We start from the raw sequence: 56783 nt of genomic DNA on the forward strand, positions 1-56783 counted from the left end.
CATTCGTCGAGCAGCGCCGCGTGGCGCTCGCGCACGTCCTGCACGTGATGCAGCCAGTTGTCCGCGAGGCCGACGCGGCGGTTGTGGAGCGCCGCGTTCACGCCCGAGCAGCCGTAGTGGCCGACGACCATGATGTGCTTCACGCGCAGGATGTCGACCGCGAACTGGATCACCGACAGGCAGTTCAGGTCGCTATGGACGACGACGTTCGCGATGTTGCGGTGCACGAACACTTCGCCCGGCGGCAGGCCGATGATCTGGTTCGCGGGCACGCGCGAATCCGAACAGCCGATCCACAGATATTCCGGCGCCTGCTGGTCGGCGAGACGCGCGAAGAAGTCGGGATCGTCGGCGAGCTGGCGCTTGACCCAGGCGTCGTTGTTGTCGAACAGATGTGAAAGCGGATTGTCTTGGGTATTCATCGGTGTGGATTCCGTTGGCGGAAAGCGGGTCGATAACGGGTTCGATTCGATTGGATCCGGTCGCGTGTCAGGCGGCGCGCTGCGCGTCGCCTGCGTCGTCACCGGCGTCCGGCGTCGCGTCGAAGCGCGCGGGGTAGCGCACGCTGAAGCGCAGCGACGCGTCGTACGGGAAAAAGTCGGGCAACTCGCCCTGCAGCAGCTTGTCCTTGCTGGCCTGCCACAGCGCGGGCTCGAAAAAGTCCGCGTGATGCTTCATGAAGACCGTCCGCACGCGCGGGTCGCCGAGCAGGAACGGTCCGTAGGTTTCCGGAAAGATGTCGTGCGGGCCGACGGTATACCACGGCTCGCCGGACAGTTCGTCTTCCTCGTTGCGCGGCGGCGGCACGCGCCGCACGTTGCAGTCGGTCAGGTATTCGATCTCGTCGTAGTCGTAGAACACGACGCGGCCGTGACGCGTGACGCCGAAGTTCTTGTACAGCATGTCGCCCGGGAAGATGTTGGCCTTCATCAGCTCCTTCACCGCGTTGCCGTATTCCTTCACGCCGTGCTCGATGTCCGCGTCGGTGCCGTTCTGCAGATAAAGGTTGAGCGGCGTCATCCGGCGCTCGATGTACAGGTGCTTGATCACGAGATTGCCGTCCTCGTATTCGAGCAGCGACGGCACTTCCTTCTCCAGCTCGCGCACCAGCGCATGGTCGAGCCGCGACAGCGGCAGCGCGACGCTCGAATACTCGAGCGTGTCGGCCATCCGCCCGAGACGGTCGTGGCGCTTCACGAGCTGATACTTCTCCATGATCTGCGCGCGCGTCGTTTCCTTCGGCGGCGGGAAGTGATCCTTGATGATCTTGAACACGTACGGGAACGACGGCAGCGTGAACACGAGCATCACGAGGCCCTTGATCCCGGGCGCGATGATGAAGCGGTCGCTCGAATGCGACAGATGGTGCAGCAGGTCGCGGTAGAAGAGGTTCTTGCCTTGCTTTTGCAGCCCGACCGACGTGTAGATCTCGGCCTTCGGCTTGCCCGGCATGATCGTGCAGAGGAAGTCCACGTAAGCGGACGGCACGCCCATGTCGACGAGGAAATACGAATGCGAGAAGCTGAAGATGATCTGCAGCAGGTCGCGGCGCAGCAGCACGGTGTCGAGCGCGAGCAGGCCCGGGCGCACGTGGCGGATCGGCACCGCGAACGGCAGCACGCGATCGGCGTTGATGATGCGGCCGACGATGTACGCGCTCTTGTTGCGGAAGAAGAGCGACGACAGCACGTGGATCTGGAAATTCGGCGCGGCGTCGAACTCGCCGAATTCGTCGGTGATCGCCTGCATCACGCAGCCGATGTCGCGCGTGAGATCCTCGAACGGCGGCTCGAGCTGGAAGTTCGTGACGATGCGCTCGAGCGTGGCCGCGAGCCCGTCGGTGCCCGGGTAGTACGCGCGATAGGTCGGCTTCGCGGCCGGCTCGTCGTTCTCGAGGTATTCGGTCGAGATCGCGGGGCGCACGAAGATGAAATCGTTGCTGAAATACGAGCGGTGCAGGATCTTGCAGCACACCGAATTGAAGAACGTCTCCGCGCACTCGGGCTGGCGGTGCGACGTGAGCAGGCCGATGTAGTGCAGCTTGATCTGCTGCCACACCTCGTCGTCGATGTTCTCCGCGTCGTATTCGTCCTCCAGCACCTCGACGCATTCCTGCACGCGATCGTCGTACGACGTGATCCGCTCGCGCGCCAGCCGCTGCAGGCCGTGCCAGTCGCCGCGCTCGAATAGCGTCTTCGCCTCGACGGCGGCTTCCCGGAAGATCCGGTAGTGGCGGTCGAAGTATTCGAGCATCGTCTGTGCGACGTCGAAACCGATCTGCGACGACAGCAGTTTGGGGAAGTGATTCATCGCGTGCAGGCTCGTTCGAGAGGGACTGTAAGCACTCGCCATTTTAGCGCCCAAGTCGGCGTTTCAATGACTTTCGGGGGCCGGCGCCAAGCGCCGTCAATGCGCGGGTTGTGCGCCGTTACATGCCGTTCGGTGCATCTTCGCGTAAAGATTCGGGTACGGAATCGATTCTGGCACGAACTTTTTTTGACCGTCCGGCGCCCCGCCGGGCACGCGTTTCGCGCGACGGCGATAGAATCGACGCGATGCCCGCCGCGGCCTGCCGCCCGCGCGCGCGCCCCGCATTCGCACGGGCATTTGCCCTGACAACGACGAGACGCCCCACCGATGAACGCACTGGAACACCAACTCGACTATCCCTTCGCCGACACGCTGCCCGCCGCGGGCGACACGTTCGAGGTCGCGCCCGGCGTGCGCTGGCTGCGCATGCCGTTGCCGTTTTCGCTGGATCACATCAACCTCTGGCTGCTGCGCGACGAGATCGACGGGCAGGCCGGCTGGACGATCGTCGACTGCGGGATCTCGTCGGATGCGATCCGTACGCACTGGGAACGGATTTTCGACACGCATCTCGACGGGCTGCCGGTGCTGCGCGTGCTCGTCACGCATTGCCATCCCGATCACTTCGGCCTCGCGAACTGGCTCTGCGAAGGCGGCGACAAGGGCCGCTGGAACGTGCGGCTGTGGATGACGCTCGGCGAATACATGTTCGGCTGCCTGATGGCGGCCGGCAACGGATCGAACGCCGGCGGCGCGGCCGCGGCCGATCATTTCGCGCGCCACGGCCTGACCGATCCGGTCGCGCTCGAGAAGCTGCGCAGCCGCCGCAGCTACTACTCGGACCTCGTGCCGGCCGTGCCGCCGCGCTACCGGCGCCTGCGCGAAGGCGACGCGGTGAAGATCGGCGCGCGCACGTGGCGCGTCGTCACCGGCTACGGTCATTCGCCTGAACATTGCGCGCTTCACAGCGAAGCGGACGGCGTGCTGATCTCCGGCGACATGGTGCTGCCGCGCATCTCGACCAACGTGTCCGTGTTCGACCTCGAGCCGGAAGCCAACCCGCTCGCGCTGTACCTGGAATCGCTCGGCCGCTACGAGACGATGGCGCCCGATACGCTCGTGCTGCCGTCGCACGGCAAGCCGTTCCGCGGCGTGCGCACGCGCATCGCGCAGCTGCGCGCGCATCACGACGCGCGGCTCGACGAAGTGCGCGTCGCCTGCGCGGAAAAGCCGGCGAGCGCGGCCGACATCGTGCCGATCATGTTCCGCCGCCGCGAGCTCGACATCCACCAGATGACCTTCGCGCTCGGCGAGGCGCTCGCGCACCTGAACCTGCTGTGGCTCGCGGGCGAACTCGTGCGCGAGCAGGGCGACGACGGCGTGCTGCGTTTCCGTTGCGCGCGCTGAGCGCGCGTCGTCGCCGTCACGCGACGGGTTCGTAACGCCACCCGTCGCGCTGCCACTGCATCGTGTGCGTCGGTGCGAGCGCCGCGAGAAACGCGTCGTCGTGCGAGGCGACCACGAGCGCACCGGGGAAGCCGGCCAACGCGGCTTCGATTGCGCGCACCGATTCGAGATCGAGGTGATTGGTCGGCTCGTCGAGCAGCAGCAGCTGCGCGGGCGTGCCGCGCCACAGCGCACACGCGAGCGCGGCCTTCAGCCGTTCGCCACCGCTCAGGCGGTACACCGGCTGCGTCGCGCGCGCGGCATCGAGCTGCAGCAGCGCGAGCCGGCTGCGCAGGTCGCCTTCGGCGAGCGGCGTATCGAGGCGTCCCAACTGCTCGACGATCGAGCGTTCGGGATCGAGCAGCGCGAGCCGCTGATCGAGATACGCAGCGCTCACGTGCGTCGTGCACGTCCCGGCGCGCGGCGCGAGTTCGCCGGCGAGCATGCGCAGCAGCGTCGATTTTCCGCAGCCGTTCGGGCCCGTCAGCGCGATGCGCACGGGGCCGCTGGCCGACCACGTGATCGCGTCCGTGCGGCCCGCGGTGCGCCACGGCAATTGCGCGCGCTCGAGCGCGAACAACTGGCGGCGCGCGCTCACCTCGGTGCCCGGCAGCGACACGAGCACCGGCGCGTCGGCTTCGACGCGCGCGGCGGCTTCCTGCACGCGCGCATCGAGCGTCGCCTTGCATTCGCTCTGGTGACGGCGGACCGTCCCCATGATGCCGCGAGCCGCCCCCTTGCGGCTCTGTCGCGCCATCGACGACAGGTTGGCCGCCTTCGCGTCGCGCAGCGAGCCGGCCGCGTGGCGCTGGATCGTGTCGTGTTCCTGTTCGAGCCGGCGCCGCGCGCGCCCGCGCTCGGTGCGCGCATGCTCGAGCGCGGCCTGCGCGGCATCGTGTTGCGCATCGCGTTGCGCGCGATACAGCGCGTAGTTGCCGCCGTATGCGCGCACGCCGTGAGGCGTCAGCTCGACGATGCGTTGCACGTGCGCGAGCAACGCACGGTCGTGACTGACGACGACGACACCGCCGCGCCAGCCGTCCAGCGCGCCGCGCAGCCATGCACGGCCCGGCGCATCGAGGTGGTTGGTCGGTTCGTCGAGCACCAGCAGCCCGGCTTCCGACAGCAACGCGCCGATCAGCGCGACGCGCGCCATCTGGCCGCCGCTCAACGCATGCGCGGGCGTGTCGGCGCGCACGTCGTGCAGGCCGGCCGCGTCGAGCGCCGCGCGCAGCCGCTCGGCCAGGTCCCAGCGATCGCCGATCAGGTCGAAGTCGTGCGCCGTCGCGCGCCCGTCCGCGAGGCGCGCGAGGGCCGCGAGCGGCGCGTCGAGCGCGGCGATTTCCGCGACGCTCCGCGTGCCGGCCCACGCGTCGTCGTGTTGCTGCGCGACGTAGACGACCGGCGTCTGCCGGTCGATCGTGCCAGCGCTCGGCGTGCGCCGGCCCGCGATCAGTTGCGCGAGCAGGCTCTTGCCGACGCCATTGCGGCCGACGATACCCGTCGGCGTGCGATCGATGGAAAGGTCGAGCGAATCGAACAGCGTGACGCCGTCGTCGAAGCGGAAAGAAACGTGATGAAGCGCGACGAGCGCGCCGGTCGGCGTGGCAGCAGCCATAAGCACCTCCGAAAATGCGTGAAACCCTTCGCGCGGCGTGCGTGGCACGGCGGCGAAAACATTTTTTGGAAGGCTTAGTTGTTCACTTTGGCTGGCGTCCGGTATGAGGAATGAGCGCGCAGTGTAGCAAGCGCGGCGCGCGGGCCGCAAGCGACGGGCGAGCGTGCCGTCGCTTGCGCGCCACGTGCGGTTACTGCACGGCGACCGCCGCGAAGTTCTGGCGGCCGAACGGGCTGACGTGATAGCCGCTCACGTTCGCGCGCGTGAGCGCGGCCGCGGTCGGGTAGCCGAGCGGAATCCACAGCGCCTGGTCGTGGATGATCTTCTGCGCGGATTCGTACAGCTTCGCGCGCCTGGCCTGATCGGCGGTCGCCTTGCCGTCGGCGATCAGCTTGTCGAGCTGCGCGTCGCAGAAGCGCGCGAAGTTGATGCCCGACTTCACCGCGTTGCAGCTGAACAGCGGCGACAGGTAGTTGTCCGGATCGCCGTTGTCGCCGGCCCAGCCCATGAACAGCATGTCGTGCTGGCCGAGCTTCGCCTGCTTGATCAGCTCACCCCATTCGATCACCTTCACCTCGGCCTTCACGCCGATCTTCGCGAGGTCGGCTTGCAGCAGTTCCGCGCCGGCCTTCGGGTTCGGGTTCAGCACGCTGCCCGTCGGGCGCGTCCAGATCGTCGTCGAGAAGCCGTTCGGGAAACCGGCCTGCGCGAGCAGCTGCTTCGCCTTCGCGGGATCGTACGCATACGGCGCGACGTCCTTCGCGTAGCTCCACGTGTTCGGCGGATACGGGTTGTTCGCGGCCGTCGCCGTGTTGTCGAACACCACCTTCAGGTAGGTCGCGCGATCGAACGCGAGGTTCAGCGCCTCGCGCACCTTGTCGTTGTCGAGCGGCTTCTTCTGCGTGTTCAGCGCGACGAACGCGGTCATGAACGCGGGCGTCTGCACGACCTTCAGCGCGCTTTCGCCCTTCGCGGCGAGCACGTCCTGCGGCTTCGGCGACAGCGCGATCTGGCATTCGCCGGCCTTCACCTTCTGCATGCGCACCGACGCGTCGGGCGTGATCGCGTAGATCAGCCGGTCGACCTTCGGCTTCGTGCCCCAGTAGGCCGGGTTCACGTCGTAGCGGATCAGCGCGTCCTTCGTGTAGCTCTTCAGCACGAACGGGCCGGTGCCGATCGGCTTCGCGTTCAGGTCGGCCTGCTTGCCGGCCTTCAGCAGCTGGTCCGCGTATTCGGCCGAGTAGATCGACGCGAAGCCCATCGTCAGGATCGGCACGAACGTCGCGTTCGGCTCGTTCAGCACGAACTTCACCGTGCTGTCGTCGACCTTCGCGACCGACTTCACGAGCTTCACGAGGCCCATCGACTGCGCGTGCGGGAAGCCGCTCGCGCCGGCGACCTTGTGCCACGGGTTCGCATCGTCGAGCATCCGCGAGAACGTGAACACGACGTCGTCCGCGTTCAGCGGGCGGCCCGGCTTGAAGTAGTCGGTGGTCTGGAACGCGACGTTCGGGCGCAGGTGGAACGTGTACGTGAGGCCGTCGGCGCTCGCTTCCCATTTGTCGGCGAGCGCGGGTACGACCTTTTTCGCGGCTTCGTCGTACGACACGAGCGTGTTGAAGATCACGTCGGCCGATGCGTTGGTCGTGACGAGCGAGTTGTACTGCACGACGTCGAAGCCGTCCGGGCTCGATTCCGTGCAGATGGTGAGCGGCTTGGCGGCGGCGAGGCCGGGAGCGGCGAGGGCGGCGGCGAGCGCGGCCGCGGCGAACAGCTTGACCTGCATAGGTTCTCCCATGTGACTTGTGATTTTTTGCCGGGTGTCGGAATGCGGGCGCGGCCCGACAGCGAGCAGGCCGGCGCGGCTGGCGGATAGCATACCGTCAAAGCGTGCCGCGCGTGAAAAAAGGCGCCGGAACGCGGCGAGTTGAGCGAAAAACGGCTGCGTTCGCGACGGAATGCGTGTTGGGGCGGCGCAGCGGCGGGGGAGGCGAGGCCGGTGCGGCAGTGAATGGCGGGCGGGCGAGGCGGTTGCGGGGAGACTGCAAATTGAGACGGGCCGGCGCGAATTTGCTTGGGGCGGCGGAAGGGAGAAGCGGAGAAGCGGAGAAGCGGAGAAGCGGAGAAGCGGAGAAGCGGAGAAGCGGAGAAGCGGAGAAGCGGAGAAGCGGAGAAGCGGAAGGCTCGCGGCGTGCGATCCGTGATACGGCCGACAGAAGGAAGCTCCGCATGCGACGGGGCGGCGCGAGAAACGCGCCGGACACCCGATGCACCCGATGCGCTCAGTGCGCGCCGGCCTTCGGCTTGCGCGGCGCCTTTTCGAACAGACGGTCGTAGAGCCAGCGCGGCAGCACGTGCAGCACCTTCGCGACGACGCCCATTTGCCACGGAATCACGCGGAACGCGTGCTGCCGGGCGATCGCGCGTGCGGCGCGGGCCGCGAAGCGGTCGGCGTCCATCAGGAACGGCATCCGGTACGGGTTGTGCGCGGTCATCGGCGTGCGGATGTAGCCGGGCGCGATCGTCACGACGCCGACGCCGGCCGGGCGCAGCTCGACGCGCAGCGCCTCGAGATACTTGATCGCGGCCGACTTGGACGCGCTGTACGCGCCGGAACCGGGCAGGCCGCGCACGCCCGCGACGCTCGCGACGCCGACCAGCGTGCCGTGGCGCGCGGCCGTCATCGGGCCGACGAACGGCTCGAACGTCGCGACCATCCCGTAATAGTTGATGTCCATCACGTTGCGGAACGTGGCGAGATCGCCTTGTCCCGTGACGGCGCCCTGGCTGATGCCGGCGTTCGCGATCACGACGTCGGGGCAGCCGTGCGCGGCGATGAACGACGCGGCGGCCGTGGCGAGCGCATCGGCGTCGCGCACGTCGGCGGAGTAGACGGAGACGGACAGCTTGGGAAAGCGTCGCGCGAACGCATCGAGGGCCTCGGTGCGGCGCGCGACGAGGGCGAGCGTGGCGCCCTGGCGGGCGTATTCCTCGGCCATCGCGAGGCCGAGGCCGCTCGACGCGCCGGTGATGAAGACCTTCAGCGGAGTTGTCATGCCGGCGCGCGGGCGGGGATCAGAGCTTCTTGTCCTGAACCTGCTTCACGAGATAATCGAGCACCTGCGCGGTACCCGGAATGCTGTTCGTGTAAGCCGGGCCCGTCTTGTACTTGCCCTGGACGACGACCGTCGGCACGCCGTCGATCGCGTAGTTCTTCAGCAGCTCGGCCGACTGCTTCACCTGGCCCTGCACGCTGAACGAGTTGTACGCGTCCATGAACTGCTTCTTGTCGACGCCTTGCGTCGCCAGGAAGTCGGCTTGCGCCTGCGGCGTCAGCAGGTAGTTCTTCTGCTTGTGGATCGCGTTGAAGATCGCCGGCGTGACCTTCTCCGAGATGCCGAGCGCCGACACCGCGTAGAACAGCTTCGAGTGCGGGACGAAATCGTCGCGGAAGGCGACCGGCACGCGCTTGAAGTCGATGTTGTTGCCCTGCTTCTTCACCCAGGCCTCGATCGTCGGCTCGAATTCGTAGCAGTGCGGGCAGCCGTACCAGAAGAACTCGATGACCTCGACCTTGCCGGCCGGCGCGGACACCGGCTGCGGCGACTTCATCACCTCGAAGTCCTTGCCGGACACCGGTGCGGCCGGCGTTGCCTGGGCGAAGCCGGCGGCGGCCAGGCCCAGGGACAGAAGGAGCGTGCTAAGCAGTTTTTTCATGTTGTAGACGTCGAATCAGTTGCTCGGGTTACGAAACGTAACGGGTTCTGCGTGGGCGCGGCCGGTTGCTTACTGCTTCGTGAAACGGATCACCGCCGTGTCGACACCTGCATCGGACAGGCGCTGACGGGCCGAGTTCATATCCTCGAATTTCGAGAACGGGCCGACGCGCACGCGGAAATAGGTCACGCCGCTGACATCGCGCTTCGACACCTTCGACTCGAAGCCCTGGAAGCCCAGGCGCGCGCGCTGCTGCTCGGCGTCGCCTTCCGTCTTGTACGCGCCGACCTGCAGGAAGTAGCCGGTGTTCGCGTCGTTCGCGGTCGGCGGCTTCGCTGCCGCGGAGGACGTCGCGGACGGCGCCGGCTTCGGCGTGTTCGCGGCCTGTTGCTGTTGCTGCTGTTTCTGCGCGGCAGCCTGCTGCGCCTGCTTCTGCGCGGCGAAGCGCGCGAGGTCGTCCTCGCCGCCTTGCTGCTGTTGTTGCTGTTGCTGCGCCTGCTGCGTCTTCTTCGGCGGCGGCGTGTTGTCGGCCGGCTTCGGCGCGACGGCGACGCCGTTGCCCGACGACGCATTGTTCGACGCGGTGGTGTTGCTCGAGCCGGTCGTGCCGTTCGTGTTGCCCGACGGCGGCACTTCGACGATCTGCGGCTCGGGCAGCAGGCCGCCCTGGGTCTGGTTCGCGGCCTGGCCGGGCGCGGTATTGGGCGGCGCGGGCTGCGCGGCCTGCGGCACCGGCTGGCCGGGCGTCTTGCCTTGCAGCGCGCGGTTCGGGTCGAACTGCTGCGGCTGGCTCGCGCCGTTGTCGGCGGGCGGCGGCGCGACCTTCGACACGAACGGCGACGGCGAACGCGTGATGTAGAGCGCCACCACCACCGCGATCGCGAGGCCGACGATCAGGCCCAGCACGATTCCAAGAAATGTCCCTCCGGCTTGTTTCGATTGCTTCGAAGTTCGGCGTGGTTGTGCCATTGCTTGAGTCACCTGCAAAAAGAATCGTGAAAAGGCCGCGGCGGGCATCCGACGGCGGCGCCCGCTGCGGCCATTCGCAGCCCGGTTCGGGCCGCTTACATCTTGGCGGGCGCGGACACGCCGAGCACCGCCAGACCATTCTCGAGCACCTGCCGGGTCGCGGCGAGGAGCGCGGCGCGCGCGTTGCGCGGCGCTTCGTCGTCGACCAGCACGCGCTCCGCATTGTAGAACGAGTGGAATTCACCAGCGAGATCGCGCAGGTAGAACGCGACCGCGTGCGGCGCCAGTTCGTTCGCCGCGTGCGTGAGCATGTCCGGATACTCGGCGAGCTTCTGCATCAGCGACACGGCCTGCGGGCTCGTGAGCTGCGACAGGTCGGCGCCGGGCAGCTGCGCCGCCTCGACGTTGTAGCGCGACTTCAGTTCGTTGAGCACCGAGCAGATCCGCGCGTGCGCGTATTGGACGTAATAGACCGGGTTCTCGTCGTTCTGTTTCAGCGCGAGGTCGATGTCGAACACGAATTCGGTGTCGGCCTTGCGGGAGATCAGGAAGAAACGGACCGCGTCGCGGCCGCGCGTGATGGTCGCCTCGTCGATCAGGTCGGGTGCCGCTTCCTGGCCCGGCGCCGCGCCGCCCGACCATTCGATCAGGTCACGGACCGTCACGTAGCTGCCCGCGCGCTTCGACAGCTTCACTTCCTGGCCGTCGCGCATCACGGTGACCATCTTGTGCAGCACGTAGTCGGGATAACCCTTCGGAATGCCGACGTGCAGGCCCTGCAGGCCCGCGCGCACGCGCGCGATCGTGCCGTGGTGGTCCGAGCCCTGGATGTTGATCACCTTCGTGAAGCCGCGCTCCCATTTCGTCACGTGGTACGCGACGTCCGGCACGAAATACGTGTACGTGCCGTCCGACTTGCGCATCACGCGATCCTTGTCGTCGCCTTCGTCGGTCGTGCGCAGCCACAGCGCGCCGTCCTGCTCGTAGGTCATGCCGGCCTTGATCAGCGCGTCGACCGTCTTCTCGACCCGGCCTTCGCTGTACAGCGACGACTCGAGGTAGTACTGGTCGAATTTTACGCCGAACGCCTGCAGGTCCATGTCCTGCTCGTGACGCAGGTACGCGACCGCGAACTTGCGGATTGCGTCGAGATCGTCGATGTCGCCCGCGCCGGTGACCGGCTCGCCGTCCTTCGCGGCCACCGTCTCGCGGTTCAGGTAATCGCGTGCGATGTCGGCGATGTATTCGCCGTTGTACGCGGCTTCCGGCCAGCCCGCGTCGCCCGGCTTCAGGCCGCGCGCGCGCGCCTGCGTCGAGATCGCGAGGTTGCCGATCTGCACGCCGGCGTCGTTGTAGTAGAACTCGCGGTGCACCGCGTAGCCCTGGCTCGCGATCACGTTCGCGAGCACGTCGCCGAGCGCCGCCTGGCGGCCGTGGCCGACGTGCAGCGGGCCGGTCGGGTTGGCCGAAACGAACTCGAGCAGCACCTGCTTGCCCTTTTCGCGCTCCGACGTGCCGAATGCGCGGCCCTGGTCGAACACGGCGGCGATCACCGCCTGTTTCGCGGCGGCCGTCAGGCGCAGGTTGATGAAGCCGGGGCCGGCGATTTCGGCCGCGTCGACGAGCCCTTGCGCGGCCGGCTGGGCCGTGAGGGCGGCGACGATCTTCTCGGCGAGCTGGCGCGGGTTCGTGCCGAGCGGCTTGGCGAGCTGCATCGCGACGTTGCACGCGACGTCGCCGTGCGCGGCGACCTTCGGGCGCTCCAGCGTGATGGCCGGGGTGACGAATGCCGCGTCGGCGCCTTTCAGCGCGTGTGCGACCTGCGTGACGCTATCCGCGAGCAGGGCTTCGAGGGTCTGTTTGTGTGCTGGCAGCATGCTGGTAGAAGGCTTCGTTGGTGGCGACCGGAAACGCCGGCCGGCCGGCGCGCTTTTTAAGCGCGCGTTTCAGGGATCGCAGAATTTTAACAGGTGCTAATATGCCGCTCAGGCGCCCCGCGTCCGCGAGGCCGGACGCCGGTCTGCCGGCGTCCCCCCAACTGCGCCGCGCGGGCACAACAAGATGAAAAGGGAATTGTCATGATTACGTTCAAGAGCAAGGCGGCACAGGATCTCGACGTGCTGAAGGATTTCGCCGTATACGTGCTGGGCCTCGTCGGCAAGCAGCTGGGCGAACGCGGCGTCATTACGCACGACGAACTGGACCACGCGATCGCCAAGCTGGAAGGCGCTGTCGCGCAGGCGAAGCAGGAGCGCGCCGAGCACGCGGGCCATTTCCACGAGGACGAAGACGACCACGCGCACCACGAAGTGCCGCCGAGCCTGGCGCAGCGCGTCGCGCCGTTCCTCACGATGCTGCGTGAAGCGAAGGCCGGCGAGGCCGACGTGCACTGGGGCTTCTGAGCTTCGTTGCCCGGCCGACGCGGCCGCAGGATTGATCAGGCAAGAAAAAGCCCGCGCGACGCGGGCTTTTTATTTGTCTGATCAAAAGGCGCCGAGGCCGCCCCGGTCGCGCATCGATCAGAGCTGCGGCGCGAGCGCGCGGCGCGCGTCGTCGAGCGACAGGGCCATGCGTTGCGCGTAGTCCTCGAGCTGATCCTGACCGATTTTCCCGACCGAGAAATACGTGCTGTCCGGGTGCGCGAGGTAGAAACCCGACACGCTGGCCGCCGGCAGCATCGCCAGTGAATCGGTCACGCTCATGCCGATCTCGTTCGCCTGCAGCACGTCGAACATGTCGCGCTTCACCAGGTGGTCGGGGCACGCCGGGTAGCCGGGCGCCGGGCGGATGCCCGCGTACTTTTCGGCGATCAGCGCATCGTTGTCGAGCGTCTCGCCGCTCGCATAGCCCCACAGCTCGCGGCGCACGCGCGCGTGCATCGCCTCGGCGAACGCTTCCGCGAAGCGGTCGGCGAGCGCCTTCAGCATGATCGCGCTGTAGTCGTCGTGGTCGGCTTCGAACTGCTTTTCCTTCACGTCGACGCCGAGCCCGGCCGTGACCGCGAACATCCCGATGTAGTCGGCGACGCCCGATTCCTTCGGCGCGATGAAGTCGGCGAGCGAGCGGTTCGGGCGCATCACGCCGTCGACCACCGGACGCACGCTCTGCTGGCGCAGGTTGCGCCACGTCATCAGCACTTCCGAGCGCGACTCGTCGGTGTAGATCTCGATGTCGTCGTCGTTGACCGTGTTCGCCGGCAGCAGCGAGATCACGCCGTTCGCGGTCAGCCAGCGGCCCTGGATCAGGCGCGCGAGCATCGATTTCGCGTCCGAGAACACGCGCCGCGCCGATTCGCCGACGATCTCGTCGTTCAGGATCGCCGGGTACGGGCCCGCGAGGTCCCAGGTCTGGAAGAACGGGCCCCAGTCGATGTAGTTCGCGAGCTCGTTCAGGTCGTAGTTCCGGAACACGCGGCGGCCGATGAACTTCGGCTTCACGGGCTGGTAGCCGGCCCAGTCGATCTTCGTCTTGTTCGCGCGCGCTTCGGCGAGCGTGACCATCGGCTGCGCCTTGCGGTTCGCGTGCTGGTCGCGGATCCGTTCGTAGTCGGACTTCAGTTCGTCGAGGTACTTCGCCGCGCCTTCGTCCGACAGCAGGTTCGACGCGACCGACACCGAGCGCGAGGCGTCCGGCACGTAGACGACGGGGCCTTCGTAGTGCGGCGCGATCTTCACGGCCGTATGCACGCGCGAGGTCGTCGCGCCGCCGATCAGGAGCGGAATCTTCTTCACGCGGAAGTAGTCGTCGCGCTGCATCTCGGACGCGACGTACGCCATTTCCTCGAGGCTCGGCGTGATGAGGCCCGACAGCCCGATGATGTCCGCGCCCTCGACCTTCGCCTTCGCGAGGATCTCGTTGCACGGGACCATCACGCCCATGTTGACCACTTCGAAGTTGTTGCACTGGAGCACGACCGACACGATGTTCTTGCCGATGTCGTGCACGTCGCCCTTCACGGTCGCGATGACGATCTTGCCCTTCGCACGCACGTCGCCGCCTGCTTCGGCGAGCAGGCGCTTCTCTTCCTCGATGAACGGAATCAGGTGTGCGACCGCCTGCTTCATCACGCGCGCCGACTTCACGACCTGCGGCAGGAACATCTTGCCCTGGCCGAACAGGTCGCCGACGATGTTCATCCCGTCCATCAGCGGGCCTTCGATCACGTTGATCGGGCGGCCGCCGGCCGCGGCGATGGCCGCGCGCGCTTCTTCCGTATCGTCGACGATGAAGTTCGTGATGCCGTGCACGAGCGCGTGCGCGAGGCGCTTCTCGACCGGCTGGTTGCGCCACTCGAGGTTCTCCTCCTTCTTCGCGGCGCCGGTCTTGAACTTGTCGGCGATCTCGAGCAGGCGGTCGGTGGAATCCGCGCGGCGGTTCAGGATCACGTCCTCGACGCGCTCGCGCAGTTCCGGGTCGAGATCGGCATACACGCCGAGCTGCCCCGCGTTCACGATGCCCATGTCCATGCCCGCCTGGATCGCGTGATACAGGAACACGGTGTGGATCGCCTCGCGCACCGGGTCGTTGCCGCGGAACGAGAACGACACGTTCGACACGCCGCCGCTCACCTTCGCGTACGGCAGGTTCTGCTTGATCCAGCGGGTCGCCTCGATGAAGTCGACCGCGTAGTTGTTGTGCTCCTCGATGCCGGTCGCGACCGCGAAGATGTTCGGGTCGAAGATGATGTCTTCCGGCGGGAAGCCGACTTCGTTCACGAGGAAGTCGTACGAGCGCTTGCAGATCTCGGTCTTGCGCTCGTAGGTATCGGCCTGGCCCGTCTCGTCGAACGCCATCACGACCGCGGCCGCGCCGTAGCGGCGGATCAGGTTCGCGTGGTGGCGGAACGCTTCCTCGCCTTCCTTCAGCGAGATCGAGTTCACGATCGCCTTGCCCTGCACGCACTTGAGGCCCGCCTCGATGACTTCCCACTTCGACGAGTCGATCATGATCGGCACGCGCGCGATGTCCGGCTCGGATGCGATCAGGTTCAGGAAGCGCACCATCGCCGCCTTCGAATCGAGCATCGCCTCGTCCATGTTGATGTCGATCACCTGCGCGCCGTTCTCGACCTGCTGGCGCGCGACGGCGAGCGCCTCGTCGAACTGGCCGTTGAGGATCATCCGCGCGAATGCCTTCGAGCCGGTGACGTTGGTGCGTTCACCGACGTTGATGAAGAGCGTCCCGGACGTGACGTTGAACGGCTCGAGGCCGGCAAGGCGCATCATGTGATCGGTCATGGCGGTGCGAATTCGTATGAGGTAGGGCGGGCGTTGGGGCGGTCGGTCAGGCGGCGTCGCTGTACTGGCTCGGCCAGCGGCGCGGTTTCACGTCGGCGAGCGCCTTCGCGATCTCGGCGATGTGCTCGGGCGTCGTGCCGCAGCAGCCGCCCGCGAGGTTCACGAGCCCGGCCTGCGCGAATTCCTTCAGCAGGCCCGACGTGACGTCCGGCGTCTCGTCGAAGCCGGTGTCGCTCATCGGGTTCGGCAGGCCCGCGTTCGGGTAGCACGACACGTAGGTGTCGCACAGCTTCGCGAGCTCGGCGATGTACGGGCGCATCAGCGCCGCGCCGAGCGCGCAGTTCAGGCCGAACGTGAGCGGCTTCGCGTGACGCAGCGAATTCCAGAACGCCTCGACCGTCTGGCCCGACAGGATGCGGCCCGACGCGTCGGTCACGGTGCCCGAGATCATGATCGGCAGGCGCTCGCCGGTGTCCTCGAACAGTTCGTCGAGCGCGAAGAGCGCGGCCTTCGCGTTCAGCGTGTCGAAGATCGTCTCGACGAGGAACAGGTCGACGCCGCCGTCGAGCAGCGCCTTCGCCTGCTGGTAATACGCGTTGCGCAATTCGTCGAACGTGACGTTGCGCGCGCCCGGGTCGTTGACGTCCGGCGAGATGCTCGCCGTCTTCGGCGTCGGCCCGATCGCGCCCGCGACGAAGCGCGGCTTGGCCGGCGTGCTGTAGCGGGCGGCGGATTCGCGCGCGAGCCGCGCCGATTCGACGTTCATCTCGACGACGAGGTCTTCCATCCCGTAGTCGGCCTGCGCGACCGTCGTCGCGCCGAACGTGTTGGTTTCGACGATGTCCGCGCCGGCCGCGAAGTACTGGTCGTGGATCTCGCTGATGATCTGCGGCTGCGTGAGCGACAGCAGTTCGTTGTTGCCCTTGATGTCGCGCGGGAAATCCTTGAAACGCTCGCCGCGATACGCGGCCTCGTCGAGCTTGTAGCGCTGGATCATCGTGCCCATCGCGCCGTCGAGGATCAGGATGCGCGATTTCAGCAGCGCGGGCAGGTCGGCGCCGCGCGTGTAGGGCGCGTCGAGCGGGGCGGAAGCGGCGAGAGGGGTCGCGGACATGGCGGAAGAGCGGCGAAGACGGGAAAACCGTCATTGTAGCCGGTGCGCCGGGGCGCCGCCCGGCCCGCGCCAACAAACGAAAACCCCCGCCCGGCGAACCGGACGGGGGCTTGGATCGGAGTGCTCGCGGCGCCGCTCGAACGCGGCGAATGGCCCGGCGATGCGCCGGGCCGCGGGTCGTCAGTGCAGGACGACGGGCATCATCATCAGACTGTCGAACTGTCCGAGGAATTCGTCCACTTCGTCGAGCGACGGTTCATCCTCGATCAGTTGCTTCACGTGTGCGCGGAATCGCTCGGCGAGCTCGCCGTCGATGAAGATCTCGCGCTGCGCGTTCTTGTCGACGATTTCGTATCCGCCGGCATTCATCAGATGGTGGCCGGCCTGCGGCGCAAATTCGACGACGCAGTAGTTGGGGCTGTTGTAGATCATTTGCATGGCGGCACTCCTCTTCGCAGTGGCATCTGGCCTTGTTGTCCCGTAGGTGGGGCAGGCCTTGCCGGTTTCAAGGGGCTTGCGCTGCACACCCCGTTCTCCCGTTTGCGTGGGGTGTATCGGGTTAGAAGCCGATATCTGTCAAACGTTTCTTATTGTGATCCGGTGCACCGAAATAGTTGTTAAAGAGTGTCATCGGCCATTTTGGCGAGAGCTTTAATCGGTCGAAATTGCCGATTGGTCGATCGTCACTGCTCGGGCTGCGACGCTGCCGGCGGCACAACCGCTGGCGCCTGCTCGGCGGGCGTCGGCGCGGGTTGTGCCGGCTCCGCGGCCGGTGCGCTGGCAGGCGCGTTCGTTGCGCCTTGCGTCGCGCCATCGGCAGGCGCATCGGGCGGGGCGAGCCGGCCGTGCCACAGCAGCTCGATCTGCGAGCCGTTCGGTTCCGATTGTACGAGCCGCGCGGGCAGCCAGCCGAGCGACGGCGCGAGCCACATGTCGATGCGGCGCGTGTCGCCGTCGCGGCGCGGCAGCCGCATGAAGTGGCGTGCGCGGACGATGCCGGCCTGCGTCTGCACGTCCTCGTCGCCGATCACCGTGATCGGCCAGGTCTCGCCGTTGTTGTTGTCGATCACGAAGAACTGCTGCGTGACGCCCGGCCGATACGCGGACGGATTGCCGCGCACGAGCCCCGACAGCTGCATCAGCATGCTGAAGCGGTCCTGCACGCCGTCGGGCAGCGGCGCGTTGTTCGGCGTGCGCGTGAAGACGACCTGGCGGATCTCGCGGTTGAAGATCGCGATGTCCTCGGGCCGTTTGCCGCGCTTCTCGACATAGCGGTCGGGCGCGACGCCGAATGCGTCGATGCGGCCTTCGCTGCGGTAGCTGAACGGGCCGACGAACGGCACGGGCATCGACACCGACAGGTCGTAGGTGCGGCCGTCGGTGCGCCAGTGGATCGTGCCGATCATGTTCTGCATGCCGTTGTAGAACGTGTCGTACTGCAGGTCGCCGGGCGGCGGCGCGGCGAACTTCACGCCGCTCGTCGCGGGGCCCGGCGTCGCGGCACTACCGGCTTCGCCGGCCGATGCCGCCTGCGTGCCGGATGCGCCTGCCGCGCCGCTCGCGGCAGAGGCCGCGGAGGCGGCGGCCGGCGGCGGCTCGCCTTGCTCGGCCGTCTGCGTCGACGTGAGGACCGGCTCGGGCGATGGCGCGGGTTTCGCCGCAGGCTTCGGCGCGGCGGGGGCCGGCTTCGCCGGCGCTGGCTCGGCGGGATGTTCGGTGGGCTTCGGCGCGGGCTGGCGTTCGATCGGCCGCGGCTTCAGCAGCTCGATCTGCACCGGTATTTCGGCGGGCGCGGGCGGCGTGAACGCATCGCGGCTGCGCGTCAGCCACAACGCCGCGAGCGCGTGCAGCACCAGCACGACGACGAGCGCGACGCCCACGCGCAGCCAGTGGCGGGGCAGGGCGTGACGAGGACGGGTGTCGGCAGGCGGCATCGGCGAAACGGAACAGGGTTGGGGCAGTCGTGGCGCGCGGCGCGCGTCACAGCCATCGGACCGCCGGGTGCGCCGCGCGTTCGCGGTACATCGCGCGGGTGTCGCACGCCCCGCGTGTCAGGCGTCGCGCGCGTCCGGACTATAGCCGAGTTCGTAAGACAGTTTCTGCGCGCATGCACGCAGCGCGGTGTCCATCTCGCCGCCCCACGCGATGTCGAACATGCCTTCCTGGCCGAGTGCGACGATCGCGAGCGCGAGTTCGCCGACCGCATCGAACACCGGCATGCAGAACGCATGGATCGTCGGCAGCAGCATCCCTTCGACGCGCGCGGCCTGATGCGCGCGCACGTCGGCGAGCACCGCCTCGACCTCGTCGAGCGTGCGCGGGCCGCCGTGATGCGGCGAGCGGCGCGTATCGGCGAGCTCGCGTTCGAGCATCGCCGCGGTCTTGCTGCGCGGCAGGTACGCGGCGAACAGCAGGCCCGTCGCGGAGCCGAGCAGCGGCATCACGTCGCCGAGCTTCAGCGACGCCTTCGCGGGGTGGCTCGATTCCATCCAGTGCACGATCGTCGGCCCCTGGTTGCCCCACACCGCGATGCCGACCGTCTGGTCGACGCGGTCGCGCAACTCGGTCAGCGCGATCCGCGCGAGCTTCACGCCGTCGACGCGCGCGAGCCGCGCGAGCCCCATCTGCAGCGCGAAGCCGCCGAGTTCGTAGCGGCCCGACACGGGATCCTGCGACACGACGCCGAGCCGCGAGAAGCTGACCAGATAGCGGTGCGCCTTCGCCGGGCTCATGCCCGCGCGCTGCGCGAGATCGCGCAGCATCATCGCGCGCGGCTCGCTCGTCAGCACGTCGAGCAGGCGGAAGCCGACCTCGATCGACTGGATGCCGGAGCGGACCTTCTCGCCGCCTTCGCCGTGCTCGCCGGAGCCGGTGTCGTCGGTGTCGGAATCGGCGAGATCGTCGTCGGGAAGCGGGCTGGCGGGCATGGGCAACGGGGCGCGACAAGGCGGCAAGGGTCGGGACGAAAACGGCGCGCACGATCGTGGCGCGCCGCACGGATTCACCATCGTAAAATAGATTCCCTCCATCGTCACTACAACGGCAGACACCCCATGAAACTTGCATCGCTGAAGGACGGCACGCGCGACGGCCAGCTGATCGTCGTGTCGCGCGACCTGCACACCGCGGCGATCGCCGATGCGATCGCACCGACGCTGCAGCGCGTCCTCGACGACTGGGCGTTCTACGCGCCGCAACTGCGCGATCTGTACGACGCGCTGAACCACGGCCGCGCGCGCAACGCGTTCGCGTTCGACCCGGCGAACTGCATGGCGCCGCTGCCGCGCGCGTTCCAGTGGGCCGACGGCTCCGCGTACGTGAACCACGTCGAGCTCGTGCGCCGCGCGCGCGGCGCCGAGATGCCGCCGGAGTTCTGGACCGATCCGCTGATGTACCAGGGCGGCAGCGACGATTTCCTCGGCGCGCGCGACGACATCGTGTGCCCGTCCGAAGAATGGGGCATCGACTTCGAGGCCGAGGTCGCGGTGATCACCGGCGACGTGCCGATGAGCGCATCGCCCGACGACGCGCTGAGGGCCGTGCGGCTCGTCACGCTCGTGAACGACGTGTCGCTGCGCAACCTGATTCCGGCCGAACTCGCGAAGGGCTTCGGTTTCTTCCAGAGCAAGCCGGCCACCGCGTTCGCACCGGTCGCGGTGACGCTCGACGAGCTCGGCGACGAATGGCGCGAAGGCCGCGTGCACCGGCCGATGATCGTCCACTGGAACGGCAGGAAGGTCGGCCAGCCCGACGCGGGCACCGACATGGTGTTCCACTTCGGCCAGCTGATCGCGCATGCGGCGAAGACGCGCAACCTGCGTGCCGGCTCGATCGTCGGCTCGGGCACGGTGTCGAACAAGGACGCGAAGCGCGGCTACTGCTGCATCGCCGAGAAGCGCTGCCTCGAGACGATCGAGCACGGCGCGCCGCAGACCGAATTCATGCGCTACGGCGACACCGTGCGCATCGAGATGTTCGACGCGGCCGGCAAGTCGATCTTCGGCGCGATCGAGCAGTCGGTCGCCCCGCCCGACGGCGCGGCCTGACGTCTGCGCGAATCTCGGCGCGAAGCCCGGCTCCGGCCCGCGCGCCGGGTTTCGCCTGATGTTTGCCCGCGCGGGCTTGGCTACACTCGATTCAGGCGTTTCAGCATTTCAAGAACCCGGGAGCTGCGCATGACCGATCTCGCCGCGTACGGCGGTTACGAAGCATTGAAGGTGACGCGCCGCGCTCATGGCGTGCTCGACATCGTGATGAGCGGCGAGGGCGCGAACCGCAGCGGCCTCGCGACCGCGAACGAGCGCATGCATCGCGAGCTCGCCGACATCTGGCGCGACGTCGACCGCGATCCCGGCACGCGCGTCGCGGTGATCCGCGGCGAGGGCAAGGGCTTTTCGGCGGGCGGCGATCTCGCGCTCGTCGAGGCGATGGCGAACGACTTCGACGTGCGCGCCCGCGTGTGGCGCGAGGCGCGCGACCTCGTCTACAACGTGATCAATTGCAGCAAGCCGATCGTGTCCGCGATGCACGGCCCGGCCGTCGGCGCGGGGCTCGTCGCCGGGCTGCTCGCCGACATCTCGATCGCCGCGAAGGATGCGCGCATCATCGACGGCCATACGCGGCTCGGCGTCGCGGCCGGCGATCACGCGGCGATCGTGTGGCCGCTGTTGTGCGGGATGGCGAAGGCGAAGTATTACCTGTTGCTGTGCGAACCGGTGAGCGGCGAGGAGGCCGAGCGGATCGGTCTCGTGTCGCTCGCGGTCGAGCCGGCCGACCTGTTGCCGAAGGCGTACGAGGTCGCGGAGCGGCTCGCGCACGGGTCGCAGTCGGCGATCCGCTGGACCAAGTACGCGCTGAACAACTGGCTGCGCAGCGCCGGGCCGACCTTCGATACGTCGCTCGCGCTCGAATTCATGGGCTTCTCGGGGCCCGACGTGCAGGAAGGCATCCGCTCGCTGCGCGAGCGGCGCCCGCCCGATTTCCCCGGCGACGCACCGTTCTGACGCGCGTTATGATCGGATCAAGGGCGGCCGCGCGACTCGTGCCGGCCGCATCGCCCACCCAGTCAACCAGGATGCCCGTATGACGACCGATGCCTCCGGCTCCAATCCTTTCGCCGGCTTTGCCGGTTTCAAGCCTGCCGACATGCTCGACCGGATGTGGGACATGATGCGGATGTCGCCGTTCGGCGGGATGGCGTCGTTTCCCGGCGCCGCGTCGGGGCTGCCGCCGTCGCTGTCGAGCATGTCCGACATGATGGCGCCGCTCACGAGCGTCGAGGAGCTCGACAAGCGGATCACCGATCTGCGCGCGGTCGAGCAGTGGCTCAAGCTCAATCTCGGCATGCTGCAGTCCGCGATCCAGGCGCTCGAGGTGCAGCGCGCGACGCTCGCGACGCTGCGCGCGTTCGGCGCGTTCGCGCAAAGCTCGATGTCGGCGGCCGAGGAGGCGGCGGCCGCGGCCGCGCAAGCGGCGTCCGCGCCGCGCGCCGATGCGCCGCAAGCACCGGATGCCGCTGCCGCGGCTGACGAACCGCCCGCAGGCGACGCCGCGCAGCAGGCGTTCGATCCCGCCGGCTGGTGGAACCTGCTGCAGGCGCAGTTCAACCAGCTCGCGAGCCTCGCGATGACGCAGCCGGGCGCGCAGCCCGCGGAGGCGGGCGCCGCGCCGTCCGGGCAGGCCGCATCGACGGCGCGGGCGGAGCAGCCCGCACCGGCCGCGGCCGCCGCGCCGCGCAAGCCGGCCGCGAAGCGTGCGAAGCCGGCCGGCTCGGCCGCGGCGCGCGCGGCGGCCGCCTCGTCGCCCGAAACGCGTCCGCCGAAGCGCTCGACGTGACGCCAACCGGATAGCAGGTCGATCATGCGGCTCGCGCTCGTGCTGATGGGAGGCGGCGCACGTGCCGCCTATCAGGTCGGCGTGCTGAAGGCGCTGGCCGAGATCGCGCGCGAGGCCGATCCGAACCGGCACACCGTGCCGTTCACGGTTGTCTGCGGCTCGTCGGCCGGCGCGATCAACGCGACGTCGATCGCGAGCCACGCGGACGACTTTTCGCACGGCGTGCGCCGTCTGCTCGAATTCTGGGAACCGCTGCGCGCGGACTACGTGTATCGCACCGACTGGCTCGGCATCGCGGCGGCGGGCGCACGCTGGCTCGCGACGATGACCTTCGGCTGGGCGGCGCGCCGGTCGCCGCGCGGGCTGCTCGACAACGCGCCGCTCGCACATCTGCTGCAGCGCGAGCTGAGCTTTCACCGGATCGAGCAGATGCTCGAGAGCAGACTGCTGCACGCGCTCTCGGTGACGGCGCTCAGCTATTCGAGCGGCCGGCACCTGACGTTCTACCAGGCCGCCGAGCCGATCCAGGCCTGGCGGCGCGCGCAGCGCACCGCGCGGCTCGTCGATCTGTCGGCATCGCACCTGCTTGCGTCGTCGGCCATTCCGTTCGTGTTTCCGGCCGTGCCGCTCGTGCTCGACGGCCAGATCGAATATTTCGGCGACGGCTCGATCCGGCAGGTCGCGCCGCTGTCGCCGGCGATTCACTTCGGCGCGAACCGGATCGTCGTCGTCGGCGCGGCCGACCCGCGGCCCGAGATCCCGGCCGCGAACGGTTCGGGACGGGTGCGCGGCTACCCGACGCTCGCGCAGATCGGCCAGCAGGTGCTCGCGAGCGTGTTTCTCGACTCGATCGGCTCGGACATCGAGCGGATCGAGCACATCAATCAGATGATCGAGCATTTGCCGCACCAGGTCGAAGTGGACAGCGGCTGGCGGCACGTCGACGTGCTCGCGATCGCACCGTCCGAGCGCATCGAGCTGATCGCCGCGAAACACCTGAAGCAGATGCCGGCGACGATGCGCGGGCTGCTCGGCGCGATCGGCGGCAGCCAGCCGGCCGGCGCGTCGTTCGCGAGCTACCTGCTGTTCGAGGAGGCCTTCACGCGCGAGCTGATCGAGCTCGGCTATCGCGACGGGCGCGCGCAGCGCGACACGCTGGCGAACTGGATCGCGGGGGCCGACGGCGGCAGCGGGCCGGCATCCGGCCTGCCGCCGGAGAGCGGCCGCGCGACCGGCGAAATACGGGTCTGACGCGCGCGGAGCGGGGCCGAAACGGATGAAACTTACATATCGGTTGCGTTTTCGCGACGGCCGCCCGCGACCGATCGCCGCACCGACGTTGGCGGCGCGCGACCGGCTCCACGTCTCGGAACCGTCATGCGCGCGTGCTATCATGGCCGCCGCCGTATACACCATATCGAGCAGCCCGCCGGTCCGGCGGTCGCACGGGAACCCGTCCGGGAACCGCGTGGCGCCGGGCGGGCTCGCCACCGAGCCGGCCTGCGCCGGCCCCCACATCAGGCACGCGCGGCCGGTACCGTTCGAGCAGAGCGGGGCCGCGGCGTGCTTCAAGGCGGCGGCGCGGCCGCCCGGTTGCCGGACGCGGAAACTGCGTCCGGGGGCTGGATACACGCGTAAAATTAGAGTCTTGGCTGCAAAAGGCGCGCTCGCGCGCCCACGCGGCAACAGTCACGTTTAGAGAAGTCGCATTGCGCAGAACAGGGGTGGGACCATCATGAACACCATGCTTTATCCGGAACTTTACAGGTCGCTCGAAGCTGTCCGCTGGGACATGGAGAAGGACATTCCGTGGGACAAGTTCGACGCTTCGCTGCTCACCGACGAGCAGGCGAAGACGATCAAGATGAACGCGATCACCGAATGGTCGGCGCTGCCCGCGACGGAGATGTTCCTGCGCGACAACCAGCACGACAGCGACTTTTCCGCGTTCATGAGCGTGTGGTTCTTCGAGGAGCAGAAGCATTCGCTCGTGCTGATGGAATACCTGCGCCGCTTCCGGCCGGAAATGGTGCCGACCGAAGAGGAACTGCACGCGGTGCGCTTCGAGTTCGATCCGGCGCCGCCGCTCGAGACGCTGATGCTGCATTTCTGCGGCGAGATTCGCCTGAACCACTGGTATCGCTGCGCGGCCGACTGGCACACCGAGCCCGTCATCAAGCACATCTACGAAACGATTTCGCGCGATGAAGCGCGCCATGGCGGCGCATACCTGCGCTACATGAAGAAGGCGCTGAACAATTGCGGCGACGTCGCGCGCGCGGCGTTCGCGAAAATCGGCGTGCTGATGGCGTCGGCGCGCCGCACCGAGAAGCCGCTGCACCCGACCAACCTGCACGTGAACCAGGCGCTGTTCCCGCGCGACACCGTGCAGTCGCGCCTGCCCGATCCGGAATGGCTCGAGCGCTGGCTCGACGAGCAGATCCGCTTCGACGGCGAGTGGGAAAAGAAGGTCGTCGAACGGATCCTGCACAACCTGTCGATCCTGTTCGAGCGCACGTTCGCGACCGCCCAGGAGCTGAACCGCTACCGCAAGGAAGTCACCGGCCGCCTGCAGTCCGAAAGCGGCCCGTCGTCGGCCGCGCAACCGGCCTGAGGCCGCGCGGCATCGCAGCCGGCGTGAAGCGCCGCCGGTCGCGATCGCCGCAGTGTATTCCCGCATGAAGCCCGCCCGGCCATCCGGCGGGCTTTTTCTCTGGCGCCGCCGTGTTCCGTCGCGACGTGCACCGCGCGCCGCTCACGCCATCCGAAATTCATCATGTCCGCTACCTTCGAACGCAAGCTGATCACCCGCGACGCCCTCGTTGCCCTGCGCGCTTCGCTGCCTTCGCCCGTCGTGTTCACGAACGGCGTGTTCGACATCCTGCACCGTGGCCACGTCACGTATCTCGCCGATGCGAAGGCGCTCGGCGCGTGCCTGATCGTCGGCGTGAACAGCGATGCGTCGGTGCGCATGCTCGGCAAGGGTGACGACCGTCCGATCAACCGCGAGGAAGACCGGATGGCGCTGCTCGCGGCGCTGGAAAGCGTCGACTGGGTCGTGAAATTCGAGGAAAAGACGCCGGTGTCGCTGATCGAGGCCGTCCGTCCGGACATTCTCGTGAAGGGCGGCGACTACGACATGGACGCGCTGCCGGAATCGGCCATCGTGCGCGGCTGGGGCGGGCGGGCGCTCGCGATTCCGTTCGAGCACGACCGCTCGACCACCGCGCTGCTGAAGAAGGTGCGCGCGCAGCAGTCCTGATCCGGGTGCCGCGCCGTCAGGGCGCGGATGCCGCGAGCGGCTCGGCCGGCACGGCCGGCGCGCCGATCGGACCGCCGATCACGGGCTGATCGCTCGCCTGCGCGAGCGGCATCGCATGCAACGCATCGGGCCGAACCTGCCGGGACAGCACGCCCGGTTCGCGCGGGCCGGCCGCCGGCAGCGGCCCGAACACGCCGCGCACGGCGACGAACGCAAGCAGGTTCGCGAGAATGAGAACAGCGATCAGCCAGCGCAGCATCGTCGACACTCCTCGTCGTTGTTCAGTCGTTCAACCGTTCGCTCGGGCCGCATGCACGTGCGGCCGGCTGTCTGCACGGGCGCACGCGCCGGCGCCCGTTTTCCATCCCCACCGTGACGAAGCCCGCACTCGGGCCTGCGTCGACGCGGCCGGCGCGATGCCGACCGGTTTCCGTCAGTTCCGCGCCGCCGCGTCCGCGGCGATCAACGCAAGCCCCGACAGGATCAGCGCGTCGTGCCGCGTATGCGGCAGCGTCAGCGCGCGCGCGACATCGTCCGCCGCGCCGCCTGCCAGCACGAGCCGCACCGGTGCCTGCCACGCATCGGCGAGATCGCGCCATGCGCGCTCGATCAGCCCCGCCTGCGCGTACAGGCAGCCCGCCGACAGCGAGCGCGGCGTATCGACCTGGAACGGCTCGGCCTGCGCGCCCGCGAGCAGCCCGCTCGCGATGTCGGTGGTCAGCGTCGGCAGCTGCGCGGTGTGCGTGCCGAGCGCGCGCATCATCAGCGCCCAGCCCGGCGCGATCAGCCCACCGGTGAAACGGCCGTCCGCGCGCAGCGCTTCGAGCGTCGTCGCCGTGCCGAACGTCGCGATCAGCAGATGCTCGCCCGGAAACGCCGCCCGTGCGCCGATCAGGCCGGCCCAGCGATCGCTGCCGAGCTGCTCGGGCGTCGTATAGCCGTTCGTCACGCCGCATTGCGCGGGCCGCGAGCGGATCGTCGTGCGCGCCAGGCCCGGCCAACGGGCGTCAAGCAGCGCGTCGAGCCGCGCGGCCACATCGGCGCCCGCGACGTTCGAGATCCATGCGCCATGCGGACGCGGCAGGGCCGACCAGTCGGGATCGGCACCGCCGTCGCGCGTATGGCCGAACGCGCCGGTGTCGACGAGCGTGCGCTGCGCGTCGGCGAGCGCCCACTTGATCCGGCTGTTGCCGGCGTCGATCAGCAGGTGCGGTTCGTTCATTGCGCTTCGCGCAGCGATATGTCGCCGGCCGCGATCGCCTGGATGCCGTCGGGCGTGTCGAGCAGCAGTTGGCCGGTCGCGTCGATGCCCGTCGCGATGCCGCGCACGCGTTCGACGCCCTGTTCGAGCAGCACGACTTCGCGCCCCGCGTATGCGTGCAGCGCGTGCCAGCGCGGCAGGAACGGCGCGAGCCCGTCGGCGCCGAACTGCGCGAGTGCGGGCGTGAGCGCGTTCAGCGCCGCGGCGAGCGTATCGGTGAGGTTCGCCGATGCGCACGCGGCCGACAGCGCCGCCGGCGGCAGCCCGCTCGCGAGCGTCGCTTCGCGCGCACGCAGCGCATCGACCTGCGCGGCGACGGCTTCCGCGCCGCGCACGTTGATGCCGAAGCCGATCACGACGGCGGTCGCGTCGGCGGTGGTCCAGACGGTTTCGATCAGGATCCCGGCAAGCTTGCCGACGATGCGCGACGTGCCGTCGGCGGCGGTCGTCAGCAGCAGGTCGTTCGGCCATTTGAGCGCGACGCGCGTGCGGGCGTCGAGCGGCAGCGTGGCGAGCCCTTCCGCGAGCGCAACGCCGATCGCGATGCTGAGGCCGCCCAGCGCGTCGACGGGGCGCGGCACGATGCAGCCGACCGAGCAGAGCAGCGCGTTGCCGGGCTGCGCGAACCAGGGACGGCCTTGCCGGCCGCGGCCCGCCGTCTGCTCGAACGCGACGCGCACGAGCGGCGCGGGCAGCGCGTTCGCGGTGCGCGGCAGCGCCTTGAGGCGCGTCGCGACGTCGGCGTTGGTCGAGCCGGTGGCGGCGACGATGTCGAGCGGCCACGCGCGCGGCGCGGCGTCCAGGTGCGCCTCGAGCCGGTTGCGCGCGATGTGCGCGTCGCCGGAATCGGGCGTGTCGGAGGAGGTGGGGGCATTCATGGCGCCTATTGTAGCGACAGGGGGCCGTGCGTGACGGGCGGCGCGCACGACAGGCGGGGCCGGGGCGGCGGCCCGCACGCGACCTGCGCAAAGCCGCCGCCCGCGCGGCTCGGTGCTTCTCGATCTGCACCAGCGCCTTGACACCCTCTTCGGACGTTTTCGCGGGCAGGCTCCTGCCCTTCAGGGCCGGCGTGGCGGGACGATTCCCGTTGCGGGCGGTCGATGCGCGGGGCGTCAGCTCGCTCCGCCGCCGCGTTCGCGCCGGCGCGGCCGACGCACCGTCACGGCGCGACGACCGGATGCTTCAACGCATGCGCGGTCTCGATCCACTGCGCATGGAATTCGTCCGCGTCGGGCTTGAGCCCCAGCTCGCCGTTGCGATAGGCCATCGCGAGCGTTTGCACGGCTTCCGGCAGCTCGTGTTCCGCCGCACGGCGATACAGCGCGAGCGCGCGCGCTTCGTCGCGCGGCACGCCGCTGCCTTCGCGGTACGCGTTCGCGAGCATGAAATCCGCGGCCGGGATGTCCGCGCGCGACGCGATCCCGAACCAGTGTGCGGCCTGCACCGGGTCGGCAGCGATGCCGTAGCCGCTGCGATAGATCAGCCCGAGGTAATACGCGGCGGCCGGATCGCCGTGTCCGGCCGCTTCGCCGAGCAGCGTGCGGGCGCGTGCGTAGTCCTTCGGAAGGTCGCCGCTGCCGAGCAGCAGCGCCTTGCCGAGCGCCAGTTGCGCACGCCGCGCGGCCGGCGTGTCGGCTTTCGCGTCCGCCTGCGCGGCGGTTTCGAGCCAGCCGCGTCCCTCGTCGCGCAGCCCCGGCTCGCGCGCATCGACGAGCGCGATGCCGAGCGCCGCCTGCGCGTCGCCCGAGCCGCGCCGCGCGAGGGTGCGCAATTGCGCGAGCGCGTGCGGCTCGACGGCCTGCGCGACCATCGCCTGCCATTCGTCGAGCTGCGCGGCGCTCGGCGCGGGGCCGGCGGCGCGCCAGCCCGTCGCCGCGACGACGGCCGCAACGGTCACGGCCGCCGCCGCGAGCAGCGCGGCCGGCGGGAGTTTCGCGCGCAGCAGGCGCCGCGCGGCGGCGGCGAAGCCGGCCTCGGCGGGCCGCATCGTCCGGATCGGTTGCATCGCAGGTCTCGTGGTCATTGCGTGAGGTCGATCTCGTAGATGGCGAGGTTCTTGCCCGAGCCGTCGTCGGCCGCGACCTGCGTGAGGCCGGTCAGGCCGGCTGCCGCCGCGTCGCCGAGCCGGTTCGGCGCGGACGTGAACTGCACGTGCGCGACCGAACTCGCCAGCTTCGTGAAGCGCCAGCTGCGCTGCGCGCCGTCCGCCGCGCGCGTGATCGCGCCGCGCTTCTTGATGAACGCGATCAGCACGTCGCGGTTCGCGTCGGGCGACGCGAAGATCGTCTTGCTGCCGTCGAGGCCCGGGAAGTTGCCGCCGCCGCTCGCGCGGTAGTTGTTGGTCGCGACGATGAACTGCGCGTTCGGGTCGATCGGCGCGCCCTTGTACGTCAGGTTCCTGATCCGGCTGCCGACCGGCTGCGTGACGTCGATCTCGTACGCCAGATCCGCGGACGTGAACATGTCGAAGTTGTAGCCGGGGAAGCTGCTGACGAGCGGCTGCACGGTCGCCTTGGTCGGATCGATCGTGTTGAAGCGCTTCGCGGCCGTCTCGAGCCAGTTCTTCACGTCGCTGCCGCTCACCTTCACCGCGTACACGGTGTTCGGATACAGGTACAGGTCGGCCGCGTTGTTGATCGCGAGCGCGCCGGGCGCGACGTCCGTGTAGTCGCTGCCGCCGCCGAAGCCGCTCTTGAACGGCGCGCTGACCGACAGCACCGGCAGCGACGCGTATTGCGGCAGGTTCGCCTGCACGTAGGTCTTCACGTAATCGGCCTGCGCCTCGTTGACGATCTGGATCGCGCCCGGATCGCCGACGTCCGCGAAGTACGAGTTCATCCGGTAGTCGGTCGAGCCGATCGGCGTCTTCACGTAGTCGATCGTCGCCTGGTGTTCGGCGGCGATCGCGGCGGACACCGACGGATCGGCGGCGACGTAGCTCTTGTCCGCGTTCTGGATCGGCCGCGCCTCGACGGTCGTCAGCGACTTGTCGACGCTCCACGTCTTGCCGTCGAACTTCAGGCCGAGCTTGATCACGCCGAGATGCTTGCCCCAGTAGTTGGCCATCACGGTCGGCACGCCGTTGACGGTGCCCTTCGCCTTGTCGACGCCCGGCAGGTTGAACTGCGCCACGGTGCTGTTCGCGTCCGGGAACACCTGGTGCGAGTGGCCGATCAGCATCGCGTCGATGCCGGGCACCGTCGACAGCCACCAGCTGCCGTTTTCCATGGTCGGCGAATACGCGGCATTGTCGAGGCCGCCGTGCGAGATCGCGACGACGAGATCGGCGCCCTTCGCGCGCATCTCCGGAATGTACTTCTCGGCCGCTTCTTTCAGGCCGGTCGTGTAGACCTTGCCGTCGAGCCAGCGCTTGTCCCAGCTCATGATCGCGGGCGGCGTGAAGCCGATGATGCCGATCTTCACCGGCGCGCTGACGGTCTTGCCGTCGGGCGCGACGGCCGTCACGGTGCGGGTCAGGATCGTGTACGGCGTGAACAGCGGCGCGTTGGTCCGCGCGCTGATCACGTTCGCGAGCACCTGCGGGAAGTTCGGGCCCGCGCACTTCTTCTGCTGCGCGGGGGCCGGCAGCCCGTCGACGTCGAACGTGTTGCCGGTCACCTGCGACAGGTACGGCAGCCCGTAGTTGAACTCATGATTGCCGATCCCGCCGCCGTCGAACTTCGCCGCGTTCATCACCTTGTAGATCGCGAGCGTCTGGTCGCAGCCGATCGGGTTCACGAGCGCCTGGTAATCCGACAGCGCGGTGCCCTGGATCGTGTCGCCGTTGTCGAGCAGCAGCGTGTTCGGGTACTGCGCGCGCGCCTGCGCGATCAGCGTCGACACGCGCTCGAAGCCGAGCGATTTGTCGGCGGCGAGCTTGAAATAGTCGTACGACAGCACGTTGGTGTGCAGGTCGGTCGTTTCGAGCAGCGCGAGCGTGGCCGTCGTGCCGGCGGGCGCCTGCGTCTGCGACGACGGCGGAGCGGTGACGTCGTCGCCGCCGCAACCGGCGAGGGCGAAGGCGAGGCTGGCGAGCGCGGCGGCGGCGGTCACGCGGCGGCGGGAAAGCGGGGGGAGACGCATCGATTGTCCTGTTTGGTGTTCTGTTCTATGAATCGCGAGGAGCGCAGCGAAATGACGGCGCGGGCGCCGACGGCCTGACGTGCGGCGCGTGAGAGTATCGAAAGGAAACGTGACGGAAGAATGAAAGGTCGCGTGCCCGGCACGCCGCTGCGGCGGCGAACGCCGCGCCGTGACGGGCCGGCCGCCCTCGACGAGGCGCCTTTGGCCCGGCGTCGGCGCCGGGCGCGCCCGGCTGCGCGCCCCGACGGCAATCCTCACGTCGCGGCGCCGGACGGTTCGATACAATGGCCGCTGTCATCCTTTTGCAAACAACCCGCCCTTGGACTTCGACACACCTCCCGGCCTGTCGGTCGACGCCGGCGGCCAGGGCCAGACGGTGCGCCTGACCGGCCAGTGGACCGCGCTCGCGCTCGCGCGCAATCGCGGCGAGGTCGCGCGCCGCGTCGCGGGCATCGCGTCCGGGCGCGTGAGCGAATGGGATCTGTCCGGCATCGAGCGGCTCGATCACGTCGGCGGCCAGGCGCTGTGGCGCGTATGGGGCCGCAAGCTGCCGGCCGGCGTCGAGCTGACCGCCACGCAGCGCACGATCTTCGAGCGGATCGAGCGTCTCGACAGCCAGCGCGAGGCGCCCGAGCGCGTCGTGCGCTTCGATCCCGTCACGCGCCTCGGCCAGGCGATCTTCGCGTTCGGCGAACACCTGCAGGGCGGCATCGCGATGTTCGGCCTCGTGATCCTCGACGTGCTGTCGGTGCTGCGCCGGCCGCAGACGATGCCGTGGAAGGAAACCTCGGCGAACATCTACAGCGCCGGCGCGCAGGCGCTGCCGATCACCGCGCTGGTCGCATTCCTGATCGGCATCGTGCTCAGCTATCTGTCCGCGCAGCAGCTGCAGATGTTCGGCGCGAACCGCTACATCGTGAACATCCTCGGGCTGTCGGTGATTCGCGAACTCGGGCCCGTGCTGTCGGCGATCCTCGTCGCGGGCCGCTCGGGCTCGGCGATCACCGCGCAGATCGGCGTGATGCGCGTGACCGAGGAGCTCGACGCGATGCGCGTGATGGGCATTCCGCACGGGCTGCGGCTGATCCTGCCGCGCGTGCTCGCGCTCGGCGTCGCGATGCCGCTGCTGGTGATGTGGACCAACATCGTCGCGCTGACGGGCGGCGCGCTCGCCGCGAAGTTCGTGCTCGGGATCGACGTCAACTATTTCGTGCGCTCGCTGCCGGGCGTCGTGCCGATCGCGAACCTGTACATCGGCCTCGGCAAGGGCGTCGTGTTCGGCATGCTGATCGCGCTGGTCGCATGTCATTTCGGCTTCAGGATCAAGGCGAACTCGCAAAGCCTCGGCGAAGGCACGACGACGTCGGTCGTGTCGTCGATCACGGTCGTGATCCTCGCCGACGCGGTGTTCGCGATCCTGTTCCAGAACGTGGGGCTCGGATGAACGCGTCGAAACAACCGGCGGCCGGTGCCGTGCCGGCCGATGCCGCCAGCGCACATGCCGCGGCAGTCGGCGCGGGATCGGTCGGCATGCCGCCGGCGGCCGCCGCGCACGGCGACGACCTCGTGATCGAGGTGCGCAACCTGACGAAGCGCTACGGGCGCAACATCATTCACCAGAAGCTCGATTTCGACGTGCGGCGCGGCGAGATCGTCGCGATCGTCGGTGGCTCGGGCTCGGGCAAGACGACGCTCGTGCGGCAGATCCTCGGCCTCGAGCGGCCGACGTCGGGCACGATCAAGGTGTTCGGCGAAGACACGTCGAAGATCGACGACGCGAGCGCGCGGATGATGCGCACGCGTTCGGGGATGCTGTTCCAGCAGGGCGCGCTGTTCTCGTCGATGACGGTGTTCGACAACGTCGCGCAGCCGCTGCGCGAGCTCGGCCGTGTACCGCCCGACCTGCTGCACGACATCGTGATGCTGAAGCTCGAGATGGTCGGGCTGCCGTGCAAGCACGCGTCGAAGATGCCGGCCGCGCTGTCGGGCGGGATGGTGAAGCGGGTCGGCATCGCGCGCGCGATCGCGCTCGAGCCCGAGCTGCTGTTCCTCGACGAGCCGACCGCCGGGCTCGACCCGCAGGCGTCCGACGAATTCGTCGAGCTGATCGCGACGCTGCACCGCACGCTCGGGCTGACCGTCGTGATGGTGACGCACGATCTCGACACGATGGTTGCGTTGTCGACGCGCGTCGCGGTGCTGGCCGATCGCAAGGTGCTTGTGGCGGCGCCGGTCGAGGAGGCCGCGAACGTCGACCATCCGTTCATCCACGAATATTTCCTGGGGCTGCGCGGGCGCCGCGCACTGCAGGCGCTGCCGCCCGAGCGGCGCGCGAAGCTGCCGAAGGCGGCCCTCGAACCGGCGCTGTCGAGCGTCGAGTTGTAAGCAAGGCAAGAAGCAAGGAACCCGCGAATGGAAAACAAATCACATGCGTTCTGGGCCGGCCTGTTCACGATCGCGCTGACGCTGGCGATCGCGGGCACCGTGTTCTGGTTCAACGTCGATCGCACCGTGCGCGTGCCGTACGACCTGCTCGCGCGCACCAACGTGACGGGCCTGTTCCCCGATGCGGCCGTGCGCTTTCGCGGCCTCGACGTCGGCAAGGTGCAGTCGATCGGCTTCGACCGCTCGCATCCGGGCCAGATCCGGATCCGGATCCTCGTCGACCATGACGCGCCGATCACGCAGTCGACCTACGGCAGCCTCGGCTTCCAGGGCGTGACGGGCATCGCGTTCGTGCAGCTCGAGGACACGGGCCGCGATCTGGCGCCGCTGCCGTCGTCGCCGAAGGCGATCGCGCAGATCCCGATGCGGCCGAGCCTGTTCGACCAGATCCAGGAGCGCGGCGACGTGCTGCTGCGGCAGCTCGAACTGGCGGCGAAAAGCGCGAACGCGCTGATGTCGCCGGAGATGCGCGAGCAGCTGCGCGCGACGGCCGAAAGCCTGCAGCACGCGGCGGACGGCGCGACGACGCTGTCGAAGCAGCTCGCGCCGGCGGTGGCCGCGCTGCCGGAAACGATGCATCAGGTCGATCGCGCGATGGCGTCGGCGAACACGCTGCTGCAGCCGAACGGGCCGCTCGTGGCGAACCTGAACAAGGCCGGCTCGGCTGCCGAGCAGGTCGGCGTCGCACTGAACGACCTGAACGCGCGGGTCCAGTACGACACGCTGCCGCGGTTCAACGTGCTGGCCGGCAGTGTCGGCGATGCGTCGCGGCAGTTGAAGGACGTCGCCGGTGAACTCGGCCGCAACCCGAGCAGTCTGTTGTTCGGTTCGCCCGGCTCCGCGCCCGGCCCCGGCGAGGCGGGCTTCGTCTGGCCGGGGGCAGGGGCCGCCGGGAAATGAAGCCGATCGCCAGCCCGGGCCACGACGTCATCGAAACCGGAAACATCATGCAGGAACATGCCATGCCACGAATCCTTGATCGCGCGCTGCGTCCCGCCGCGACCGCGCTCGCGATGCTGACGCTCGTGTTCGCCACCGGCTGCGCCGGCAACGGCGCGGCGCTGTCGAACGTCCGCTACGACCTCGGGCCGGCCGCATCGGCCGTCACGGCCGGCACGGCCGGCACGGGCCCCGCGCTGAAGGTGCTCGACGTCGCCGCGCCCGACGCGCTCGACACGGACAAATTCGTCTATCGCCTCGCGTACGCGGATGCGCAGCGCACGGCCGTCTATCGCGACAGCCGCTGGACCGCGTCGCCCGCGCAATTGCTCACGCAGCGGCTGCGCGGCGCGCTGTCGTCGCGCGGCGCGGTGCTCGAAGGCTCCGACGGCGTGCGCGCGCCGACGCTGAAGGTCGACCTGAACGAATTCGAGCAGGTGTTCGACGGGCAGTCGCAGAGCCACGGCGCGGTCACCGCGCGCGCGACGCTGATGCAGGACGGCAAGGTGCTCGGCCAGCGCACGTTCGTCGCGCGCGCGCCGTCGAGCACGCCCGACGCGGCCGGCGGCGCGCGCGCGCTCGCGGCCGCGAGCGACGAGCTCGTGTCGCAGATCGCGGCGTGGGTCGGCGTGCAGGCGTACGCGGGCAACCCGTGACGCAGCGCGCGCAGCCGCGATGAGCGCGCCGGGCACGTCGCGCGCGTCGTCGCTGGCGCGGCAGGCGTTCGCCGCGTATGCGGCGCTCATCGTCTATGCATCGCTGTATCCGTTCGACGGCTGGGTATCGCTCGGCATCGGGCCGTTCGACTACCTGTTCGCGCCGATGCAGCGTTATGTGACCGCGTTCGACGTGGTCACCAACGTGCTCGGCTACATGCCGTTCGGCGCACTCGGCGTGCTCGCGCTGCATCCGCGCTGGCGCGGCGTGGCCGCGACGCTGATCGTGGGCGGCCTCGGCGTGCTGCTGTCGGGATCGATGGAGGCGCTGCAGACCTACCTGCCGACGCGCGTCGCGTCGAATCTCGACCTCGCGGCCAACGCGCTCGGCGCGCTGCTCGGCGCGGCGCTCGCGGCACCGGCCACCGGCGCGCTGCTCGACCGCGGCGCATTGCGCCGGCTGCGCTTCGCGTGGTTCGAGGCCGACGGCGCGACGCCGCTGCTGCTTGCCGCGCTGTGGCCGTTCGCGATCCTGTTTCCGTCGCCGTTCCTGTTCGGCATCGGCGACTGGCCGGCCGCGCTGTGGGAGCGCGCCGACGGCTCGATGCAGGACGCGCTGCTCGCATGGCTGCCGGCCGCGTGGCGAGTGAACGAATGGCCCGAGCGCGTCGACGGTTGGCTGTCCGATTCCGCGTGGGAAGCCGCCCTCGGCGGGTTGATGCTGTTCGCCGCGCTGGCGATCGCGTCGCTCGCGATGCGCGCCCGCGCGCCGCGCGTGCGGCTCCTGATCGCGTTCGTCGCCGCGACGCTCGCGCTGAAGGCGGCCGCGACCTTCATGCAGTCGAGCACCGGCCTCGTCGTCGTGTGGGCGACGCCCGGCGCGCGGCTCGGCATCGAGCTCGGCTTCGCGGCGGCGCTGCTCGCATTGCGCGTGCCGGCCGCGTGGCGCGCGCTGCTCGCGGCGCTCGCGCTGCTGGCCGGTGTGGCGCTCGTCAACCTGCTGCCCGTCAACCCGTTCTTCGACTTCACATTGTCGGGCTGGCGGCAGGGCCGCTACGTGCACTTCAACAGCATCGCGCGCTGGCTCGCATGGATCTGGCCCTACGCGGCGCTGATCTGGCTCGGCCAGCGGGTCGAGCACGCGTGGCTGCCGGCCGCGCGGCGGCGCTGACGCGGCGGGAGCGGCAACGGGGCGGCGCGGCCGCGCCTCGTCCGGTCGCGGGCAGCCGCGCGCGCCGATCGCTATAATCGTCCGCACATCCGTTGCCGCGCGCAACGGCAATCGCCCCTTCTTTCCGCCCGGCGCCGCGCCGGGCCGCACGTCATCATCATGGATTCCTACTACCAGCACCACGTCTTCTTCTGCCTGAACCAGCGCGAACCGGGCGCCGAGCGTCCGAGCTGCGCGCAATGCGACGCGCAGACCATGCAGGAGTACGCGAAAAAGCGCGTGAAGGAACTCGGCCTCGCGGGGCCGGGCAAGGTGCGCATCAACAAGGCCGGTTGCCTCGACCGCTGCGAGGAAGGGCCCGTGATGGTCGTGTATCCGGAAGGCACGTGGTACACGTACGTCGACCAGGCCGACATCGACGAGATCGTCGAATCGCACCTGCGCGACGGCAAGGTCGTCGACCGCCTGAAGATCTGAGCGGGCCGGCCGAATGAACGTTCATACGCAGAAGTCGCTGATTCCCGGCCCGATCGGGCAGATCGAAATCGCGGTCGACCTGCCCGACGCCGTGCGCGAGGGCGGCGCCGCGCCGCGCGGCATCGCGCTCGTCGCGCACCCGCATCCGCTGTTCGGCGGCACGATGGACAACAAGGTCGCGCAAACGCTCGCGCGCACGCTGGTCCAGCTCGACTACGTGGTGTACCGGTCGAATTTCCGCGGCGTCGGCGCGACCGAGGGCGTGCACGACAACGGCGTCGGCGAGGCAGACGACCTGCTCGCCGTGCTCGCGCACATGCGCGCGCAGCCCGCCTATGCGGACCTGCCGCTCGTGCTCGCGGGCTTCTCGTTCGGCACCTTCGTGCTGTCGCACGTCGCGAAGCGGTTGCGCGACGCGGGCGAGACGATCGAGCGGATGGTGTTCGTCGGCACGGCCGCGAGCCGCTGGCAGGTCGCCGACGTGCCGGAGAACACGCTCGTGATCCACGGCGAAACCGACGACACGGTGCCGATCGGTTCGGTCTACGACTGGGCGCGGCCGCAGGAACTGCCGGTCGTCGTGATCCCCGGTGCCGAGCATTTCCTGCATCGCAAGCTGCACGTGCTGAAGCGCATCATCGTCGACGCGTGGCGTTGATCCGCTGAACCCGGCGTGCGGCGCCGCTGCCGCACGACCGCGATGTCGCCGCGCGCGACATCGCGCCGCATCGTGTCCCGACGCGATCGCAGATGCCCGCTCCAGCGCGGCGCAATCCGGCTTGCACGGCGCCTGCGCACGCCTTTCGCGCGGCTTCGAGCACGATTCTCCGCAGCGAAGCCGCGCTATCCTCCCGAAGCCTGTGTGTGGCCGCATGAGCCCTGGTTCGCGAAAACGCCGTTCGCGGCCACGTATAATGGCCGCATTTCGCGTCGCCCGCGGCCCGGCCGGGCCCATGCGGCGCTCGTTTCGCCGCCTGTCCGCCCGCTCGCGACGGCCGCGAACCGAACGCGTCCGCACGAGTCCAACCGGCGCGTTTCGCGCCGTCCGACGCAGTCGGACGAACGCCGGAACGCTCGCCGCCTTGCCGTTCAACCCCTGCGCGTTTCGCGCCGCACTTTCTGCCACCAGCCTGAATCGATCATGCGTCTGTCTCCCCAAGGCCTCAAGTCCCTCGCTTCTTCCATCGCCTTCGGCACCGCCGCGCGCAACGTCGCGCTGGGCGTGATGCTGCCCGTCGCACTCGCGTCGACGATCGTCGTCGCCGAGGCGAAGCCGGCCGCCAAGGCCAAGGCCGCGCATGCCGCGCCGGCCGCCGCCACCGAGCAGTTCACCGGCGCGCCCGCGACCTTCATGCCGGGCGCGGTGCCGCCGCCGGGCGTGAACGCGCGCTCGTGGGTGCTCGTCGATGCGACGAGCAACACCGTGCTCGCATCGGGCAACGCGGACGAACGCGTCGAACCCGCGTCGCTGACGAAGCTGATGACGGCCTACCTGGTGTTCGAAGCGCTCGACAAGAAGAAGATCTCGATGGAGCAGATCGTCACGCCGAGCGTTGCGGTTCGCCGTGTCGGCACCGACGAGTCGCGCATGTTCATCGAGGCGAACAAGCCGGTGTCGGTGCACGACCTCGTGTACGGGATGATCATCCAGTCGGGCAACGACGCCGCGATCGCGCTGGCCGAACTGGTCGGCGGCAGCGAAGGGCAGTTCGTCACGCTGATGAACGACGAGGCGGCGCGCCTCGGCATGAAGGGCACGCACTTCGCCGACGTGAACGGCATGCCCGACCCGAACCACTACACGACGGCCGGCGACCTCGCGAAGCTGTCCGCGCACCTGATCCGCGATTTTCCGCAGTACTACAGCATCTTCTCGGAGAAGGAATTCAAGTACAACAACATCCGCCAGGGCAACCGCAACCGCCTGCTGTGGCTGGATCCGACGGTCGACGGCCTGAAGACGGGCCATACGCAAGCGGCCGGCTATTGCCTGATCGCGTCGGCCAAGCGCGCGATCCCGGGTGTCGACAGCCAGCGCCGTCTCGTGTCGGTGATGATGGGCGAGCAGAAGGAAAGCGAGCGCACGCAGGACAGCATGAAGATGCTGAACTACGGCTATAGCGCGTTCGACGCGGTGCGCCTGTTCAAGGGCGGCCAGGCGATGTCGACGCCGCGCATCTACAAGGGCAAGGAAAACACCGTGCAGGTCGGCGTGAAGGGCGACCAGTGGGTGACCGTGCCGCGCGGCCTGGGCGACAAGGTCAAGCCTGAAGTCGAGGTCAACGCGCCGCTGATCGCGCCGCTCGCGGAAGGCCAGCAGGTCGGTACCGTGAAGATCGTCGCCGACGGCAAGACGCTGTCGGAGTTCCCGGTCGTCGCGCTGCAGGCGGTGCCGGAAGCGGGTATCTTCGGTCGTATCTGGGACTCGATCCTGCTGATGTTCAGCAAGAAGAAGTAAGCGCGACGGGCCTTTGTTTTCACGACTTCATCCCCATCTGGTATAGCCATGAGCCAAGCCGAATTCGAACCGATCGTCTACCTCAGCGTGTCGTCGCAGGAGGAGCTGGTGCCGTTGTCGCAAGCCCGGGTCCCGGTGCTCGACCGCGGGTTCATCTTCGGCGATGGCGTGTATGAAGTCGTCCCCGTTTATGCGCACGACGGCGCGCACGTGCCGTTCCGGATCGAACAGCATCTGGAACGGCTCGCGCGCAGCCTGAAGAAGATCGGCATCGACGATCCGCATGACGCGGCCGGCTGGCGCGCGCTGATCGAGCGCGTGGTCGCCGCGAACGCGGAAGGCCTCGGCGACGGCAATGCGCTCGTCTACCTGCAGGTCACGCGCGGCGTCGCCAAACGCGGCCACGCGTTCCCGGCGAACACGGTGCCGACGGTGTTCGCGATGACGAGCCCGCTGCGCCTGCCGTCGGACGAGGAGCGCGCGCGGGGCGTGCGCTGCGTGACGGCCGAGGATCGTCGCTGGCTGCATTGCGACATCAAGTCGATTTCGCTGCTCGGCAACGTGCTGATGGCGCAGCATGCGGCCGAACGCGATGCGTTCGAGACGATTCAGCTGCGCGACGACAACGTGACCGAAGGTTCGTCGTCGAACGTGTGGATCGTGAAGAACGGCGAGCTGATGGCGCCGCCGCGCAGCAACAGGATCCTCGAAGGGATCCGCTACGCGCTGGTCGAGCAACTGGCCGAGGAATGCGGCATTCGGTTCGTCGCGCGCGAAATCAGCGAGGTCGAGCTGCGCTCGGCGGACGAGATCATGATCACGTCGGCCACGAAAGAGATTTTGCCCGTCACGTCGCTCGACGATCTGCCCGTGCAGGGCGGCAAGCCGGGCCCCGTGTTCGCGGCGTTGTACGACGCGTACCAGCGTGCGAAGGCACGCGAGTTTGAACAGTTTGACCTAACCCGGAGAAAATGATGAGCGAACCGACCAAAACCATCGAGGTCACCGGCGCGATCGATACCCGGAAGGAGTCGCTGCTGGAGTTTCCGTGCGATTTCCCGATCAAGATCATGGGCAAGGCGCACCCGGAGTTCAAGGACACGATCTTCAAGGTCGTGGCCGTCCACGACAACGAGATCGACGTCGAGAAGATCGAGGAGCGTGCCTCGAGCGGCGGCAACTACACCGGCCTCACGATCACCGTGCGCGCGACGAGCCAGGAACAGCTCGACACGATCTACCGTGCACTGACCGGCCATCCGATGGTCAAGGTCGTGCTCTGAGCGCCGTTTTCCATCCGCCTTCTTGCGCGCACTCGGCGGGGGTCTTCCCCGCCGCGCGCCGCGCGTCCAGCTCGTCGCACAGCAGCTTGTATTCGGCGACTTCCTGAAGCAGCCACGCCCTGAACGCCTGCACGCGCGGCGTGTTCAGAAGCGGCGGCGGACACACGAAAAAATAGTGCCACGGGCTCTGCCCGTCGATGTCGAACAGGCGCACGAGGCGCCCGTCCAGCAGGTCGTGCACCGCGAGCGAGCGGCGCACCAGCGCAATGCCCTGGCCGTCGATCGCGGCCAGCAGCAGGTTCGACGAATCCTGGTACAGAATCCCCCGTTTCGGCTCGGTCAGCGTATCGAGCCCGGCCGCGTCGAACCACGGCCGCCACAACTCGTCGTCCGAGCGCAGCAGGTTGTAGTGCACGAGATCGGCGGGCGTCCGCGGCAGGTTGCCGCCGTTCAGCGTCGGCGAGCACGCCGGAAAGAACACCTCCTCGAACAGCGGCTCGACGTGCAGCCCCGGATAGGTGCCCGAGCCGAAGCGGATCGCGAGGTCGACGTCGTCGCGCGCGAAATCGGTGAGCGAGTTGGTCGACTGCAGCTCGACGTCGATTTCCGGATGCCGCTCGATGAACGTGCCGATGCGCGGCGTGATGAAGCGCGCGGCGAACGACGACAGCATCGACACCACCAGCCGTCGCCCGCGGTCGCTTGCGCGCACCTCGCGGGTCGCGTCGGCGATCACCATCAGCGCGGTGCGGACCTGCTGCGCGTAGCGCATGCCGGCGTCGGTCAGGCACAGCCGCTTGCCGTTGCGCGTGAACAGCTGCACGCCGAGCTCCTCCTCGAGCGCGCGAACCTGGTGGCTGACCGCGCCGTGCGTGACGTACAGCTCGTCGGCGGCGCGGGAGAAATTCTCGTGGCGGGCGGCGGCTTCGAACGCGCGAATCGCGTTCAGCGCAGGCAGCTGGCGGAGGTCCATTTGCTAATTTTCCTCACATCGACGTGAAAATTGGTCGTTTTGTCGGACGCCTTGAAGTGACTACGATTGTAGCCATCGAAGCATTTATTGGCGGAGACGATCATGCAAGAAATTTCTTCAAGCATCACGTTCGAAATTCCCGCGGGCGAAACCGTGCCGATGAAGGTGCAGCGCAGCACCCGTCTGACGGTGCAGTGCGGGCCGGTGTGGGCGACGCGCAGCAACGACGTCGAAGACTACTTCCTGGTCGACGGCGAGACGCTCCGGCTGCGCCGCGGCGAGCGGCTGTGGCTCAGCGCGGAAGGCCGGCAGGGCGCGCATGTGGCGTTCTCGGTGTCGCGGCCGGCCGGGGAGATCGCGCGTGGCGCGCTCGCACGGCTGCGCGATCGTGTGAATGCGCTGCTCCACGACGGCTGGCGCACCGTCTAACGGGCCTTTCCTCCGACGGATACGCGCGATCCGTCCCCTTCCGGAGCCGGCGAGACGCATGGGTTTTCGGTAAACTACCGCCCATGTCCGTCTCGCCGGTTGCCATCGTGTCCACGCCTGTCGCTGTTTCCGAATCGCCCGCCGGGTCTCCGGTTCAGCCCGTCGCGCCGGTCACCGTGCGCTGTCGGGGCAGCGAGGCCTACGAGACGAGCTTCGACGCGATGCGCGCGTTCACCGACACGCGCACGGCCGACACCGGCGACGAAATCTGGGTCGTCGAGCATCCGCCCGTCTACACGCTCGGCCAGGCCGGCGACCCGGCCCACCTGCTGGTGGCCGACAGCGGCGTGCCGCTCGTGAAGGTCGACCGCGGCGGACAAATCACCTACCACGGCCCCGGCCAGATCGTCGTCTACCTGCTGCTGGACCTGCGCCGGCGCAAGCTGATGGTGCGCACGCTCGTGACGAAGATCGAGGAAGCCGTGATCGAAACCCTCGCGGCGTATAATCTCGCTTCGGTCCGCAAGGCGGGCGCGCCGGGAATCTACGTGGCATCCGGCGTGCACGAAGGCGCGAAGATCGCGGCCCTCGGCCTGAAGATCCGCAACGGCTGCAGCTATCACGGGCTGAGCCTGAACGTGAAGATGGATCTGCGCCCGTTTCTCGCGATCAACCCGTGCGGCTATGCCGGACTGGAAACCGTCGACATGGCGAGCCTCGAGGTTGCCGCCGACTGGAACGACGTCGCCCACACGCTGGTGGGGCGTCTGATCGCCAACCTCGACGGCGAATCCGCGGCCGCCGACAAGCCGCAGGCACTGGAACATTCGAATGACTGACGTTACCGCTTCCCCCGCACCGGCCGATTCGGCCGCGACCCCTGCCTACGATCCGACCGCCAAGCAGAAGGCGCAGGCGAAGACGGCGCGCATCCCGATCAAGGTCATTCCGATCGAGAAGCTGAAGAAGCCGGAATGGATCCGCGTGAAGGCGGCCACCGGCAGTTCGCGCTTCAACGAGATCAAGACGATCCTGCGCGAGCACAACCTGCATACCGTGTGCGAGGAAGCGAGCTGTCCGAACATCGGCGAATGCTTCGGCAAGGGCACCGCGACGTTCATGATCATGGGCGACAAGTGCACGCGCCGCTGCCCGTTCTGCGACGTCGGCCACGGCCGTCCCGATCCGCTCGACGCGAACGAACCGAAGAACCTGGCCCGCACGATCGCCGCGCTGAAGCTCAAGTACGTGGTGATCACGAGCGTCGACCGCGACGACCTGCGCGACGGCGGCGCCGCCCATTTCGTCGAGTGCATCCGCGAAGTGCGCGAGCAGTCGCCGGAAACGCGCATCGAGATCCTGACGCCGGACTTCCGCGGCCGTCTCGACCGCGCGATCTCGATCCTCAACGCGGCACCGCCCGACGTGATGAACCACAACCTCGAAACGGTGCCGCGCCTGTACAAGGAAGCGCGCCCGGGTTCGGACTACGCGCACTCGCTGAAGCTGCTGAAGGACTTCAAGGCGCAGCATCCGGACGTCGCGACGAAGTCGGGCCTGATGGTCGGCCTCGGCGAGACCGAAGAGGAAATCCTGCAGGTGATGCGCGACCTGCGCGCGCACGACGTCGACATGCTGACGATCGGCCAGTACCTGCAGCCGTCCGAGCACCACCTGCCGGTGCGTGCGTACGTGCATCCGGACACGTTCAAGATGTACGAGGAAGAGGCGTACAAGATGGGCTTCACGCACGCGGCCGTCGGCGCGATGGTGCGGTCGAGCTATCACGCCGATCTGCAGGCGCACGGGGCCGGAGTGGTCTGAGCGCCGCGTTCGCGCAACAGCCTCACATCTCATGCAGTTGAAGAAGCCCGCAGCGATGCGGGCTTTTTCGTTGGTGCGGCCGCCGCCCGCGCGTTCGCACGACAATCGCCATCCGACCGGACGCGTGTTCCGGTCGAACGTGGAAAGCAAAGCTGAAACGGCATCGATAGCTTCGCAGGATAAGTTCGCTCCCGCCGCGCGCAAAGCTCGTAAAGTCGGCTCTCCCGCAGCAATGCCCGCATTCGAAGGAGAGCCGCATGTCCCGTTTCAGCTTCGTCCGCCGCGCCGTCGTCGCGCTGACCGCCTTTGCCGCGCTGGGCGCGGCGCACGCCGAATCGCGCGAAGTCGTGATCGCGTACCAGGATATGGTCGTGCCGTGGCGCTACGCGCAGGCGAGCGGTGAAGTCGAAAAGGCGACCGGCTACAAGGTCACGTTCCGCAAGCTTGACAGCGGCGCCGACGTGATCCGCGCGCTCGCGTCGGGCTCCGTGCAGCTCGGCGAGGCCGGGTCGAGTCCGATCGCGGCCGGCCTGTCGCAGGGGCTCGACATCTCGCTGTTCTGGGTGCTCGACAACATCAACGACGCCGAGGCGCTCGTCGCGCGCAACGGCTCGGGCGTGACCAGCGTCGCCGCGCTGAAGGGCAGGAAGATCGGCGTGCCGTTCGTGTCGACGTCGCATTTCCATACGCTCGTCGCGCTGCAGGCCGCCGGCGTGAATCCGAACGACGTGAAGATCGTCAACCTGCGTCCGCCCGAGGTCGCGGCCGCGTGGACGCGCGGCGACATCGACGCGACCTACATCTGGGACCCGGTGCTCGCGAAGGTCAAGCAGTCGGGCACCGTGCTGACGACGTCGGGCCAGGTCGCGAAGCAAAGCGGCAAGGCGACCTTCGACGGCTTCGTCGTGAGCCGCAAGTTCGCGCGCGAGAACCCCGAGTTCGTCGCGCGCTTCGTGAAGGTGCTCGCGTCCGCCGATGCCGACTACCGCGCGCATGCGGCCGCGTGGAAGGCCGGTTCGCCGCAGGTCGCGGCGGTCGCGAAGGTGTCGGGCGCGGACGTGCAGGACGTGCCCGCGAGCCTCGCGCTCTACGCGTTCCCGACGCCGGCCGAGCAGGCGTCGCCGACGTGGCTCGGCGGCGGTGCGCAGTCCGGCGCCGCGAAGTCGCTCGCGGCCACCGCCGCGTTCCTGAAATCGCAGGGCACGATCCAGACGGTGCTCGCCGACTATTCGGTCGGCGTCGATCCGCAGTTCGTGCAGAAGGCCGCACGCTGAACGCGGCGCATCAGGCGACTCAGGCCACTCATCGCGGAGCCCTCGATCATGAGCACGCTGGAAGTCCGTCAGGTATCGGTCGCCTATCCGGGCGAACGCGGTCGGCCGACGACGCAGGCGCTCGCGCGCGTCGACCTGCGCATCGATTCCGGTGAATTCGTCGTCGCGCTCGGCGCGTCCGGGTGCGGGAAGACGACGCTGCTGAACTGCATGGCCGGCTTCGTCGCGCCGACGACGGGCGACGTGCGCGTCGACGGCGTGCCGGTCGCGGGCCCCGGCGCCGACCGCGGCGTCGTGTTCCAGAAATATGCGTTGCTGCCTTGGCTCGACGTGCTCGAGAACGTCGCGCTCGGGCTGCGCTTCGCACGCGTGTCGAAGGCGGAGCGCGAAGCGCGGGCGCGGGAGATGCTCGCGCTCGTCGGCCTCGAGCGCCATGCGCATGCGCGCGTGTACGAGCTCTCGGGCGGGATGCAGCAGCGCGTCGGCATCGCGCGTGCGCTCGCGAGCGATCCGCGCGTGCTGCTGATGGACGAGCCGATGGGCGCGCTCGATGCGATGACGCGCGGCACGATGCAGGCGCTCGTCCTCGACGTGTGGGCGCGCACGGGCAAGACGGTGTTCTTCATCACGCACGACGTCGAGGAGGCGCTGTTCCTCGCGACGCGTCTCGTCGTGATGACGCCCGGCCCCGGCCGCATCGCGGAAACCTTCGAGCTGCCGTTCGCGCGGCGCTACGTCGAATCGCGCGATGCGCGCGCGGTGAAGTCGTCGCCGGAATTCATCGCATGGCGCGAGCGGCTGATCGCGTATCTGCATCGCGACGAGGCGGTCGCGGAGGTCACGTGATGCACGAATTCGCGCGGCAGGGCGCGTCCGTCGGGCGCGGCCGGATCAGTACTTTGCACAGGCAGGACGATATGAGCACGCAGGATTCCTGGGCGGCCGATCGAGCGGCCGGGAGGGTCGAGCAGGACGAGCGCACGACGCGGCGCAAGGCGGCGCGGCCGTCGCGCCGCTACCGCTTGCCGGGCCAGGGCAAAACCGCGGGGCTCAGCGCGGCGACGGTCGCGGCGCTGGCCGTGCTGTGGTGGAGCGCGACGCATTGGCAGTGGTTGCCGCCGCTGTTCCTGCCCGCGCCGGAAGCGGTGTGGGCGGCATTCGTCGATGCGTGGCACGGCCGCATCCAGGGCGGCCTGCCGCTGCCCGAGCATCTGCTGTGGAGCGCCGCGCGCGTGTTCGGCGCATTCCTGCTCGCCACCGCGATCGGCGTGCCGGCCGGCGTCCTGATGGGCGTGAGCCGTGTCGCGCGCGGCGTGCTCGATCCGCTGCTGGAATTCTACCGGCCGCTGCCGCCGCTGGCGTACCTGCCGCTCGTCGTGATCTGGTTCGGCATCGACGAGACGGCGAAGCTGGTCGTGATCTTCCTCGCGTGCTTCGCGCCGATCGCAATGGCCGCCCGTGCGGGCGTGCGCGCGGCGACGGTCGAGCAGATCAACGCCGCCTATTCGCTCGGCGGCAGCTTCGCGCAGATCGTGCGCCACGTCGTGCTGCCGGCCGCGCTGCCGGAAATCCTCACTGGGCTGCGGATCGCGATCGGGTTCGGCTGGACGACGCTCGTCGCGGCCGAGATGGTCGCCGCGACGGCCGGGCTCGGGCAGATGGTGCTCAACGCGTCGAGCTTCCTGCGCACCGATATCGTCGTGATGGGCATCCTGATCATCGGCGCGATCGCGTGGCTGTTCGATCTCGCGATGCGATGGGTCGAGCGGCGGATCGTGCCGTGGAAAGGGCGCGGATGACACGCAGCAGGCGGCGCATGCGCGCCGCCTCTGCCGGCCGTTTTCAATCCCCCATCGCGATCCCTTCCCGCCGCGGGTCGGCCCCGCCGAACCACACCGTCTGCCCCTGCACGTTCAGCCGCTGGATCCCCTGCAGTCCGGAATTCATCTCGACGACCTGCACGTCGTGCCCGCGTCCCTTCAGCCCGTCGACGAGCGCGTCCGACACGCGGCCGCGCTCGAGCTGCGTCGGCCCGTTCATCGACCCGATGTTCGGCAGCGCGATCGCCTGCTGCATCGTCATCCCCCAGTCCATCACGCCGATCAGCGTCTTCGCGACGTGGTTGATGATCGCGGGGCCGCCGGCCGAGCCGACGATCATCGTCACCTGCTTCGTCTTCTTGTCGAACACGAGTTCCGGCGCCATCGACGAGCGCGGCCGCTTGCCCGGCTGCACGCGGTTCGCGACGGGCCGGCCGTTCTCGCTCGCCACGAACGAGAAATCGGTGAGCTGGTTGTTCAGCATGAAGCCACGCACCATCAACCGCGAACCGAACGCGTCCTCGACGCTGGTCGTCATCGACAGCGCCTGGCCGTAGCGGTCGACGATCGCGATGTCGGACGTCGACGGCAATTCGGGGCTGCGGTCGTCGGCCAGCGCGAGCGTCGCGCCCTGCGGCGTGCCGGCCTGCGCGACGCCCATGCTCGTGTCGCCGATCAGGCGCGCGCGCTGCGCGAGATAGGTCCTGTCGGCGAGGCTCGCCCAGCTGCCGCCCGGCAGCGGCGCGAAATCGGGATCGGCGACGTAGCGCGCGCGGTCCGCATACGCGAGGCGCCCGGCCTCGCTGAACAGGTGCGCGGCGAACGGCGTCGGCTCGTAGCCGAGCTCGGTCCGCACCGGCTTCTGCGCGCCGATCTGCTGCCAGTCGGGCATCGCCTCGAGGATGCCGAGCATCTGCGCGACCGCGAGGCCGCCCGACGACGGCGGCGGCATCCCGCACACCACCGAGCGCCGGTAGTCGGTGCACAGCGGCGCACGCACCTTCGCCTTGTAGCGCGCGAGATCCTGCAGCGTCAGCAGGCCTGGATTGGTCGGGTGCTTGCGCACCTTCGCGACGATGTCGCGCGCGATCGCGCCGGTGTAGAACGCATTCGCGCCGCGGTCGGCGACCTGGCGCAGCACGGTCGCGAGCGCGGGGTTCTTCAGCACCGTGCCGGCCGCCTTCGGCGTGCCGTCCTTGTTGTAGAAGTACGCGCGCGCGGCCGGATCGTTCATCAGGTACTTGTCGTTCGCGATCAGCATCGCCAGGCGCGGGCTGATCGTGAAGCCGTGCTCGGCGAGCCGGATCGCGGGCTGGAACAGCCGGCGCCACGGCAGCTTGCCGTGCGCGCGGTGCGCGGTGTCGAGCATGCGCAGCACGCCCGGCGTGCCGACCGAACGGCCGCCGACGACACCTTCGTAGAAACCCATCGGCTGGCCGGTCGGGCCGTAGAACAGGCGGTCGGTCGCGGCGGCCGGTGCGGTCTCGCGGCCGTCGTATGCCTGCGTCGTCTTGCCGTCGGCGTACAGCATGAACGCACCGCCGCCGAGCCCCGACGATTGCGGCTCGACGAGCGCGAGCACCATCTGCGTCGCGATCGCCGCGTCGATCGCGGTGCCGCCGGCCTTCAGCATGTCGTAGCCGGCCTGCGTCGCGAGCGGGTTCGCGGCCGCGATCATGAAGTGCTGCGAGGTCCAGCCCGGCTTGTCGGTCCAGCCGGACGAGCGTTCGGGCGCGTGGACGCCGGGCAGCGGCACCGCGGCGCCCGACGCGGCGGCGACCGGGACGACGGCGCCCGACGGCGCGGACGGGGACGTGCAGCCGGCGCTGAACGTGGCGAGCGCGACGAGCGCGAGCGCGGCGACGGGCGTCCAGGGACGCGAATACGGACGAATCCGGTCGAACATTGAACCCTCGGCAACGGTGAATTCGAAGGTGGCGGCGTATGCGCGGCACGCGCTCCGCACGGGCGGCGCGCTATTGTCGCCGCGCGGCCGGCGGGTTGTCACCCGACAGGAAACCCTGACGCATCCCGTCGGGCCCGCCCCGGCCGGTCTTCCCGGCCTGTTCGAGGATGAACTCTATGAACGTCGCGGTCGCGCGCGTGTGGTGCCGGTTCGGCATGTAGAGCATGTACATGTGCGTGCCGAAGATGCTGAGCCGGTACGCGTCGAGCGAGGTGACGACCGTGCCGCGCCGCATGTCGTCCTGCATCACGTAGTCGGGCACGATGCCGACGCCGATCCCGGCGAGGATCGCCTGACGCAGGAACAGGAAGTTCTCCGAAATCAGCGTGGGTTCGAGCAGCACCTCGTGGCGCTCGTCGCCGAGATACGCGGCGATCCGCAACTGCCGCCCCAGCACCGTCGCGGTGACGACCGGCGCGGCGGCCAGCGCGCCGAGGCTCGCGGGCATCCCGTGCGCGGCCGCGAACGCGGGCGACGCGCACGCGACGTAGCGCACCGCGCCCATGTCGCGCGCGACGAGGTTCTGCGGCGGCTCGGACATCACGCGGATCGCGATGTCGACTTCGTCGCGCATCAGGTCCTCCACGCGATTCTCGAACACCACGTCGAGCACGATGCCCGGATGCAGCCGCTTGAACGCGAGCAGCCACTCGGACATCACCATCTGTCCGTAGCCGCTCGGCACCGACAGCCGCACGCGGCCCTGCAGGTCCTGGCCGAGCGTCGTCACCGATTCCTGCGCGGCGAGCAGTTCGTTGCGGATGCGCCGGCCGTGCTCGTACAGCTTCAGCCCGATCTCGGTCGGCTCGATGCGGCGCGTCGTGCGGCGCACGAGTTGCTGGCCGATCGAGCGTTCGAGCTGGTTCAGCCGGTAGCTGACGTTCGCGCGGCTCATCTTGAGCCGCTGCGCGGCCTTGCTCAGGTTGCCCGCATCGAGGATCTCGACGAGCAGCGTCAGCGCGTTCAGGTCCATGCCTTGTGTCTCCCGATCCCGCCCGCTTAAGGGCCGGAAACGGTCCGAAAGCATTCAATGTCAAGTCAGACTTGACAGCTTGTAAAGGCGCGCGGGAATTGTCAATGAATCTCGATCAATCGAGAATCGAGTCATGCCCGGCAACCACGCCGGATCGTTTCCCGCCGCGCGGCACCAGGCTCGGGAGCCGGCACCGCTCGCCGGCCCGACGACCGGTTCCGCCCGCGCGGCGCACCGCACTGGAGACACGATGAATTCACCCGCTTCCCCCGAACCTTCCCGCGCCGGCACCGTCACGCGCGAACGGCGCGACAAGGTGCTCGTCGTCACGATCGACCATCCGCCCGTCAACGCGCTGTCCGCCGACGTGCGGCGCGGTCTCGCCGACGCGCTCGACGCCGCGCAGGCCGACGACGCGATTCGCGCGGTGCTGATCGTCGGCGCCGGCCGCAACTTCATCGCGGGCGCCGACATCCGCGAGTTCGGCAAGCCGCCGGTGCCGCCGTCGCTGCCGGACGTATGCGAGCGGATCGAATCGAGCGCGAAGCCGGTCGTGGTCGCGCTGCACGGCGCGACGCTCGGCGGCGGCCTCGAGGTCGCGCTCGCCGCGCATTACCGGCTCGCGGTGCCCGGCGCGAAGCTCGGCCTGCCCGAAGTCACGCTCGGCCTGCTGCCCGGCGCGGGCGGCACGCAGCGCACGCCGCGCCTGATCGGCGCGAAGGCCGCGCTCGACCTGATGCTGACGGGGCGTCACGCCAGCGCCGACGAAGCGCTCGCGCTCGGCCTCGTCGATCGCGTCGCGCACAGCGACGACACGCTCGCCGAAGGTCTCGCCTATGCGCAGGAACTCGTGTCGCTCGGCGCGCCGGCGCGGCGCACGCGCGATGCGCAGGGGCTCGCCGATCGCGCGGCCGCGCAGGCCGCGATCGACGCGGCGCGCGCCGAGCTGCCGAAGCAGTCGCGCGGCCTGTTCTCGCCGGCGAAGATCGTCGATGCGGTCGAGGCCGCGCTCACGCAGTCGTTCGACGCGGGGATGAAGCTCGAACGCAGCCTGTTCCTGCAATGCATCGACAGCCCGCAGCGCGCGGGCCTCGTGCACGCGTTCTTCGCGGAACGCGAGGCCGCGAAGGCGCCCGAGGCGCGGCGCGCGAGCGCGCGTCCGGTCGAGCGGATCGGCGTGGTCGGCGGCGGCACGATGGGCGCGGGCATCGCGGTCGCGGCGCTCGACGCCGGACTGCCCGTGACGATGATCGAACGCGACGAAGCGTCGCTCGCGCGCGGCCGCGCGCATGTCGAGAAGGTGTACGACGGCCTCGTCGCGAAGGGGCGGATGACGCCGGCCGCGCACGCGGCGCGGCTCGCGCGCTTCAAGGGCAGTACGTCGTACGACGCGCTCGCGCAGGCCGACGTGGTGATCGAGGCCGTGTTCGAGGACATGGGCGTGAAGAAGGCGGTGTTCGCCGAACTCGCGCGCGTGTGCAAGCCGGGCGCGGTGCTCGCGACCAACACGTCGTATCTCGACATCGACGAGCTGGCCGCCGGCATCGACCGACCGTCCGACGTGATCGGCCTGCATTTCTTCTCGCCGGCCAACGTGATGAAGCTGCTCGAGATCGTCGTGCCGGCGCGCGTGAGCGCGGACGTCGTCGCGACCGCGTTCGCGCTGGCCAGGCAACTGAAGAAGACGCCGGTGCGCGCCGGCGTGTGCGACGGCTTCATCGGCAACCGGATCCTCGCGGTCTATCGCACCGCCGCGGATTACCTGATGGAAGACGGCGCATCGCCTTACCAGATCGACCGCGCGGTGCGCGAATTCGGTTTTCCGATGGGGCCGTTCCAGGTCGTCGACCTCGCGGGCGGCGACATCGGCTGGGCGACCCGCAAGCGCCGCGCGGCGACGCGCGACCCGCGCGCCCGCTACGTGGAGATTTCCGACCGGCTGTGCGAGCGAGGCTGGTTCGGGCAGAAGACCGCGCGCGGTTACTACCTGTATCCGGACGGCGCACGCGTCGGCACGCCGGACCCGGAAGTCGAGGCGATCGTCGCCGACGAGCGCGCGAAGAAGGGCATCGCGCCGCGCACGTTCACCGACGACGAGATCATGCGCCGCTACCTCGCCGCGATGATCAACGAAGGCGCGAACGTCGTGCACGAGAAGATCGCGCTGCGCCCGCTCGACGTCGACGCGGTGTTCCTGTACGGCTACGGCTTCCCGCGCTATCGCGGCGGCCCGATGCACTACGCGGACACGGTTGGCCTCGCGAACGTGCTCGCCGACATCCGCGCGTTCGCGAAGGAGGATCCGCTGTTCTGGAAGCCTTCGCCGCTGATCGTCGAGCTGGTCGAGCGCGGCGCGGATTTCGCGAGCCTGAACCATATCGACTGAACGCCCACCGCATTCGCAACGGACTCACGATGGACCTCAATTTCACCCCCGAAGAGGAAGCGTTCCGCACCGAAGTGCAGCGCTTTCTCGCCGCCGAACTGCCCGCGCGCACCGCGCGCAAGGTGAAGGGCGGCCTGCATCTGACGCGCGACGACATGCGCGAATGGCACGCAATCCTGAATGCCCGCGGCTGGCTCGCGAGCCACTGGCCGCGCGAGTATGGCGGCCCCGGCTGGAGCGTCGCGCAGAAATTCCTGTTCGACAACGAATGCGCGCTCGCCGGCGCGCCGCGCATCGTCCCGTTCGGCGTCAACATGCTCGGGCCCGTGCTGATCAAGTACGGCGACGAAGCGCAGAAGCGCCACTGGCTGCCGCGCATTCTCGACGGCACCGACTGGTGGTGCCAGGGCTATTCGGAGCCGGGCGCCGGTTCCGATCTCGCGTCGGTGAAGACGAGCGCGGTGCGCGACGGCAATCACTACGTCGTGAACGGCCAGAAGACGTGGACCACGCTCGGCCACTACGCGAACATGATCTTCTGCCTCGTGCGCACCGCGACCGACGTGCGCAAGCAGGAGGGCATCAGCTTCCTGCTGATCGACATGACCACGCCGGGTGTCGAAGTGCGCCCGATCATCACGCTCGACGGCGAGCACGAGGTGAACGAAGTGTTCTTCACCGACGTGCGCGTGCCCGTGGAGAACCTGGTCGGCGAAGAGAACCGCGGCTGGACCTACGCGAAATACCTGCTCACGTACGAGCGCACCAACATCGCCGGAATCGGCTTCTCGACGGCCGCGCTCGACCGGCTGCGCGCGGTCGCCGCGAAGGTGACGAAGAATGGCCGGCCGCTCGCGGACGATCCGTTCTTCGCGGCGCGCGTCGCCCGCGTCGAGATCGAGCTCGAGAACATGCGCACGACCAACCTGCGCGTGCTGGCCGCGGTCGCGGGCGGCGGCGTGCCGGGCGCGGAGAGCTCGATGCTGAAGATTCGCGGCACGCAGATCCGCCAGGAAATCACCGCGCTGATGCGCCGCGCGATGGGGCCGTACGCGCAGCCGTTCGTCGAGGAGGCGCTCGACGCCGATCACGACGGCGAGCCGGTCGGCCCGGACGGGGCCGCGAGCGCCGCGCAGCAATACTTCAACAACCGCAAGCTGTCGATCTTCGGCGGCTCGAACGAGATCCAGAAGAACATCATCGCGAAGATGATGCTCGGGCTGTAACGAGGGACGCGACGATGGATTTCCAGCACACAGAAGACCGCCGGATGCTGGCGGACACGTTGAACCGCTTCATCGCCGAACAGTATGCGTTCCCGGTGCGCGACCGCATCGCGCAGTCGACCGACGGATTCGATCGCGCGATGTGGCGGCGCTTCGCCGAACTCGGCGCGGTCGGCGCGCTGTTTCCCGAAGCCGACGGCGGCTTCGGCGGCGCGGGGTTCGATATCGCCGTGGTGTTCGAATGCCTCGGGCGCGGGCTCGTCGTCGAGCCGTTCCTCGGCGCGCTGCTCGCGGGCCGCGCGCTGTCGCTCGCCGGCGGCGACGCGCATCGCGAACGGCTTGCCGCGCTGATCGACGGCAGCGCGAGCGCCGCGTTCGCGCACGACGAGCCGGGCTCGCACTACGAACTGACGACCGTGCGCACGCGCGCCGAGCGTGCCGGCGACGGCTGGGTGCTGACGGGCGCGAAGGGCGTCGTCGACCAGGCCGCGCAGGCGGCATTCTTCGTCGTCAGCGCGCGTGTGTCCGGTCATGACGACGACGCGGCCGGCATCGGCCTGTTCGTCGTGCCGGCCGACGCGCCGGGCGTGTCGCTGCGCGACTACAGGAAGATCGACGGCGGCCGCGCGGCCGAAGTGCGTTTCGAGCGCGTCGTGTTGCCGGCCGATGCCGCGCTCGGCGCGCCGGATGCCCGGGACGGCGATGCCGGCGCCGCGCTGCTCGAACACGTGCTCGGCTACGGGCTGCTCGCGCTGTCGGCGGAGGCGCTCGGCGCGATGGACGTCGCGAAGGAAGCCACGCTCGAATACCTGCGCACGCGCAAGCAGTTCGGGCTGCCGATCGGCAGCTTCCAGGCGCTGCAGCACCGGATGGCCGACCTGCTGCTCGAAGTCGAGCAGGCGCGCTCGGCGGTGATCAACGCGGCCGCGCAACTCGATGCGCCGCGCGCGGTGCGCGAGCGCGCGCTCGCGGCGGCGAAATACAGCATTGGCCGGATCGGCACGCTCGTCGCCGAGGAAAGCATCCAGCTGCACGGCGGGATCGGGATGACGTGGGAGCTGCCGCTGTCGCATTACGCGAAGCGGCTCGTGATGATCGATCACCAGCTCGGCGACGAGGATCATCATCTCGCGCGCTACATCGCGCTGTCGAAACAGTAAAGGCATGCGACGCGAATGGAGGAGACAAGGATGACGAACGACCCGCGCGCATTGCCGCTGGCCGGCGTGAAGGTGCTCGATTTCTCGCGCGTGCTCGCGGGCCCGTGGAGCGCGATGGTGCTCGCCGATTTCGGCGCGGATGTGATCAAGGTCGAGCATCCGGTGCGCGGCGACGACACGCGCGACTGGGGGCTGCGGATCGGCGAGACCGAGACTACGTATTTCAACAGCGTGAACCGCAGCAAGCGGTCGATCTGCGTCGACCTGCAGACCGAGGACGGGCGGCGCATCGCGCGCGAGCTGGCCGCGCAGGCCGACGTGCTGATCCACAACTTCAAGTTCGGCGGTGCGGAGAAACTCGGCCTCGGCTACGACGCGCTGGCCGAACTGAATCCGCGGCTCGTGCATTGCGCGATTTCCGGCTACGACCGTTCGGGCCCGGAGGCCGCGCGGCCCGGCTACGACCTCGTCGTGCAGGGCGAGGCGGGGCTGATGGCGCTGAACGGCGAGGCCGGCCAGCCGCCGCTGAAATTCGGCGTCGCGGCGGTCGACCTGTTCACCGGCATGTATTCGGCGCAGGCGATCCTCGCCGCGCTGTACGAGCGTCACGCGACGGGGCGCGGACGGCGCATCGAGATGGCGCTGTTCGACTGCGGGCTGATGATCACCGCGTACTACGGGCTCGACGCGCTGCTGATGGGCGAGGATCCGCCGCGCTACGGCAACGCGCATCCGTCGATCGTGCCGTACGGCGTGTTCGATGCGGCCGACGGCCCGCTCGTGATCACGGTCGGCAACAACACGCAGTTCGCACGTTTCTGCGATGCGATCGAGCGGCCCGATCTCGCCGCGGACGAGCGCTACAGGACCAACCTCGGCCGCTCGGAAAACCGCGCCGCGCTGCTGCCGGAGATTCGTGGCGAACTCGCGCGGCGGCCGCGCGCGATGTTGCTCGCGGCACTCGCCGATGCGGGCATTCCGTGCGGCGAGGTGCTCGGGCTGCACGACGCGCTGACGTCGGAGCGCGCGACCCGCGCGGGGCTCGTCACGCGGCAGCCGCATCCGGTCGCGGGCGGCGTCGACGTGCTCGCGCCGCCGTATCGCTTCGACGGCGCGCGCCTGCCGGTGCGCGGCGCGCCGCCGGTGCTCGGCGCCGATACGGACGACGTGCTCGGTCGCTGGCTCGGGCTGTCGCCGGACGACCTGGCGCGGCTGCGTGCGGATCGCGTCGTGTAGCGCGTTTCATGTATTGCCGCCGCGGCGCGGGCGGAGCAGTCGACGCGCGCCGACCATCCATAAGACACGCCTCGCGAACGACGAGGGGACATCGGAGACACCATGGAGCATTCCGTCATCGAATCGGTCACGGCGCGCCGTGACTACCAGCAGCTCGTGCGTGCGCGACGCCGCTTCAGCTTCACGCTGACGGCGCTGATGATCGCGACCTACTACGGCTTCATCCTGCTCGTCGCGCTTGCGCCGCGCGTGCTGGCCGCGCCGCTGTACCGCGGCGCGACGACCACGGTCGGGATCGTCGCGGGCGTCGCGATCATCCTGGTCGCGATCGGCCTGACCGCGTGCTACGTGCTGCGCGCGAACCGTGCGTTCGACCGCCGCGTCGACGCGATCCTGCAACGTTCGTGACGGAGGCCGACATGCGACGCATCTCGTGCGCGCTCGGCGCGCTGGCCGTTCTCGCTTTCTCCACCTCCGCCGCGCGCGCGAGCGCCGTCGCGGGGCCGATGCCCGACAAGGTCGAGCTGAACCCGGTCGCGATCGCGATGTTCTTCGCGTTCGTGTTCGCGACGCTCGCGCTCACGCGCTGGGCCGCGCGCCGCACGCGCTCGACACGCGACTTCTACACGGCCGGCGGCGGCATCACCGGGCTGCAGAACGGGCTCGCGATCGCGGGCGACTACATGTCGGCCGCGTCGTTCCTCGGGCTGTCGGGGATGGTGTTCATGTTCGGCTTCGACGGGCTGATTTATTCGATCGGCTTCCTGGTCGGCTGGCCGTTCGTGATGTTCCTGATCGCCGAGCCGCTGCGCAACCTCGGCAGGTTCACGTTCGTCGACGTCGTCGCGTACCGCTTCGCGCAGCGGCCGATCCGGCTGCTGACGTCCGCGAACGCGCTGACGATCGTCGTGCTGTACCTGGTCGTGCAGATGGTCGGCGCGGGCAAGCTGATCCAGCTGCTGTTCGGGCTGTCGTACGGCATGGCCGAGCTGATCGTCGGCGTGCTGATGGTCGTGTACGTGTTCTTCGGCGGGATGACCGCGACCACCTGGGTGCAGGTGATCAAGGCCGTGCTGCTGCTGTGCGGCGCGACGCTGCTCGCGTTGCTCGCGCTCGGCGAATTCGGCTTCAGCGTCGACGAGATGTTCCGCCGCGCGGTGGCCGTGCATCCGGGCGCGCTGTCGATCATGGGGCCCGGCAAGCTGATCCGCGATCCGGCCAACGCGCTGTCGCTC

At 68.9% G+C, this 56783-nt stretch carries 51 protein-coding genes (2 of these 51 cut by a window edge); 30 read left to right on the forward strand and 21 right to left on the reverse strand.

The genetic code is table 11. From position 1 onward, the window contains the following. On the reverse strand, positions 1–422 hold the 5' portion of the coding sequence (gene can, locus ACV22V_RS13130; RefSeq protein WP_059691403.1) for a carbonate dehydratase. Its footprint begins 346 nt before the window's first position; 422 of the gene's 768 nt are visible here — the first part of the coding sequence; its start codon is at positions 420–422; its stop codon lies off the left edge, out of view. A 67-nt stretch (positions 423–489) separates the two neighbouring features. Continuing rightward, complete coding sequence (gene aceK / locus ACV22V_RS13135; protein WP_059523956.1) at positions 490–2310, reverse strand: bifunctional isocitrate dehydrogenase kinase/phosphatase; 1821 nt, start codon at positions 2308–2310, stop codon at positions 490–492. 327 nt (positions 2311–2637) lie between these two features. Between aceK and ACV22V_RS13140 the strand changes: the two genes are divergently transcribed. Then, complete coding sequence (locus ACV22V_RS13140) at positions 2638–3717, forward strand: MBL fold metallo-hydrolase (RefSeq protein ID WP_059523958.1); 1080 nt, start codon at positions 2638–2640, stop codon at positions 3715–3717. A 16-nt stretch (positions 3718–3733) separates the two neighbouring features. Here ACV22V_RS13140 and ACV22V_RS13145 read toward each other — a convergent pair whose 3' ends face one another. The 6 genes from ACV22V_RS13145 to argS all read right to left on the reverse strand — a co-directional run bounded on the left by ACV22V_RS13145 (position 3734) and on the right by argS (position 11937). Further along, positions 3734–5374 (reverse strand): ABC-F family ATP-binding cassette domain-containing protein, encoded by a 1641-nt coding sequence (locus tag ACV22V_RS13145; RefSeq protein ID WP_448014139.1) that lies wholly within the window; start codon positions 5372–5374, stop codon positions 3734–3736. Between the two features lie 190 nt (positions 5375–5564). Continuing rightward, positions 5565–7160, reverse strand: a complete 1596-nt coding sequence (locus tag ACV22V_RS13150) for an ABC transporter substrate-binding protein (RefSeq protein ID WP_448014255.1) — start codon at positions 7158–7160, stop codon at positions 5565–5567. 496 nt (positions 7161–7656) lie between these two features. Beyond that, on the reverse strand, positions 7657–8430 hold the full coding sequence (locus tag ACV22V_RS13155; RefSeq protein WP_059465877.1) for an SDR family oxidoreductase: 774 nt from the start codon (positions 8428–8430) through the stop codon (positions 7657–7659). 19 nt (positions 8431–8449) lie between these two features. Continuing rightward, a complete protein-coding gene (locus tag ACV22V_RS13160) occupies positions 8450–9091 on the reverse strand; it encodes a thiol:disulfide interchange protein DsbA/DsbL (protein WP_059465878.1) in 642 nt (213 codons plus the stop codon). Positions 9092–9160: 69 nt separating this feature from the next. Continuing rightward, positions 9161–10060 carry an SPOR domain-containing protein gene (locus ACV22V_RS13165; protein ID WP_059691408.1) on the reverse strand — a complete coding sequence of 300 codons (900 nt, stop codon included), beginning with the start codon at positions 10058–10060 and terminating at the stop codon, positions 9161–9163. 95 nt (positions 10061–10155) lie between these two features. Then, positions 10156–11937 carry an arginine--tRNA ligase gene (gene argS, locus ACV22V_RS13170; protein ID WP_059523968.1) on the reverse strand — a complete coding sequence of 594 codons (1782 nt, stop codon included), beginning with the start codon at positions 11935–11937 and terminating at the stop codon, positions 10156–10158. A gap of 201 nt (positions 11938–12138) precedes the next feature. Here argS and ACV22V_RS13175 point away from each other — a divergent pair, with 201 nt between their 5' ends. Further along, on the forward strand, positions 12139–12462 hold the full coding sequence (locus ACV22V_RS13175; protein WP_059523970.1) for a DUF1840 domain-containing protein: 324 nt from the start codon (positions 12139–12141) through the stop codon (positions 12460–12462). 117 nt (positions 12463–12579) lie between these two features. Here the strand turns inward: ACV22V_RS13175 and metH are convergent, their stop codons facing one another. The 5 genes from metH to ACV22V_RS13200 all read right to left on the reverse strand — a co-directional run bounded on the left by metH (position 12580) and on the right by ACV22V_RS13200 (position 19338). Beyond that, positions 12580–15297, reverse strand: coding sequence for a methionine synthase (metH, locus tag ACV22V_RS13180; RefSeq protein ID WP_059691409.1), 2718 nt, complete (start codon positions 15295–15297; stop codon positions 12580–12582). Positions 15298–15343: 46 nt separating this feature from the next. Beyond that, positions 15344–16411, reverse strand: a complete 1068-nt coding sequence (locus ACV22V_RS13185; protein ID WP_059523975.1) for a homocysteine S-methyltransferase family protein — start codon at positions 16409–16411, stop codon at positions 15344–15346. Positions 16412–16591: 180 nt separating this feature from the next. Next, positions 16592–16849, reverse strand: coding sequence for a BTH_I0359 family protein (locus ACV22V_RS13190; protein WP_006477667.1), 258 nt, complete (start codon positions 16847–16849; stop codon positions 16592–16594). Between the two features lie 245 nt (positions 16850–17094). Next, entirely contained in the window at positions 17095–18345 is a 1251-nt protein-coding gene (locus ACV22V_RS13195) for a DUF3108 domain-containing protein (protein WP_448014141.1), read from the reverse strand. Positions 18346–18462: 117 nt separating this feature from the next. Further along, positions 18463–19338 carry an IclR family transcriptional regulator gene (locus ACV22V_RS13200; RefSeq protein WP_059523979.1) on the reverse strand — a complete coding sequence of 292 codons (876 nt, stop codon included), beginning with the start codon at positions 19336–19338 and terminating at the stop codon, positions 18463–18465. Between the two features lie 126 nt (positions 19339–19464). Between ACV22V_RS13200 and ACV22V_RS13205 the strand changes: the two genes are divergently transcribed. The 6 genes from ACV22V_RS13205 (at position 19465) to rfaE2 (ending at position 25508) form a co-directional block, all read left to right on the forward strand. After that, complete coding sequence (locus ACV22V_RS13205) at positions 19465–20457, forward strand: fumarylacetoacetate hydrolase family protein (protein ID WP_448014143.1); 993 nt, start codon at positions 19465–19467, stop codon at positions 20455–20457. Positions 20458–20586: 129 nt separating this feature from the next. After that, entirely contained in the window at positions 20587–21414 is an 828-nt protein-coding gene (locus ACV22V_RS13210) for an enoyl-CoA hydratase/isomerase family protein (RefSeq protein WP_448014144.1), read from the forward strand. 79 nt (positions 21415–21493) lie between these two features. After that, complete coding sequence (locus ACV22V_RS13215; protein ID WP_059523985.1) at positions 21494–22246, forward strand: PhaM family polyhydroxyalkanoate granule multifunctional regulatory protein; 753 nt, start codon at positions 21494–21496, stop codon at positions 22244–22246. 24 nt (positions 22247–22270) lie between these two features. Then, positions 22271–23497: a patatin-like phospholipase family protein gene (locus tag ACV22V_RS13220; protein ID WP_059523987.1), complete on the forward strand. Its 1227-nt coding sequence runs from the start codon at positions 22271–22273 to the stop codon at positions 23495–23497. A gap of 484 nt (positions 23498–23981) precedes the next feature. After that, positions 23982–24860, forward strand: a complete 879-nt coding sequence (locus ACV22V_RS13225) for a ferritin (RefSeq protein WP_059451551.1) — start codon at positions 23982–23984, stop codon at positions 24858–24860. Between the two features lie 162 nt (positions 24861–25022). Next, positions 25023–25508 carry a D-glycero-beta-D-manno-heptose 1-phosphate adenylyltransferase gene (gene rfaE2 / locus ACV22V_RS13230; RefSeq protein ID WP_059451616.1) on the forward strand — a complete coding sequence of 162 codons (486 nt, stop codon included), beginning with the start codon at positions 25023–25025 and terminating at the stop codon, positions 25506–25508. 16 nt (positions 25509–25524) lie between these two features. On the opposite strand, the gene ACV22V_RS13235 is transcribed toward rfaE2, so the two are convergent. The 5 genes from ACV22V_RS13235 to ACV22V_RS13255 all read right to left on the reverse strand — a co-directional run bounded on the left by ACV22V_RS13235 (position 25525) and on the right by ACV22V_RS13255 (position 30852). Then, on the reverse strand, positions 25525–25767 hold the full coding sequence (locus ACV22V_RS13235) for a hypothetical protein (RefSeq protein WP_059691412.1): 243 nt from the start codon (positions 25765–25767) through the stop codon (positions 25525–25527). Positions 25768–25941: 174 nt separating this feature from the next. Beyond that, a complete protein-coding gene (locus ACV22V_RS13240) occupies positions 25942–26730 on the reverse strand; it encodes a type III pantothenate kinase (protein WP_059523989.1) in 789 nt (262 codons plus the stop codon). Next, entirely contained in the window at positions 26727–27647 is a 921-nt protein-coding gene (locus ACV22V_RS13245; protein WP_448014146.1) for a biotin--[acetyl-CoA-carboxylase] ligase, read from the reverse strand. Before ACV22V_RS13245 ends, ACV22V_RS13240 begins: the two co-directional genes overlap by 4 nt. 281 nt (positions 27648–27928) lie before the next feature. Next, positions 27929–28774: a tetratricopeptide repeat protein gene (locus ACV22V_RS13250; protein WP_448014147.1), complete on the reverse strand. Its 846-nt coding sequence runs from the start codon at positions 28772–28774 to the stop codon at positions 27929–27931. Between the two features lie 14 nt (positions 28775–28788). Continuing rightward, positions 28789–30852 carry a bifunctional 2',3'-cyclic-nucleotide 2'-phosphodiesterase/3'-nucleotidase gene (locus ACV22V_RS13255; protein ID WP_322039758.1) on the reverse strand — a complete coding sequence of 688 codons (2064 nt, stop codon included), beginning with the start codon at positions 30850–30852 and terminating at the stop codon, positions 28789–28791. Positions 30853–31171: 319 nt separating this feature from the next. Here ACV22V_RS13255 and ACV22V_RS13260 point away from each other — a divergent pair, with 319 nt between their 5' ends. From ACV22V_RS13260 to ACV22V_RS13305, 10 genes are all read left to right on the forward strand, one after another. Beyond that, a complete protein-coding gene (locus ACV22V_RS13260; RefSeq protein ID WP_448014149.1) occupies positions 31172–32296 on the forward strand; it encodes an MlaE family ABC transporter permease in 1125 nt (374 codons plus the stop codon). Continuing rightward, positions 32293–33237, forward strand: a complete 945-nt coding sequence (locus ACV22V_RS13265) for an ABC transporter ATP-binding protein (RefSeq protein ID WP_448014151.1) — start codon at positions 32293–32295, stop codon at positions 33235–33237. The genes ACV22V_RS13260 and ACV22V_RS13265 overlap by 4 nt, the downstream gene beginning before the upstream one ends. A 27-nt stretch (positions 33238–33264) precedes the next feature. Then, positions 33265–34197 (forward strand): MlaD family protein, encoded by a 933-nt coding sequence (locus ACV22V_RS13270; RefSeq protein ID WP_059524000.1) that lies wholly within the window; start codon positions 33265–33267, stop codon positions 34195–34197. A gap of 47 nt (positions 34198–34244) precedes the next feature. Then, on the forward strand, positions 34245–34892 hold the full coding sequence (locus ACV22V_RS13275) for an ABC-type transport auxiliary lipoprotein family protein (protein WP_448014153.1): 648 nt from the start codon (positions 34245–34247) through the stop codon (positions 34890–34892). A 19-nt stretch (positions 34893–34911) separates the two neighbouring features. Then, positions 34912–36063, forward strand: a complete 1152-nt coding sequence (locus tag ACV22V_RS13280) for a VanZ family protein (RefSeq protein ID WP_448014155.1) — start codon at positions 34912–34914, stop codon at positions 36061–36063. A 159-nt stretch (positions 36064–36222) separates the two neighbouring features. Further along, positions 36223–36540: a (2Fe-2S) ferredoxin domain-containing protein gene (locus ACV22V_RS13285; protein ID WP_011694422.1), complete on the forward strand. Its 318-nt coding sequence runs from the start codon at positions 36223–36225 to the stop codon at positions 36538–36540. A gap of 13 nt (positions 36541–36553) precedes the next feature. Beyond that, positions 36554–37198, forward strand: a complete 645-nt coding sequence (locus ACV22V_RS13290; protein ID WP_448014157.1) for an alpha/beta hydrolase — start codon at positions 36554–36556, stop codon at positions 37196–37198. Between the two features lie 483 nt (positions 37199–37681). Continuing rightward, entirely contained in the window at positions 37682–38998 is a 1317-nt protein-coding gene (locus tag ACV22V_RS13295) for a D-alanyl-D-alanine carboxypeptidase family protein (RefSeq protein WP_059703286.1), read from the forward strand. 48 nt (positions 38999–39046) lie between these two features. After that, positions 39047–39973 (forward strand): D-amino acid aminotransferase, encoded by a 927-nt coding sequence (locus ACV22V_RS13300; RefSeq protein ID WP_448014159.1) that lies wholly within the window; start codon positions 39047–39049, stop codon positions 39971–39973. Continuing rightward, a complete protein-coding gene (locus ACV22V_RS13305; RefSeq protein WP_059524041.1) occupies positions 39973–40281 on the forward strand; it encodes an HP0495 family protein in 309 nt (102 codons plus the stop codon). The genes ACV22V_RS13300 and ACV22V_RS13305 overlap by 1 nt, the downstream gene beginning before the upstream one ends. Here the strand turns inward: ACV22V_RS13305 and ACV22V_RS13310 are convergent. Next, complete coding sequence (locus tag ACV22V_RS13310; RefSeq protein ID WP_448014161.1) at positions 40265–41254, reverse strand: transcriptional regulator GcvA; 990 nt, start codon at positions 41252–41254, stop codon at positions 40265–40267. The two genes, ACV22V_RS13305 and ACV22V_RS13310, sit on opposite strands and share 17 nt — an antisense overlap. Before the next feature lie 102 nt (positions 41255–41356). Between ACV22V_RS13310 and ACV22V_RS13315 the strand changes: the two genes are divergently transcribed. The 6 genes from ACV22V_RS13315 to ACV22V_RS13340 all read left to right on the forward strand — a co-directional run bounded on the left by ACV22V_RS13315 (position 41357) and on the right by ACV22V_RS13340 (position 46580). Beyond that, on the forward strand, positions 41357–41683 hold the full coding sequence (locus ACV22V_RS13315; protein WP_059524043.1) for a DUF2917 domain-containing protein: 327 nt from the start codon (positions 41357–41359) through the stop codon (positions 41681–41683). A gap of 83 nt (positions 41684–41766) precedes the next feature. Continuing rightward, positions 41767–42522, forward strand: a complete 756-nt coding sequence (gene lipB, locus ACV22V_RS13320; RefSeq protein ID WP_448014162.1) for a lipoyl(octanoyl) transferase LipB — start codon at positions 41767–41769, stop codon at positions 42520–42522. Further along, positions 42515–43507 (forward strand): lipoyl synthase, encoded by a 993-nt coding sequence (lipA, locus tag ACV22V_RS13325; protein ID WP_448014164.1) that lies wholly within the window; start codon positions 42515–42517, stop codon positions 43505–43507. The genes lipB and lipA overlap by 8 nt, the downstream gene beginning before the upstream one ends. A gap of 257 nt (positions 43508–43764) precedes the next feature. Then, positions 43765–44781, forward strand: coding sequence for a taurine ABC transporter substrate-binding protein (gene tauA / locus ACV22V_RS13330; RefSeq protein WP_059524012.1), 1017 nt, complete (start codon positions 43765–43767; stop codon positions 44779–44781). Positions 44782–44829: 48 nt separating this feature from the next. Next, the gene (locus ACV22V_RS13335; protein ID WP_448014166.1) at positions 44830–45627 is read left to right on the forward strand and encodes a taurine ABC transporter ATP-binding protein; all 798 of its coding nucleotides are present in this window, start codon (positions 44830–44832) and stop codon (positions 45625–45627) included. Beyond that, positions 45627–46580: an ABC transporter permease subunit gene (locus ACV22V_RS13340; RefSeq protein WP_059524016.1), complete on the forward strand. Its 954-nt coding sequence runs from the start codon at positions 45627–45629 to the stop codon at positions 46578–46580. Before ACV22V_RS13335 ends, ACV22V_RS13340 begins: the two co-directional genes overlap by 1 nt. A gap of 43 nt (positions 46581–46623) precedes the next feature. Here ACV22V_RS13340 and ggt read toward each other — a convergent pair whose 3' ends face one another. Both ggt and ACV22V_RS13350 read right to left on the reverse strand, forming a co-directional pair. Beyond that, positions 46624–48507 (reverse strand): gamma-glutamyltransferase, encoded by a 1884-nt coding sequence (gene ggt / locus ACV22V_RS13345; protein WP_448014167.1) that lies wholly within the window; start codon positions 48505–48507, stop codon positions 46624–46626. A gap of 70 nt (positions 48508–48577) precedes the next feature. Then, positions 48578–49540, reverse strand: a complete 963-nt coding sequence (locus ACV22V_RS13350) for a LysR family transcriptional regulator (protein WP_059691426.1) — start codon at positions 49538–49540, stop codon at positions 48578–48580. A 250-nt stretch (positions 49541–49790) separates the two neighbouring features. On the opposite strand from ACV22V_RS13350, the gene ACV22V_RS13355 reads away from it, so the two are divergent. The 6 genes from ACV22V_RS13355 to actP all read left to right on the forward strand — a co-directional run. Then, entirely contained in the window at positions 49791–51926 is a 2136-nt protein-coding gene (locus ACV22V_RS13355; protein ID WP_448014168.1) for a 3-hydroxyacyl-CoA dehydrogenase NAD-binding domain-containing protein, read from the forward strand. 29 nt (positions 51927–51955) lie between these two features. Next, entirely contained in the window at positions 51956–53152 is a 1197-nt protein-coding gene (locus ACV22V_RS13360; protein WP_059681621.1) for an acyl-CoA dehydrogenase family protein, read from the forward strand. Between the two features lie 14 nt (positions 53153–53166). Continuing rightward, positions 53167–54312, forward strand: coding sequence for an acyl-CoA dehydrogenase family protein (locus ACV22V_RS13365; RefSeq protein ID WP_448014170.1), 1146 nt, complete (start codon positions 53167–53169; stop codon positions 54310–54312). A 30-nt stretch (positions 54313–54342) separates the two neighbouring features. Further along, the gene (locus ACV22V_RS13370) at positions 54343–55548 is read left to right on the forward strand and encodes a CaiB/BaiF CoA transferase family protein (RefSeq protein WP_448014171.1); all 1206 of its coding nucleotides are present in this window, start codon (positions 54343–54345) and stop codon (positions 55546–55548) included. A 102-nt stretch (positions 55549–55650) separates the two neighbouring features. After that, entirely contained in the window at positions 55651–55956 is a 306-nt protein-coding gene (locus ACV22V_RS13375) for a DUF485 domain-containing protein (RefSeq protein ID WP_059524028.1), read from the forward strand. An 11-nt stretch (positions 55957–55967) separates the two neighbouring features. Further along, a protein-coding gene (gene actP / locus ACV22V_RS13380; protein ID WP_448014172.1) for a cation/acetate symporter ActP crosses the window boundary here: on the forward strand, positions 55968–56783 show its 5' portion. Its footprint extends 876 nt past the window's final position; 816 of the gene's 1692 nt are visible here — the first part of the coding sequence; its start codon is at positions 55968–55970; its stop codon lies off the right edge, out of view.

Source organism: Burkholderia sp. AW33-5, from assembly GCF_053427615.1.

Excerpts from the sequence above, each read along its gene's own strand:
- aceK (WP_059523956.1), bottom strand. The coding sequence starts at position 2,310 with ATGAATCACTTCCCCAAACTGCTGTCGTCGCAGATCGGTTTCGACGTC.
- ACV22V_RS13140 (WP_059523958.1), top strand. The coding sequence starts at position 2,638 with ATGAACGCACTGGAACACCAACTCGACTATCCCTTCGCCGACACGCTG.
- ACV22V_RS13145 (WP_448014139.1), bottom strand. The coding sequence starts at position 5,374 with ATGGCTGCTGCCACGCCGACCGGCGCGCTCGTCGCGCTTCATCACGTT.
- ACV22V_RS13150 (WP_448014255.1), bottom strand. The coding sequence starts at position 7,160 with ATGCAGGTCAAGCTGTTCGCCGCGGCCGCGCTCGCCGCCGCCCTCGCC.
- ACV22V_RS13155 (WP_059465877.1), bottom strand. The coding sequence starts at position 8,430 with ATGACAACTCCGCTGAAGGTCTTCATCACCGGCGCGTCGAGCGGCCTC.
- ACV22V_RS13160 (WP_059465878.1), bottom strand. The coding sequence starts at position 9,091 with ATGAAAAAACTGCTTAGCACGCTCCTTCTGTCCCTGGGCCTGGCCGCC.
- ACV22V_RS13165 (WP_059691408.1), bottom strand. The coding sequence starts at position 10,060 with ATGGCACAACCACGCCGAACTTCGAAGCAATCGAAACAAGCCGGAGGG.
- argS (WP_059523968.1), bottom strand. The coding sequence starts at position 11,937 with ATGCTGCCAGCACACAAACAGACCCTCGAAGCCCTGCTCGCGGATAGC.
- ACV22V_RS13175 (WP_059523970.1), top strand. The coding sequence starts at position 12,139 with ATGATTACGTTCAAGAGCAAGGCGGCACAGGATCTCGACGTGCTGAAG.
- metH (WP_059691409.1), bottom strand. The coding sequence starts at position 15,297 with ATGACCGATCACATGATGCGCCTTGCCGGCCTCGAGCCGTTCAACGTC.
- ACV22V_RS13185 (WP_059523975.1), bottom strand. The coding sequence starts at position 16,411 with ATGTCCGCGACCCCTCTCGCCGCTTCCGCCCCGCTCGACGCGCCCTAC.
- ACV22V_RS13190 (WP_006477667.1), bottom strand. The coding sequence starts at position 16,849 with ATGCAAATGATCTACAACAGCCCCAACTACTGCGTCGTCGAATTTGCG.
- ACV22V_RS13195 (WP_448014141.1), bottom strand. The coding sequence starts at position 18,345 with ATGCCGCCTGCCGACACCCGTCCTCGTCACGCCCTGCCCCGCCACTGG.
- ACV22V_RS13200 (WP_059523979.1), bottom strand. The coding sequence starts at position 19,338 with ATGCCCGCCAGCCCGCTTCCCGACGACGATCTCGCCGATTCCGACACC.
- ACV22V_RS13205 (WP_448014143.1), top strand. The coding sequence starts at position 19,465 with ATGAAACTTGCATCGCTGAAGGACGGCACGCGCGACGGCCAGCTGATC.
- ACV22V_RS13210 (WP_448014144.1), top strand. The coding sequence starts at position 20,587 with ATGACCGATCTCGCCGCGTACGGCGGTTACGAAGCATTGAAGGTGACG.
- ACV22V_RS13215 (WP_059523985.1), top strand. The coding sequence starts at position 21,494 with ATGACGACCGATGCCTCCGGCTCCAATCCTTTCGCCGGCTTTGCCGGT.
- ACV22V_RS13220 (WP_059523987.1), top strand. The coding sequence starts at position 22,271 with ATGCGGCTCGCGCTCGTGCTGATGGGAGGCGGCGCACGTGCCGCCTAT.
- ACV22V_RS13225 (WP_059451551.1), top strand. The coding sequence starts at position 23,982 with ATGAACACCATGCTTTATCCGGAACTTTACAGGTCGCTCGAAGCTGTC.
- rfaE2 (WP_059451616.1), top strand. The coding sequence starts at position 25,023 with ATGTCCGCTACCTTCGAACGCAAGCTGATCACCCGCGACGCCCTCGTT.
- ACV22V_RS13235 (WP_059691412.1), bottom strand. The coding sequence starts at position 25,767 with ATGCTGCGCTGGCTGATCGCTGTTCTCATTCTCGCGAACCTGCTTGCG.
- ACV22V_RS13240 (WP_059523989.1), bottom strand. The coding sequence starts at position 26,730 with ATGAACGAACCGCACCTGCTGATCGACGCCGGCAACAGCCGGATCAAG.
- ACV22V_RS13245 (WP_448014146.1), bottom strand. The coding sequence starts at position 27,647 with ATGAATGCCCCCACCTCCTCCGACACGCCCGATTCCGGCGACGCGCAC.
- ACV22V_RS13250 (WP_448014147.1), bottom strand. The coding sequence starts at position 28,774 with ATGCAACCGATCCGGACGATGCGGCCCGCCGAGGCCGGCTTCGCCGCC.
- ACV22V_RS13255 (WP_322039758.1), bottom strand. The coding sequence starts at position 30,852 with ATGCGTCTCCCCCCGCTTTCCCGCCGCCGCGTGACCGCCGCCGCCGCG.
- ACV22V_RS13265 (WP_448014151.1), top strand. The coding sequence starts at position 32,293 with ATGAACGCGTCGAAACAACCGGCGGCCGGTGCCGTGCCGGCCGATGCC.
- ACV22V_RS13270 (WP_059524000.1), top strand. The coding sequence starts at position 33,265 with ATGGAAAACAAATCACATGCGTTCTGGGCCGGCCTGTTCACGATCGCG.
- ACV22V_RS13275 (WP_448014153.1), top strand. The coding sequence starts at position 34,245 with ATGCAGGAACATGCCATGCCACGAATCCTTGATCGCGCGCTGCGTCCC.
- ACV22V_RS13280 (WP_448014155.1), top strand. The coding sequence starts at position 34,912 with ATGAGCGCGCCGGGCACGTCGCGCGCGTCGTCGCTGGCGCGGCAGGCG.
- ACV22V_RS13285 (WP_011694422.1), top strand. The coding sequence starts at position 36,223 with ATGGATTCCTACTACCAGCACCACGTCTTCTTCTGCCTGAACCAGCGC.
- ACV22V_RS13290 (WP_448014157.1), top strand. The coding sequence starts at position 36,554 with ATGAACGTTCATACGCAGAAGTCGCTGATTCCCGGCCCGATCGGGCAG.
- ACV22V_RS13295 (WP_059703286.1), top strand. The coding sequence starts at position 37,682 with ATGCGTCTGTCTCCCCAAGGCCTCAAGTCCCTCGCTTCTTCCATCGCC.
- ACV22V_RS13300 (WP_448014159.1), top strand. The coding sequence starts at position 39,047 with ATGAGCCAAGCCGAATTCGAACCGATCGTCTACCTCAGCGTGTCGTCG.
- ACV22V_RS13305 (WP_059524041.1), top strand. The coding sequence starts at position 39,973 with ATGAGCGAACCGACCAAAACCATCGAGGTCACCGGCGCGATCGATACC.
- ACV22V_RS13310 (WP_448014161.1), bottom strand. The coding sequence starts at position 41,254 with ATGGACCTCCGCCAGCTGCCTGCGCTGAACGCGATTCGCGCGTTCGAA.
- ACV22V_RS13315 (WP_059524043.1), top strand. The coding sequence starts at position 41,357 with ATGCAAGAAATTTCTTCAAGCATCACGTTCGAAATTCCCGCGGGCGAA.
- lipB (WP_448014162.1), top strand. The coding sequence starts at position 41,767 with ATGTCCGTCTCGCCGGTTGCCATCGTGTCCACGCCTGTCGCTGTTTCC.
- lipA (WP_448014164.1), top strand. The coding sequence starts at position 42,515 with ATGACTGACGTTACCGCTTCCCCCGCACCGGCCGATTCGGCCGCGACC.
- tauA (WP_059524012.1), top strand. The coding sequence starts at position 43,765 with ATGTCCCGTTTCAGCTTCGTCCGCCGCGCCGTCGTCGCGCTGACCGCC.
- ACV22V_RS13335 (WP_448014166.1), top strand. The coding sequence starts at position 44,830 with ATGAGCACGCTGGAAGTCCGTCAGGTATCGGTCGCCTATCCGGGCGAA.
- ACV22V_RS13340 (WP_059524016.1), top strand. The coding sequence starts at position 45,627 with ATGCACGAATTCGCGCGGCAGGGCGCGTCCGTCGGGCGCGGCCGGATC.
- ggt (WP_448014167.1), bottom strand. The coding sequence starts at position 48,507 with ATGTTCGACCGGATTCGTCCGTATTCGCGTCCCTGGACGCCCGTCGCC.
- ACV22V_RS13350 (WP_059691426.1), bottom strand. The coding sequence starts at position 49,540 with ATGGACCTGAACGCGCTGACGCTGCTCGTCGAGATCCTCGATGCGGGC.
- ACV22V_RS13355 (WP_448014168.1), top strand. The coding sequence starts at position 49,791 with ATGAATTCACCCGCTTCCCCCGAACCTTCCCGCGCCGGCACCGTCACG.
- ACV22V_RS13360 (WP_059681621.1), top strand. The coding sequence starts at position 51,956 with ATGGACCTCAATTTCACCCCCGAAGAGGAAGCGTTCCGCACCGAAGTG.
- ACV22V_RS13365 (WP_448014170.1), top strand. The coding sequence starts at position 53,167 with ATGGATTTCCAGCACACAGAAGACCGCCGGATGCTGGCGGACACGTTG.
- ACV22V_RS13370 (WP_448014171.1), top strand. The coding sequence starts at position 54,343 with ATGACGAACGACCCGCGCGCATTGCCGCTGGCCGGCGTGAAGGTGCTC.
- ACV22V_RS13375 (WP_059524028.1), top strand. The coding sequence starts at position 55,651 with ATGGAGCATTCCGTCATCGAATCGGTCACGGCGCGCCGTGACTACCAG.